This window comes from Citrobacter europaeus (assembly GCA_020099315.1).
Taxonomy (GTDB): domain Bacteria; phylum Pseudomonadota; class Gammaproteobacteria; order Enterobacterales; family Enterobacteriaceae; genus Citrobacter; species Citrobacter europaeus.
The window spans coordinates 1-57,671 of the sequence record CP083650.1 but is presented as its reverse complement, the minus strand read 5'-3'; the positions used below and the strand labels follow the sequence as shown (position 1 = coordinate 57,671).

The window sequence follows — 57,671 nt, the reverse complement described above, 5'->3', positions numbered from 1 at the left end:
GCTACAGTTCCTGCGCAGAGCGCCAGTGAATTGATCGATCACGCCTTGCAGATGAACAAGTTTGAGGTCGAGAAAGACACCATCGGCGACATCATCATTTTGCCGCGCGAGCAGGCGGTATTGATGACCTACTACCGCAACAACATTGCGCATATGCTGGTTCTGCCTTCATTGATGGCAGCCATCGTGACTCAGCATCGTCGTATTTCACGCGCCGCGCTACAGCAGCATATTGATGCGCTGTATCCGATGCTGAAAGCGGAGCTGTTCTTACGCTGGGAGCGTGATGAACTTGCCGGAGTGATTGACGAACTGGCCAGCGAAATGCAGCGCCAGGGACTTATCACCCTGACCGATGACGAACTGCATATCAATCCGGCCCGCTCCCGTACGCTACAGCTGCTGGCGGCAGGCGCTCGCGAGACGTTGCAACGCTACGCCATTACCTTCTGGTTGCTGAGCGCCAATCCGTCGATCAACCGTGGTACGCTGGAGAAAGAGAGCCGCACCGTGGCGCAACGCCTCTCCGTGCTGCACGGCATTAACGCGCCGGAATTCTTCGATAAAGCCGTGTTCAGCTCCCTGGTGCTGACGCTGCGTGACGAGGGATTCATCAGCGACACCGGAGATGCCGAACCGGAAGAGACGATGAAGATCTATCAGATGCTGGCCGAACTGGTCACGTCAGATGTGCGTCTGACCATCGAGAGCGCTACACAAGGCGAGTAAGCATAAAAAAACCGGTCGGAATGAACTGACCGGTTTTTTATTTTGCAGACTAGACCAAACTCAAAAATGCCAGTAGCTCATCGCCAGTCCTAAGAACAACACCAGACCGACGTAATTATTGTTCATAAACGCTTTAAAACAGGCATCACGTTCGCGATTGACGATCAGTTTCTGCTGATAGACAAACAGCGCGCCCGCCACCAGCAGAGACCAGTAATAACCCAGCCCTAACCCGTTTAGCCAACCCACCAGCGCCATCAACACCAGCACGCCAACCTGCAAAACACCAATAATCAGCTTGTCGTTCTTACCAAACAGAATCGCGGTCGATTTAATGCCTATCTTCAGGTCATCATCCCGGTCAACCATGGCATATTGCGTATCATAGGCCACTGCCCAGAGGATATTGGCGAGGAACATCAGCCAGCAGCTCAGCGGTACGGATTCGCTCACGGCGGCAAACGCCATCGGGATCGACCAGCCAAACGCCGCCCCCAGCACCACCTGCGGCAGATGCGTATAGCGCTTCATAAAGGGGTAAACCCACGCCAATGCTAACGCCGCAACGGATAACAATATGGTCATCGTGTTGAGTGTTAAAACCAGCAGGAAGGCCAGCAGCACCAATACGATGAACAACGTTCGGGCTTCTTTCTCGGTTACGGCCCCGCTCGGCAGCGGTCGATTCGCGGTGCGTTTAACGTGTCCGTCAAATTTCCTGTCGGCATAATCATTCACCACGCATCCGGCGGCGCGCATTAACCATACTCCGGCAACAAAAACCGCCAGGATCCACAGTTGCGGCATGCCCGGGGTCGCCACCCACAATGCCCACAGCGTAGGCCAGAGCAGTAGTAAGGCGCCGATTGGCTTATCCGTACGCATCAAGCGGTGAAACGCCAACAGCTTATTCTGCGTCAGACTCCACTCCATCTTTATCTTCCTCTCAGTACAACGGCGATGCAGGCAGAAAAAGCTCGGTAAGCATCAGCGGCTTACCGCTCAGCCGCAGGCGGGAACGACGCCCCCACAGCGCTGCATCGCGGCCAATCTCAATAAAATCTCGGGTCAATGTTGATGACGTAAACAGGTAGCGTCCGAGCGGGGTTTTCCCCAGGTTTTGTAAGGCCAGTTCAGGACCGCACAAGGTTGATTCAGGCACTACGGTCCGTCCGGCAAGCCAGGGTTCACCATCCGCGCATAACAGGATTTCACGTAACCAATAGCGGGGCTCTTCAGGCAGCAGCGGCAGCTCTTCAGACACCTCATTTTGCCCAACGAATTCTTCGCGAATCAACGTGACGGTGACCTGTTTTCCCTGCTGCTCAAAACGTGTAGTCATGGAATCTTCCAGTAACAACCAGTCGAGCAGTTGGGCGTCCAGCGCCGGGATCGCATCAAAATAACGCAGCGCACGCAGTTGCGTTAACGCAGGGTGTGGCATGCCTTACTCTCCGATTTATAACCTGAAGGCATTGTATCGCAGAAAAGGCATTACGGGGTGAGCAAACACAATTAAGTGATCGGTAGGGCAACATAAGTGTAACAATTAGCACCGAAGGATAAAAAAAGGTGCGCCAGGAGACGCACCAGTTGTTGCAAAATCAACAATGTGGGGAGATGTTTACCCCTTGCCTTTTACACTGCTGATAAAGGTGGATCGGGCAGATTTGGATCCCAGACGTTCAGCTTCATCAAGCAGCTTCAGCGCTTTATCGACATCGCCTTTCGCAACTGCATCCTTAATGCCCTGATTAAAATAGCTTTCCGTGTCGTTCAGCATCGGCTCACTTTTCTTCACCGGCTGCGGCGCAGGTGCGGCAACTGCTGCTGCCGGAGCTGCATAAGCCACCGCTGGTGCGGCGGTATTACCAACCGTAACAGGACCAGGGCCGGACGAGCCAAACAGCGGCCCGACCAGAACGCTGGAGGAGGAGCTGGTTTTGACTTTCAGTTTCAGCAGGCCGTCGGTGGTATGACGAGCGATCGGGTCAGGGATATCCGGAATCGCGTTACCTACCCCCTTGGCATAGGCTTTTGCCGGGTCAAGCAGAGTCGTGGTCTGTTGCAGATCTTTATCCGTGGTAAAGACCAGAACATACAGTTTTTGCTGGCCCAGCGCAGGCGTCAGGCGCATGACCCCTTCCAGGCGATCGGCACTCATCACGCCGGGCTCCTGGTAGGTGAAATAGCTGCTGGGGAAGAACGCAGATGGCGTCATGTTTTGGTCAAGAATTAAGACGTTTGGCGCAAATACGCTGGTTTGTTTGTTGACCTCACTGGACAGCGTCAGGGTCAGTTCGCCAATGTTCGCCGGCACGCTATAGGCCGCGACCGGGCCGGTAATACCCGCGATATCAAGACGCTGGCCCGCTGTCGCAAGCTGTGTCGATTGGGTTTTGGATTGATCAACCGGCGTCCAGGTCAACTGTTGCAGCGCGGCAGTGGGGATTGTTGGGGCCGCGGTGGTGTTCTGCGGAACAATATTAACATCGGCCAGGCTGATGCCAGGCGCGCTGGCAAATAACCCTGCAGATAAACAAAGGGCAACGAGACTTTTCTTCATTTTCATTGTTATCACCTCAGATAGCATGGGTTCAGCGGTGGCCAGGCAATAGCGCGCTAAACCGTAATCAAGAGGGGCTTGCGCCCCTCTTTCGGTCTTTACGTCAGGTTAGTGCTGGATTACCACCAGATTTCCATCTGGGCACCGAAGGACCACTCATCGCTGTCGCCACGGCTGGTTGTGCTGATACCAGAGTTAGTTGCGGCGGCATATTTAGAAACTTTGTCGCCATTTTTCACGTAACCCCACTCTTCATCCCATTTGGCATAGGTTGCGAAGACGCGGATTGCCGGGCGAGACCAGATGCTGTCGCCAGCCTGCCATTGTTGTGCCAGGGTGATTTTGTACTGGCTGTTGCGATCGCTGGTCTGCTGTGATTTAACGTTGTCGTAACCGACTTCCAGCAAGGTGCTCATGATCGGCGTCCATTTGTACATCGGACGGATACCCACGGTGTACCATTCGGTACCCAGGTCGTTATCCAGGTCGATGTTCTGATACATACCGACGTACATCAGGTCCCACTTGTCGCCCAGAGAGATTGCACCATGGTCAAGTACGCGTACCAGGCTACCATTGTTATTGATGTTGTTGTCAACATGATGGATGACAGGTGCATCTGGAGATACCTGAGTATCGAAGGTAGAGCCGTAAGTCCCCTGCGAGCCGCCCTTACCTTGCGTTGTCATGGCGTCAGTCGCGTACTGAACAACAAATTTGTTATAGCCTTTCAGCATACTTTGGGTGTGTTCTGCGGTGAACATCCAACCATCTTTCGTTGCGTCATCCGCGTAGCTGTAACCGTCGGTTTTATTCGCGCGGCCATAGTCCACACCCAGTTCCAGCATACCGTCAGGGTTAGTAGCCATCTGCGCTAAACGTACGTCAAATACGTCGTTCGCGGTATCTTTAGAGGTGTCGTAGATATTCTGGCTACTGAAGGTATAAGACCCCCCAGCTTCCTGAGAACGGGTGGCCGCCAGAGACAGTTTACCGAAGCCCAGATCGATGTTTTCAATACCAGCACCAGGACCTGAAATATCCCAGTAGTAGAAGTCGATCATGTGGACGTCATGACGCTGATAGAAACGTTTACCGGCCCAGATGGTGGAACCCGGCAGCCATTCAATCAGGTTTTTACCCTGCACGTTGGCTTCGCGGAAAGCAGGATCGGTCGCTTCCCAGTCATTCTGCTGTGCAACGGAGTAGGCAACGTTGGTGTCGAAGTAGAAGCTCTTATCGCCCTCTTTCCACACTTCCTGACCTAATTTGATTTCCGCATAGGTTTCACATTCGTTACCAAGACGGTATTTACTTTGTGCACCTGTTGCCTGGAAACATTGTTGTTCACCGCCGCTACCCGTCCAGCCAATACCGGAACGAGCATAACCATGGAAGTCCACGGCCATTGCCTGAACAGACATAATGCCTGCTGCCACAGCAACCGCCAGAGGGAGTTTGCGCAGAGTAATCATCGTTCTATCTCCTGAGATCATTGCTTTTCTTTAAACGCTGCCACCTTCTGCAACTGCGAATGGTTTTGCGTTTCGTTTTTTTTATGGGGACCTTAAACGCCCGGCTCCTGGTGCAACCGACGACATGCAGTGCCATCCTCACGGAACAGATGGCAACGCTCTGGCGGCAGGCCGATAGCGAATGTGGCACCCTCTTCTACCAACACCACGTCGTTCTGGCGGTAAACCAGGTTTTGACGGATGGCGGGGATCTGGATATGAATTTGTGTTTCGTGACCCAACTGCTCGACCACCTGCACTTCACCTTCGAGGGTGACATCGGCGATATCGCTGGGCAGCAGATGTTCCGGGCGGATACCTAAAGACATGTTGGCGCCAACCTGCACCGCATGGCTGTCTACCGGTAGCCAGATTTGCTGGCGGTTGGGCAGCTCAACCTGCACTTGATCGATGGCCGTTGCCGTGACTTTCACCGGCAGGAAGTTCATCTTCGGCGAACCAATGAAGCCCGCTACAAAGCGGTCCGCCGGGTAGTGATACAGCTCCAGGGGCTTACCGACCTGCGCTACGCGACCGGCATCCAGCACCACAATTTTGTCGGCCAGCGTCATCGCTTCGACCTGATCGTGGGTGACGTAAATCATCGTGCGGCCCAGACGTTTATGCAGGCGGGAAATTTCAATACGCATCTGCACGCGCAGTGCGGCGTCCAGGTTCGACAGGGGTTCATCCAGCAGGAATACGCGCGGTTCGGCGACCAGCGTACGGCCAATCGCCACACGCTGACGTTGTCCGCCGGAAAGTGCTTTCGGTTTACGTTCCAGCAGGTGCGCCAGTTGCAGAACTTCCGCGACCTGGTTCACGCGCTGATTCATCACCTCTTTTTTCGCTCCGGCCAGTTTGAGGCCGAACGACATGTTTTCCGCGACAGATAAATGGGGATACAACGCATAGGACTGAAAGACCATGCCCACACCGCGTTCGGCGGGTGGAATGTCGTTCATCCGGGTCTCCCCGATAAACAGATCGCCACTGGTGATGGTTTCAAGTCCGGCAATCATACGCAGCAAGGTCGACTTACCGCAGCCTGAAGGTCCGACAAACACCACGAATTCCCCTTCGTGAATGTCGAGATTGATATCTTTCGATACCACCACGTCACCCCAGGCTTTCGTTACATTTCGCAGCTGTACGCTCGCCATGCCCTTCTCCCTTCGTTACAACCTGTCATCGACAGCAACATTCATGATGGGCTGACTATGCGTGATCCCTTGACTGCGTGAATCCTCCACCCCCCGGCTTTTTTATGGGGGAGGAGGCGGGAGGATGAGAGAGCAGCGTCTGAGACCCGGGCCGTACGCAGCGGAGGAATTTCGTGATGCAGCCTGCAAAAATCGGTGGGTTTTTATGTGCGCCAGTACGCAATACTCACATTTATGTAACACAGATCACATAAAGAGCGGGTGGGGCGTAGGGGTAAGGAGGATGGAAAGAGGTTGTCGTATAAAGAAACTAGTAACCGTTAAGCCACCTCTGCAAAATCACCAAACAGGATGGGAACTATGAAAATCAAAACTGGCGCACGCATCCTCGCATTGTCTGCATTAACGACGATGATGTTTTCCGCCTCGGCTCTCGCCAAGATTGAAGAAGGTAAGCTGGTTATCTGGATTAACGGCGACAAAGGCTATAACGGCCTCGCTGAAGTGGGCAAAAAATTCGAGAAAGACACCGGGATCAAAGTCACCATTGAGCACCCGGACAAACTGGAAGAGAAATTCCCGCAGGTTGCCGCGACCGGCGACGGCCCGGACATCATCTTCTGGGCGCATGACCGTTTTGGCGGCTACGCTCAGTCTGGCCTGCTGGCTGAAATAACGCCTGACAAAGCATTCCAGGACAAGCTCTATCCGTTCACCTGGGATGCCGTACGCTATAACGGCAAACTGATTGCCTACCCGATCGCGGTTGAAGCGCTGTCGCTGATTTACAACAAAGACCTCGTGCCAAATCCACCGAAAACCTGGGAAGAAATTCCTGCACTGGATAAAGAACTGAAGGCGAAAGGTAAATCCGCGCTGATGTTCAACCTGCAAGAACCGTACTTCACCTGGCCGCTGATTGCCGCCGACGGCGGTTACGCGTTCAAGTTTGAAAACGGCAAGTACGACGTGAAAGACGTGGGCGTGGATAACGCTGGCGCGAAAGCGGGCCTGACCTTCCTGGTTGACCTGATCAAGAACAAACACATGAACGCGGATACCGATTACTCCATCGCTGAAGCGGCCTTTAACAAAGGCGATACCGCGATGACCATCAACGGCCCGTGGGCATGGTCTAACATCGACAAGAGCAAAATCAACTACGGCGTCGCGCTGTTGCCAACCTTCAAAGGCAAGCCGTCTAAACCGTTTGTTGGCGTGCTGAGCGCGGGTATCAACGCCGCCAGCCCGAACAAAGAGCTGGCGAAAGAGTTCCTCGAAAACTACCTGCTGACCGATCAGGGTCTGGATGAAGTGAATAAGGACAAACCACTGGGCGCCGTTGCGCTGAAATCCTTCCAGGATCAGTTAGCAAAAGACCCACGCATCGCCGCCACCATGGATAACGCCCAGAAAGGCGAAATCATGCCGAACATCCCACAGATGTCCGCATTCTGGTATGCCGTACGTACCGCAGTGATTAACGCAGCCAGCGGTCGTCAGACCGTCGATGCCGCACTGAAAGATGCACAAGGTCGTATCACCAAGTAGTGCTGTAGCACACGTGCCGGATGGCGGCATAAATGCCTTATCCGGCCTACAACTCACCGTAGGCCTGATAAGCGCAGCGCCATCAGGCACTTTTGCCGACAGATGTTCAATGTTGTAGAGGAAGATCCCCATGGATGTCATTAAAAAGAAACACTGGTGGCAAAGCGACACGCTGAAATGGTCAGTGATGGGTCTGCTTGGGCTGCTGGTCGGTTACCTTGTTGTTTTGATGTACGCTCAGGGGGAGTACCTGTTTGCCATCATGACGCTGATTTTAAGCTCTGCTGGCCTGTATATTTTTGCTAACCGTAAAGCCTATGCCTGGCGCTATGTTTATCCAGGCGTTGCCGGTATGGGGCTGTTTGTCCTGTTTCCGCTGATTTGTACGATCGCCATTGCCTTTACCAACTACAGCAGCACCAACCAACTGACCTTTGAACGCGCTCAGGAAGTTCTGATGGATCGTTCTTATCAGGCGGGTAAAACCTACAATTTTGGCCTGTATCCGGCGGGTGATGAGTGGCAACTGGCCCTCACCGACGGTGAAACCGGCAAGAATTATCTCTCCGACGCCTTTAAATTTGGCGGCGAACAGAAACTGCAGTTGAAAGAAGCCGAAGCGCTGCCAGCGGGCGAGCATGCAACGCTGCGTATCATTACGCAAAATCGCCAGGCATTAACCCAATTGACCGCCATCCTGCCGGATGAAAGCAAAGTGATTATGAGTTCACTGCGCCAGTTCTCCGGCACGCAGCCACTCTATGCGCTCGCTGATGACGGTACGCTCACCAACAGCCAGAGCGGTGTAAAATATCGTCCGAACAACGACATTGGTTTCTATCAGTCGGTGAATGCAGACGGTAACTGGGGCGATGACAAGCTTAGCCCGGGCTACACCGTTACTATTGGCTGGGATAATTTTACCCGCGTCTTTACCGACGAGGGCATCCAGAAACCGTTCTTCGCTATCTTCGTCTGGACGGTGGTCTTCTCGGTACTGACCGTTATTTTGACCGTGGCCGTCGGCATGGTGCTCGCCTGTCTGGTGCAGTGGGAATCCCTGAAGGGCAAAGCGATTTACCGCGTCCTGCTGATTCTGCCGTATGCCGTGCCATCGTTTATCTCGATTCTGATTTTCAAAGGGCTGTTCAACCAGAGCTTTGGTGAAATTAACATGATGCTGAGCGCGCTGTTTGGCATCAAGCCGGCCTGGTTCAGCGACCCAACCACCGCGCGTTCGATGATTATTATCGTCAACACCTGGCTGGGCTATCCATACATGATGATCCTGTGCATGGGCCTGCTGAAAGCAATTCCTGACGATCTGTACGAAGCCTCGGCGATGGATGGCGCAGGTCCGTTCCAGAACTTCTTTAAGATTACGTTGCCGCTGCTGATCAAGCCCCTGACGCCGCTGATGATCGCCAGCTTCGCCTTTAACTTTAACAACTTCGTGCTGATTCAACTGTTGACCAACGGTGGTCCGGACAGGCTCGGTACCACCACGCCAGCCGGTTATACCGACCTGCTCGTGAGCTACACCTATCGTATTGCCTTTGAAGGCGGCGGTGGTCAGGACTTCGGTCTGGCGGCGGCGATTGCCACACTGATCTTCCTGCTGGTTGGCGCGCTGGCGATTGTGAACCTGAAAGCCACACGTATGAAGTTTGATTAAGGGAGATAACGACAATGGCTATGGTCCAACCGAAATCACAAAAGTTACGTTTATTCGCAACGCACTTAGGGCTGCTGATTTTTATCGCGGCGATCATGTTCCCGCTGCTGATGGTTATCGCTATCTCGCTGCGCGAAGGTAACTTTGCCACCGGCAGCCTGATCCCGGAAAACATCTCCTGGGAGCACTGGAAACTGGCGCTGGGCTTTAGCGTTGAGCACGCAGATGGCCGCGTGACCCCGCCGCCGTTCCCGGTACTGTTATGGCTGTGGAACTCGGTGAAAGTGGCCACCATTACCGCGATCGGTATCGTGACGCTTTCCACCACCTGTGCTTACGCCTTTGCCCGTATGCGATTCCCGGGCAAAGCAACCCTGCTGAAAGGGATGCTGATTTTCCAGATGTTCCCGGCGGTACTGTCTCTGGTCGCGTTGTATGCTTTGTTTGACCGCCTGGGCCAGTACATTCCGTTTATCGGCCTGAACACTCACGGCGGCGTGATCTTCGCTTATCTCGGCGGTATTGCGCTGCATGTGTGGACGATTAAGGGCTATTTCGAAACCATCGACGGTTCGCTGGAAGAAGCGGCCGCGCTGGATGGCGCTACGCCGTGGCAGGCTTTCCGCCTGGTGCTGTTACCGCTTTCCGTTCCGATTCTGGCGGTCGTGTTTATTCTGTCGTTCATTGCCGCCATTACCGAAGTACCGGTCGCGTCACTGCTGCTGCGTGATGTGAACAGCTACACCCTCGCGGTAGGTATGCAGCAGTACCTCAATCCACAGAACTACTTGTGGGGCGACTTTGCCGCCGCAGCTGTACTTTCAGCCATTCCGATCACTCTGGTATTCCTGCTGGCGCAGCGCTGGCTGGTCAACGGCCTGACGGCGGGTGGTGTGAAAGGTTAAGTTTTACCGAAGTAACCGCCCGGCAACGGGCAATGCCACTGCAACCCTCAATTTATGTTATCCCAACCTGTGACTGTTATTCGGCGCTCTACGGAGCGCCCTTTTTTTATGTAAATTCCATACGCTTAAGCGATGTAAAACGTTTACACTCACTGGATTATTTTTATTGACAGACAGTTAACATCTTTGTGATAAGCATCACATATGCAAATTTTCATAATGACGAAAACAAAATACAGAATAACACTTCCACTCTCGAAATATTACATTACCCTAACGATAAAATCGGGCGAGTAACAAATATGAAAGTTTATAATTTTGATAAAGTTATTTCACGCGACGGAACCTATAGCGCTAAATATAATAACAAGGGGCGTGACATCATCCCTCTGTCTGTAGCTGATATGGATATCCCCGTAGCTGATTTTATAGTTTCTGAATTGTCAGTCGCAAATCAGAAAGGTATCTACGGTTATACATTATTAAGTGATGACTGGCAGCAAGTAACAGCACAGTGGTACCAACGCCATTACTCGTGGAAGGTCAACCCTGAACACATTGTTTTTTGCCCACGAGTGGTACAAGCCGTCTCATTATTTATCCAGAACTTTACCCAGCCGGGAGATGCTATTGTCAGCCTGGCCCCAGCCTATCATCCTATTAGCCATGCAGTTGAAGTCAACCATAGAGTATTGCTGGAAAGTGCGTTATTTTATCGTGACCACCGCTATGAAATAGACTTTGCGGATCTCGAAGATAAGTTTAAAACGGCTTGTTGTTTTATTCTAATATCGCCGCATAATCCAACAGGAACAATCTGGTCAGAAGACAATCTGAGAAAAATAGCTTCATTAGCAGAGAAATATAATGTTTTTATTATTTCCGATGATGTTCATGCAGACTTCAATTTCACCAAAAAACAACATCAAACAATCTCTTCGATAAGTTCATACGTTGCACAAAACTCGTTTATTTGTACATCTCCAGCAAAAACATTCAATATGGCCGGACTTGAAATCGCCAATATTGTTATTGCTAATGATAAGTATCGTGAAAAGTTTAAATCAGCTCTTGTTGCAGCAGGTATCCATAATCCTGGTTATTTCTCTGTTCCTGCATTTCTCTGTGCTTACCGCCATGGCGATTCTTGGTTAGCAGCATTAAAAGATTATTTGGCCGAAAACAGGCGCTGGGTTCAATCATTCTGCCAGGCTCATTTTCCAGACTGGGTTGTCGCCTCTGGTGGTGGAACTTACATGTTGTGGATCGACTACCGAGCGATGAACATCAGCGAAGAGCAACTACGCCATTGGTTTGTCTCCCTCGCTGGTGTTGAGATGAGTTGGGGATCAGATTTTGGCGATGAAGGACTTGGTTTTTTCCGCGTGAACATCGCCACGCCGAGAACCACTCTTACACAAGCATTTGAACGGATTTATCAGAGCATACCCTTCACTACAGGAGTTTCCCTCCATGAATAATAACAATACTCCAAGAACACCAACTCTGGTGGAATCATTGTTACCAATACTAGCGATGGTTCTATTGCTGGGAGTTGGCTATGCAGCTTTCGATCTGCCACCTGAGCCATTAATGGTTCTTTCAACCGTCATTGCTGCGCTGTTAGTTAAGCGGTTGGGGTACGGCTACAATGCAATCCTTGAATCAATATCGCAGAAAATCGCCAAAACAATGCCTGCTCTGCTAATTTTGATCAGCGTGGGCCTCCTGATTGGGACATGGATGATAGGCGGTACTATTCCGCTGATGATTTATTACGGCCTTAATCTGATAAATCCTTCAATGATCTATGTGACCGCCCTGCTCGTTACTGCCGTCGTCTCTGTATGCACAGGGACATCCTGGGGATCGGCAGGCACCGTCGGTGTAGCATTTATGGGTGTGGCCATCGGAATGGAGGCTAATCTGGCAGCAACTGCTGGCGCTATTGTGGCGGGGGCTTATTTCGGGGACAAACTGTCACCTCTTTCAGGCGACACTAACCTGGCCGCGATGGCGGCCCAGATAGATCTCTATGAACACATCGCTCATTTACTTTACACAACCCTTCCTTCATTGATTCTGTCAGCCGTTGTTATGACCCTCTATGGAATGAATGGCGATCTCGGCGGCTCAACCGTGCCCGACAAAGTTCAGCTAATTACAGAGGGATTAAAGGGGATTTATCATTTTAATTTGTTGTTATTGCTCCCCATTGCCATTGTCCTGTACGGTTCGATTACCAAGAAACCAACTATTCCAATTATGCTTGTTTCGGCACTGGTAGCCATGATCAACGCCAGCGTCATTCAGGGTTTCGCACTACACGACATTGTAAAAAGTGCAGTAGACGGATTTAACGTTTCAATGCTTACCGATAAAGATGTTAATCCGCTATTAGGTAATTTGCTCAACCGCGGTGGCATGAACTCGATGATGAGTACGTTGCTTATTTGTTTCTGCGCCCTTTCATTCGCGGGAACATTGGCCTTGAGCGGCGCTTTAGAAGTCATCGTCCATAATCTGCTCAAATTAGTTCATTCCACAGGAACCATGATTCTTGCGACTATTGCCTGTGGCTTAACAATGATTAGCGTGACCTGTAATGGTCAGATCTCAATCCTGATCCCGATTGAAATGTTACGAAGTGCTTATATTGAGCGCGGGCTACATCCAAAAAATCTGGCGAGGACTGTAGAAGACTCTGCCACCATATTTGAACCGATTCTGCCCTGGACTGCCGCGGGTGCCTACATGGCAGGTACGCTTGGTGTTGCTACATTAAGCTATCTTCCGTGGGCTATTCTCTGCTGGAGTGGCATTTTCTTTGCGACGCTATGGGGTTTCACTGGCTTTGGCATCGCTCGCTTGTCCAAAGAAAAGCAGCAACAGCTCATGATGGAAACCGTAAATGAAAGCAAATAGAATCGGCCTGATTAAGATATTCGCCAGTCATTAACCACGTCTACACGCCGCAGCCCGATTGCGGCGTGTTGTCTGTTACTCTCGCTTCAGCCGTTTGGAATTGCACAACCACAGGGTGATCACCAGCAGCAGGATCGCCGCAGAATAGATCAGCACATCCATCGGCGCTTTATGATCGACAATGATCAACCGCACAATCGCGGTGATCCCGATATAGACAAAATAGCGCAGCGGAAAGTGAAACCCTGACTGAAAGTATTTCACAATCAAGGCGATAAATTCAAAGTAGAGGAAGTAAACCACCAGCCCTTCCACCAGCTCATACTTGCTGGTTTGTTCCGGCGCGAACAGCACATCTGCCAGATGCAGCGTTTCTTTCCCGAGGAATACAACCAGGATCAGGCCCAGACTCAGCAGCCCCAGATTCAACACAGTCTGTAAGATGGTGGAGATAAACTCCACGCGCGGACGAGATAGCGACGTCATAACGGCCCCTCCTGTTCAGTGACGAGGTTTCTGTATAACGCAAAAATGTGACAGAGATCTACATTTTTTGTTTATGTTTTGTGCAAGACAGGTCAACGGGGAATGATGAATGTCACGACACATTTCACAGGATGAAGTATGCAGATAAGACAATCCGCTGTCCGCAACGTTACCTGCGGTGAGAACGTGGTGATTTATGAGCCCGCCAATCTCTACGACTGCACATTGGGTGACAACGTCTTTGTCGGACCATTTGTAGAAATCCAGGGCAATACGCAGATTGGCGCAGACAGCAAAATTCAGTCGCACACCTTCATCTGCGAATATGTCACCCTGGGCGCCCGCTGTTTTATCGGTCATGGCGTGATGTTCGCCAACGATATGTTTCGCGAAGGAAAACCCAACGCTGACCGCAACAGTTGGGGGAGAATTATCATTGGAGACGATGTTTCGATCGGCAGTGGAGCGACCATTCTGGCGGTCACTATCTGCGATGGCGCGGTCATCGGCGCGGGAAGCGTGGTGACCAAATCGATCACCGAGAAAGGCGTATATGCGGGAAACCCGGCAAAATTATTGCGTCGCATATAACTTGCCGGATAGCTCGATTAACGGAAATTCACGCTGCGATCGCTGGTCATGTCGTACAGACCAAACTTACGTCCAAGCTGCTGGCCGCCATCACGCGTTAACGGCGTCCAGCCAATCGCCGCACGGCTGCGAGTCGGGCCAGACGAGAACAGATCCAGCGGTACGGAAACGTACACCCCTTTGGTAAAATCACCCTCTCCGTACTCATCCGGCGAGGCGTCGGTGATGGTTGCATAGCCACCTACCACAACACCGCTGTCAAAGCGTTTCGCCACTTCCAGCGTTCCGCCCTTATCCCCCGCCAGATACTGACCCACGCTGGCTTTCACCAGTACATCCTGAGCGAATGACGGATTCCAGTAAGCCGTCAAATGCCCGGTCTTCACGCTGTAGTCGGTGAATTTCATCATGTCCTGCGCGCTACGCCAGTCACGCTGTTTCACGTAGTTGGCATCAACACCAAACGCCCAACTGCTGTCCAGCGGGCGATACAGCACTTCCGCCCCCGCTCCGCCATACATGGTTTCCAGATAGCCACCGTAAACCTGTCCGTAGAACCCGTTTCCGAGTGACTGGAAGTAGTTGGCCTGCAGGTTATTCACGTAGACATCGTTTTGCACATACTCGCGCACATGGGTACGCACTCGTGGTAAATGCGAATCCTGCGGCGGGTTGGTGTAGTTAAATTTGTCATAGTTATTGGCGAGGTTAGCGAACAAACTCCCGGTGGTCAGCAGATGATCGGTCACCCACCAATCCGCTGTTCCCATCACGCCCAACTGATACATATAGAAGTTTTCCGGGCCGCCCACCGACTGGTTAAGCACCGGATCGATGTGGAGATTAAAGCGTGACTTATCGATATACCAACCCTGCTCGGTCGTTTTCGGCACCACGGGCTCAACGCGTTTTTGCGCCAGTTGGGTTTCATGACCCAACGGCTCGCCTTCCAGATGGCGCTTGAGGCTGGAAACCTCCGTTTCAGTCGTCACCTGCGGCAAGTTAAGGCGATTTTCCGTAATACGGATCGCGCGGATCCCGTCGGGAAGGGAGTTCATCACGATCCGGTTGACACGTTCGATCCCTTCACGCGAATCACGGTATTTCACCTGTTCACCGGTCACATACAGCGTATCGCCCTGCACCTGAATTTTAGGATCGGCCAGCCCGGCGTTATATTTCAGCAGCGTTAGCTGATTCGCCACCACCGAATGTTGCAGGATGGCATCCTGCGGCTGCGGCTGATATTTCGGCCGGGCGTTGTCGTTATAGTTTGGCCGCAGATCGTTAAAGTTAGTTCGCAGCGTGACCCCAAACATAAAGGTGTTCCCGCGCTCATAGCTCAGGTTAACGTCGGCCCAATCGGTGACGCGATAAATAGCGCCGACGTTAAACTTGCTCTTCTGATCCAGCTTGCCCGCAAAATCCTGTTGGTAATTATTCCCCTCATACTCCAGCTTCAGGCGCAGTGGTTGCCAGGGAGTCTGATATTCCACACCGCCAAATAATGATGCCGGACCATGAAACATCTGGCTGCCGTCAATAGAGCCGGCCTGCTTGTAGCTGTTATCGCGATAGCAGAATTTATCGCTGTATGAGCAAAACGGATTGCTGACGTTGCCGCTGGTCCCGAGATATCCCCAGCCCAGGCCAAGCGAGAAATCAAACGGCCCCCAGGCTTTATTCGCCACTATATACTCCGCATCGAACAGGCCCGTCCCGCCAATATCGCGCGCGCCAGCCGCTACCTGCGGCATCCAGTAGCTCTCTTCCCACAGCCGTAATTTGAGATCAAAAGCCTTATCTTTGTATGTCTGATCGCCTGAAAACGACTCGACGCTGCTGTATTTTTTAGTACGCACATCGGTGTAGCGCAGCGTGGTTTCCAGCCACGGGAACAGTTGTACCGACGCAGAGTAGTAGCGGTACTGATCGTTGTCGCGGTAGTTGAGGCTCATTTCGCCCTCGCGCGCCATGCGTGCGGTTGGGGTTTGCAGCAGCCCCACGCCGCCAAAATCGGACTGCGAAGGTCCAATGGGCGCGGGCCAGGTTTCACCGTGGCAAGCAACGCTTACGCCCAGCGCCAGTAAGCTGAGCAGGTAAGTTTTTCTCATTATTCGGGTATCCGCTGGGTCAGGGTGCGAAGAATATCGGCATTGATTTCATCCGGGGTGCTGCTCCAGACAGCATCAGAGAGTCCGACAAAAATGATGCTGCCGGGCATCGGCTCAACGTGACGTTTGTTCCAGTAAGCGACCGGTACTTTCTGCGTGCGTCCATTGGGATAGATGACCCACGCGTAGCTACGATCCGCGCCGCCGAGCCGACTTTGCCCATCGAGGTAGCTGGCGACATCACGCCCGGGCATAAACGGTTGTTTACCTGGGTGGCTTAGCAGGCCAAACAGCGTGATATCGGTTGGCTGCGCTCCGGCCCACAGCGTGTAATTGCCCTGCAGCGGCGGGTTACCTTGCTCGCTGACGCGCACAACATCCGGATCGAGATTAATCTTCTGTCTGCCGGTCACCTTCAGCGCCTGAATTTGCTGGCGTAATGCCTTGATAGATGCGGCATCGTCACCGCTTTCTTCAGCGCTCAGCGTCGCCAGGCGGGCCAGTAATGCCTGCTGCTGACGTTCCGCCTCAGTCGTTGCCCGCTCTTCACTGATAACTGCGCCTGGCCACCAGCTATTGCTCAACTGCGGCTGTCCAACCAGGTCGAGCAGATGTTCAGCCCCGGTCAGCGTTTTTGGCTCTGCGCTGGCGGAGGTAAAGACCTTAACGCTGCCCGCAGCAAAAACGGACGCTGTGCTCAGACTTAACAGCAGCGCCAGTACGGCTCGTTTGATCATGATTTTGCCGCCTTAATCAGCGTGGTTTTCACCGGGAAGTAACGTGCGCCAAGATACTGTTCCGACTGGCGAATCTGCCCTTCGCTGTCGATCCAGTAGCGGTTATGCCAGCGTGTTTGTTCGGTAGTTATCTCTTCATCGAGGAGCCGTACCGGCGTGTTATCGCTGCCGACTTTGATGGTGTCTGCGCCATCCCATTTGAAAACTGAGCGTGCGGTGGCATAGCGTACCTGCTGATGTTCAGTCCAGCCCATCGTACGGGTCCACGTTGCGCCATCGATTATTTGATTTGGTTTGATGAGCGGGTCTGCCGCCAGATTATTCATCTCGATCAGGTTGTCACCACCGAGCTGCGTTTTCACAATGCGCCCATGCTGCGTGACGAGAATGGCCCGATCCTGAGTCACCCATTTTTGCTGTCCGTTTTCTGCGAACGCGAGTACCACAAACAACTGGGGACCGCCGTTGAGTTGCATGTACTGGCTGGCGTAGGGCATGTTTTGGATTTCATCGTCCGTCATCTGTACGCCGGGAGTACCAAACACGCTCTCCCATAGCGAATGACCCAACCCTTCGGTGGTGGCTGAGCACGCCTGCAGTAACAGGCAAACCATTATGATCGCTGGTCGCTTCACGACGTTTCTCCGCAGCGGCAAAATAACCACACCGAAGTGTGGTTAGAATTAATCCCCGTCATACTTCACGTTGCAGATGCGTTAGCTACGTTCACTCACCCCGGTCACATAGCTATCTATGTTCCCGGGGACTCACTCACTTGCCGCCTTCCTGCAACGCGAATTATTTAGGGGCTACGTACCGGTATTACTGGGTACTGGTGGTTGTTGTGGTGGTGGTTCCGGTATTAGAACCATCGCCGCCACCGGTCGCAGCCAGGGCAACCCCCACCGCAGAACTTACGGTGCTCACGCTGGTTGCGGAGGAACTTCCTGCCGAAACCGACGCGGCAGCCGACCCTGCAGCCTCACCCACCTCAACGGGGGCGGCATAGACAGAAGTCGCCGCAAGCGCAGATATAGCCCAAAGGCCATACAGAACTTTTTTCATCACAAATTCCCTTCATTGTATGAATGGAGATTTACCCAAAAGAATTTCGGGCGAGATCGAGTATACACAAGCCAAAGTGTGCAAATTACGCCATACGGGAATTTAGGATAATTAGTCAACAAGCGATATAACGATTAATAAAATAAAATAACATCCATTTAATCAATCAGTTAAAATATAAATATAGAAAACGCAATATCCGGTAAATCCGAAAACACCAGATATTGAACAACATTTAGGAAATTATTTTAGGATTAAGCTCAATTAAGTAATGAAGATAAAACGTAGATATCCTGGAGCAATCTTATAAAAAAAGCCGATATTAATATCGGCTTTTTTATAAGCAATCTGCAAATTCATTCGAATTGCAGCAAGGCGGCAAGATCGTTAATCCCCGGGAACATAGATAGCTATGTGACCGGGGTTAACGTACGCAGCCAACACCGCTGCGGTTCGAAGGAAGAAGCAGATTAACGCCAGGACTTATAACGGTTAATCAAACCGTTGGTAGAACTGTCGTGGCTGCTCACTTCGGAACCATCTTTCAGCTCTGGCAGAATGCGGTTTGCCAGCTGTTTGCCCAGCTCAACGCCCCACTGGTCAAAGGTGAAGATGTTCAGGATGGCGCCCTGAGTGAAGATTTTGTGCTCATACAGTGCAATCAGCGCCCCCAGGCTGAACGGCGTGATTTCACGCAGCAGAATGGAGTTAGTTGGACGATTGCCTTCGAACACTTTGAACGGCACAACGTGGTCCAGCGTTGCCGGATCTTTACCCTGGTCGCGATATTCCTGCTCAACGACTTCACGAGATTTACCAAAAGCCAGCGCTTCGGTTTGCGCGAAGAAGTTAGACAGCAGTTTCGGATGGTGATCTGACAGCGGGTTATGGGTGATTGCCGGCGCGATGAAATCGCACGGAACCATTTTGGTGCCCTGGTGGATCAACTGATAGAACGCATGCTGGCCGTTAGTACCCGGCTCACCCCAGATGATTGGGCCAGTCTGGTAGTCTACAGCATTGCCGTTACGGTCAACGTATTTACCGTTGGATTCCATATTGCCCTGCTGGAAGTAGGCCGCGAAACGGTGCATATACTGGTCGTACGGCAGAATCGCTTCGGTTTCGGCACCGAAGAAGTTGTTGTACCAGATACCGATCAGCGCCAGCAGCACTGGCAGGTTTTTCTCAGCCGGCGTGGTGGAGAAGTGTTTGTCCATTGCGTGGGCGCCGGAGAGCAGCTCAACAAAGTTGTCGAAGCCTACGGACAAGATGATGGACAGACCGATAGCAGACCACAGGGAGTAACGACCGCCAACCCAGTCCCAGAACTCGAACATATTCGCGGTATCAATACCGAACTCGCCAACCGCTTTACCGTTAGTGGAGAGCGCAGCGAAGTGTTTGGCAACGTGCTTGTTGTCGCCTGCGGTAGCCAGGAACCAGTCGCGTGCGCTGTGGGCGTTGGTCATGGTTTCCTGGGTGGTGAAGGTTTTGGAAGCGACCAGGAACAGCGTGGTTTCCGGGTTCACTTTCTTCAGCACTTCAGCAATGTGCGTCCCATCAACGTTCGACACAAAATGCATGTTCAGGTGATTTTTGTACGGACGCAGCGCTTCGGTCACCATGAACGGGCCGAGGTCAGAACCGCCGATACCGATGTTTACTACATCAGTGATGGCTTTACCGGTATAGCCTTTCCAGCTTCCGGAGATGATCGCTTCAGAGAAGGATTTCATCTTCTCCAGCACCGCGTTTACTTCCGGCATGACATCTTTGCCGTCAACGATGATTGGTGTATTGCTACGGTTGCGCAGCGCCACGTGCAGCACGGCACGGTCTTCGGTGCGGTTGATTTTCTCACCGGAGAACATGGACTTGATGGCGCCTGCCAAATCGGTCTCTTTCGCCAGATCCTGCAGTTTAGCCAGCGTCTCTTCAGTGATGCGGTTTTTGGAGAAATCCACCAGCATCAGATCGTCAAACGTCGCGGAAAACTTAGTGAAGCGATCGCTATCTTTCGCGAACAGATCCGCGATAGTAACGTCTTTCATTTCTTCAAAGTGTTTTTGTAGTGCCTGCCAGGCTGAGGTCTGCGTTGGATTGATGTTTTTCATTAGCAATACTCTTCTGATTTTGAGAATTGTGACTGAGATCGATTGTAACGCCAGTCACAGAAAAGTGTGATTGTTTTAATGCCATTGCCAGGGCATCCGCCAAACGTGGCTAAAAAGTATAGCGGTTATCAGCGTTGTTATTAGTACCGTTACTCAACGCAGTTGCAGCATGAAAAATCCGCATAATCCCAGCGTTGACAGTACAAGCCATGCCTTTTATTTATATACATAAAGTCATTCGATATGCGTCAAGGCGGCAAACCTGAGAATCCACAGGAGCTTACTGAAGTAAGTGACTGTGGTGAGCAGGTGCAGCCAACGAAGAGGCAGATTGAAGGACGAAATGTAATACGGTATTTGCATTTGCGCCTGCACCGGTTTCTGTTCTGCCTTATGTGCCATGGTCGCTCTATTCATTCCCTGACACGAGGTAGTTATGACTGATGTAGTTGTCTCCAAGTTTGGCGGTACCAGCGTGGCGGATTTTGATGCCATGAATCGTAGCGCTGATGTAGTGCTTTCTGATGCTAATGTCCGTGTAGTGGTACTTTCCGCTTCCGCGGGAATCACCAACCTGCTGGTCGCACTGGCTGAAGGGCTGGAGCCAACCGCGCGCTTCGAAAAACTCGATGCCATTCGTCAAATTCAGTTCAATATTCTGGAACGTCTGCGTTATCCAAACGTGATCCGTGAAGAGATCGAACGTCTGCTGGAAAACATCACCACGCTGGCAGAAGCGGCGTCACTGGCGACCTCAATCGCACTGACCGACGAACTGGTCAGCCACGGTGAACTGATGTCTACCCTGCTGTTCGTCGAGATCCTGCGTGAACGCAACGTGCAGGCGCAGTGGTTTGACGTACGTAAAGTGATGCGCACCAACGATCGTTTTGGCCGCGCAGAACCTGACGTCGCGGCGCTGGCTGAACTGGCAACGCTCCAGTTGGCACCGCGTCTGAGCGAAGGTCTGGTGATTACTCAGGGTTTTATTGGCAGTGAAGGCAAAGGCCGCACCACCACGTTGGGGCGCGGCGGGAGCGATTATACGGCCGCCCTGCTGGCCGAAGCGCTGCATGCCACACGCGTCGATATCTGGACCGATGTTCCGGGCATTTACACGACCGATCCACGCGTTGTTCCGGCGGCGCAGCGTATTGATGAAATCGCCTTTGAAGAGGCCGCGGAAATGGCGACCTTTGGCGCGAAAGTGCTGCACCCGGCAACCCTGTTGCCAGCCGTACGTAGCGATATCCCGGTGTTTGTGGGCTCCAGTAAGGATCCAAAAGCAGGCGGTACGCTGGTCTGCAATAAAACCGCGAATCCACCTCTGTTCCGGGCGCTGGCGCTGCGCCGTAAGCAAACGCTGGTAACGCTGCATAGCCTGAATATGCTGCACTCTCGTGGCTTTTTAGCGGAAGTTTTCGGTATTCTGGCACGCCATAACATCTCGGTAGATTTAATTACCACATCCGAAGTCAGCGTGGCGCTGACGCTGGATACCACCGGTTCGACCTCCACCGGGGATACACTGTTAACACAGTCTCTGCTGATGGAACTGTCTGCCCTGTGTCGGGTTGAAGTGGAAGAAGGCCTAGCGCTGGTGGCGCTGATTGGCAACGACCTTTCCAAAGCCTGTGGCGTGGGTAAAGAGGTGTTCGGCGTACTGGAGCCGTTCAACATCCGCATGATTTGCTACGGCGCGTCCAGCCATAACCTGTGCTTCCTGGTGCCTGGTACCGAAGCCGAACAGGTGGTACAGAAGCTGCACCATAATTTGTTTGAGTGAGTAGATGCCAACGCCCGATGGCTCTTGTACCATCGGGCGTTTTCACCGCATCACCGTTTCATATAACAATCTGTCCAGTTCTCTGACATCACCCTCCCGGCTATCCGGTAACGTCGGCGGAATCTCTCCTCTTTTCAGTTCGGCGCGGATAAACGCATGCAACAGTGGGCGGCGCGGACCATACTCCGCTTCTCTCACGCACTGCTTGCGTTCCAGCAGTTCATCAATTTCCTGACGCAACGGTGCATCCAGCTCACTTCCCGCCAGCAGGTCGGCAAAACGCATCGGTGGTACACCTTTCCCCGCTTCGACCCACCGCACAGCCAGCAGCGGGCGCAGAACATAGAAGTATTTTTTCAGCCGTACGTCGTCACCCTGCAGATAGCCACGGAAGTTTTTCCGCGCCATCGAATAGTAGTGCCAGCGGGCACGTAGCGGAGAAAACCATTTAGGCACCAACGCTTTCAGCGCTGACACGGTCACTTCATCCTGCTGATAGACCACTGGAGAATCCAGCCACTCGATAAGCGTGGGGTTTGCGCCTTTCAGTAACCCTAGCGCCTTGCGCCATTCCCAGCCGCAGACATCCAGCTCATCATCTATCGGCAACTCGATAACATCTCGTGGCGCCTCGACCCGCAGATACCACTCGGGCGGATGAACATAGATAAATCGCACGTCGTAGTCGCTGTCCGGCGAGGCAAATCCCCAGCCGCGGCTGCCGGATTCACAGGCATACAGCACCCTGACGCCATAGCGCTGCTCTACCTCTTTTAGCTGGCGCAATACCCTTTCGCGCATCGCGCCGTCCACTGTGTTGTAGCTCATTATTCTTATCCTTTTATGTTCACAAGGCCGTGCAGTACCTGGTCGAGGCCACCAAACACCGAGATTTTATCGATACGTTCAGCGACTCTTTCGAGGGTTTCCAGCTCTTTTAAGCGCAACGCCACCGGGTTGTTTTCCATTACTTTCGCAGTATTCAACAGCGATCGCGTCGCGGCAGTCTCTTCACGACGGCGGATAACGTTGGCCTGAGCGGATTTCTCAGCTTCAACTAGTTGGGACAAAATAGCTTTCATATCTCCCGGCAGGACAATATCTTTCACGCCGAGCGAAGCCACCTCAATACCAAACGGCGTCATTCGGGCTTTCACCTGTGCGCTCACCACCTCATCGATCACCTGCTTATCTTCCAGCAGTTCGTCCAGCGTGCGCGTTCCCACCGCTTCACGCAGCGCAAACTGTAACTCGCGGTAAAGGTGGTCCAGCGGTTTGGTCAGTTGACCAAAAGCCTGCAACACATCGCTATAACGCCAGTTTGCGGCCAGATTTAATCGCAGATTGACCTTATCTTTGGTCAGGATCTCTTGCCCGCCGACCTCCAGCACCTGTAAACGGGTATCAACAACTTCAACTTCAATCAGATGGTTTATCTTCCAGTATGCGGTCAAACCCGGCGGTAACAGCGCCTGGGTTTCGCCATCAATTTTCAGCACACCAACGTGCCACGCAGGAACTTGCACCGTTAAGATGGCTTCACGACCTTTCACCGTACCGTTACGTCGTGGCTGTAATACCGCATTCATCACCTCAACCGGTACCAAAACCTGACGAGTATCCATGCGCACCAGCGTCAGCGCTTCCTCTGCACGCCAGTACAGACGGCGCGTGGCAGGTGGGCAGATCTCCTGTAAAACACCGTTGACATACAACGCTCCGGCTTCGGTATCCGTCGTATCAACAACCAGGCAGTAACGCTCTACCCATGCAGGCTGGAAACGACGCAAATACTCCGCCAGCGCTTGCGGTACCTCGCTACCATCCCTATTAACGATCAGCACTTCAGGGGCGTTAAACCACGGCAAACGGTGCTGCCCAGACTCCAGCGTCTGATAGTAATCGCCCTCGCGGGATAAAAGACCTAACTGCCCTTTTTGTATCGTGATTTTCTTAGCCATTTTATTATTCCTTTATGTCGTTCAGGTGCGGGTGCAGGGGCGAAGCGGCAGGGGAATTCCCTTTTGCCTGTCGCACGGCATCTTTACCGGCAGCCTGTTCTGGAGCGTGCTAACTGCGCATCGCTCCGTTTTATTTCTATGATTAACAACCAGTTTTCATTCGGAGGATGAAATTGGGAATCGAACCCACTGTGTGTCATCGGCTGACGGAACACTTCTGGAAAACAGCCTGTACCGTTCCTGACGTGCCGGCGAGGTTTAACCCCCTGCGTTTTCAGCGTGATTGACGTAAGAGTTATTGCCAGAAGCGTGCCAAAAAGAAAAATACGTGAATTAAATTTTTAACTCATTGATTAACAATCATTTTATTTTACGCACTTAGATTAAAGATTGCCGTGGCGAAGATATTTTCTTATCTTTTTATATCGACATTTATCTTTTTGGATAAACCATGAAAAAGCGGCGGGTTGTAATTGGCGTACTGGGTACGGTGCTGGACAAGCGCGGTAAACGCGCTAATCGATTTAAAAAGTGGCGACCCACGGTTGGATTGTGCCAACAGCCTGATCTCCCTGTCGACAGACTGGAACTGCTGCACCAGCCACGCGATGAGAGCATGGCGCAAAGGTTGATTGAAGACGTCGCGCTGCTCTCACCTGACACCGAAGTACGCCCACATGCCGTGACTATTAACGACCCCTGGGATTTTGAAGAGGTCTACGCCGCTTTCCTCGACTTCGCCACCCACTACTGCTTTGATACGGATAATGAAGAGTATCTGGTGCACATCACCACCGGGACGCACGTCGCGCAGATCTGCTGGTTTCTGCTGACGGAAGCCCGCTACCTGCCCGCCAGCCTGCTACAAACCAGCCCGGCACCAGCCGGTTCATCGGACGAAGCCGTCGCCGCTGGCGTCTGCTCGGTTATCGATCTCGATTTAAGCCGCTATGCCACGCTCACCAGTCGTTTTCAGCGCGAACAGCAGCAGTCTGTCTCCTTTCTGAAGGACGGGATTGATACGCGCAACGCCACCTTCAATAAACTGATCGATCGCATTGAGCGTGTAGCATTACGTTCGACCGACCCGATCCTGCTCACCGGCCCCACCGGTGCGGGTAAATCCTTCCTGGCGAAACGTATTTTTCAGCTACGCCAGTCGAGGCATCTGGTGGCAGGGAAACTGGTCGCCGTCAACTGCGCAACCCTGCGTGGCGACAATGCGATGTCTACGTTGTTCGGTCACGTGAAAGGGGCGTTTACCGGCGCACTCACGGCGCGCAGCGGACTGCTGCGTGAAGCGGATGGCGGCGTGCTGTTCCTTGATGAGATAGCCGAGTTAGGGCTGGACGAGCAGGCCATGCTGCTAAAAGCGATAGAGGAAAAAACCTTTTTCCCGTTTGGATCGGACAAAGAAGTACACAGCGATTTTCAACTGATAGCCGGAACCCATCGCGACATGCAGCAATGGGTCGCTGAAGGCCGTTTTCGCGAAGATCTCTATGCACGTATCAATATGTGGAGCTTCGCCCTGCCCGGTCTGGCGCAGCGGCGGGAAGATATCGCCCCGAACATCGAGTATGAGCTACACCGTTTTTCCAGCCGTAAACAGATGCAGATCCGTTTCGACAAAGAGGCTCGCGTTTGTTATCTGGCATTTGCCTGTTCCCCACAGGCGCAGTGGCGCGGCAATTTTCGCGAGCTAAGTTCATCCATCGCGCGAATGGCGACACTTGCCGAACAGGGGCGCATCACCTTATCCCTTGTCGAAGAAGAAATTGCGCTGTTAAAGGAGAGTTGGCAGATTGTCGCTTCGCAACCTGAACTGAACATGGACATAGACCTGTTCGATCGCCGCCAGTTAGAAACGGTGTTGGAAGTGTGCCGCCGCAGCGCGTCGCTGTCGGAGGCGGGGCGCGAACTGTTTGCCGTCTCACGGCAAAAGAAAGCCAATCCTAACGATGCAGACCGCCTGCGCAAATATCTCGCCCGCTTCGGACTGAGCTGGGAAAACGTTCGCAGCGGAACATAAACATAATTTGTTTGAATAATATTTCATCACGCGATAAACAATAACTATAGCCGGGCTCGAACCCGGCTTTTTATAACAACACAACACATTTCAATCGCAAGGAATATAACATGCTCGCTACTCTCACGCGGCTGTTCCCGTTATGGGCGCTGCTGCTCTCTGTGATTGCGTATTACACGCCCACCACCTTTACGCCTGTCGGGCCATTCGTGCCGTCGTTACTGATGCTGATCATGTTCGGCATGGGCGTTCACCTGAAGGTGGACGACTTTAAACGCGTACTCTCACGTCCAGCCCCCGTCGCGGCGGGTATTTTCCTGCACTATCTGGTGATGCCGCTCGCCGCATGGATTTTAGCGCTGGCATTTAATATGCCGCCGGAATTATCCGCAGGGATGGTGCTGGTCGGTAGCGTCGCCAGCGGAACAGCATCAAACGTCATGATCTATCTGGCAAAAGGCGATGTGGCACTCTCTGTGACTATTTCATCGGTTTCAACGCTGGTCGGCGTTGTCGCCACACCGCTGCTGACACGGCTGTATGTCGACGCGCATATCCAGGTCGATGTGATGGGTATGTTGCTGAGTATCCTGCAGATCGTGGTCATTCCGATTGCGTTGGGATTGGTCATTCACCACCTGTTCCCACGCGTCGTAAAAGCCGTGGAACCCTATCTGCCCGCATTTTCTATGGTGTGCATTCTGGCAATCATCAGCGCCGTCGTGGCGGGTTCTGCCTCGCACATTGCGTCGGTCGGCTTTGTGGTGATTATCGCCGTAATCCTGCATAACACCATTGGCCTGCTCGGCGGCTACTGGGGCGGAAAACTGTTTGGTTTCGACGAGTCAACCTGCCGGACGTTGGCTATCGAAGTGGGCATGCAGAATTCAGGACTTGCCGCTGCGCTGGGCAAGATCTACTTTGGCCCGCTTGCCGCCCTGCCCGGCGCGTTGTTCTCCGTCTGGCATAACCTTTCCGGTTCGCTGCTGGCAGGCTACTGGTCCGGCAAGCCGATTGAAGAGAAACCACACGCAGTAAAACAACACTAATCTTCATAAATGGAGGAGGCATCCTCCATTTCTCCCTTCCTGCATTTGAACCCCATCACAAAACAACAAATATCAACACAAAACAAAATAATTATTTAATTGTTATATTTCAATCAAATATACGAATAAACTTGTTTAAAACCCCAATTTAATCATTTTATGCATGTTGATTTGGTTTGTTTTAATTGGGAATATGATTCCACTACAACACAGATAAACCCTTACCCTATCTTCGAGGCCGCTATGAAAAAAATTGCGATTATTGGAAGCAGTGGAGGCAACCTCTACAACCTGGGTGGTGCTGAACCCGAAAAGCTACTCCAGGAAATTTACCAGCAGTGCGAAGCCGCAGGTGTGGAAGTTGCCGCTGTGCAGTTCATTGCGGCAGAGGCCTCAATGGACGCTGCCAAACCTCACACGCCAGCGTCTGTATTTGCACTAACCACAGAAAACCAACAAAAACCACAAAGGATATTTCAGGGCAAACTTTCAGAAGTGAACGACTCGGTAGTTGAGAGCGATTTCAGGATTGCTGAGATGATCCGTAACGGTGAGATCGACGGGATCATCGTGATGAGCGCCGATCCGGTGAAGGCCAACCAGGCTGTCTTTGCCGCCGCTGTTGAGATGAAAACACCGATTGTTGGCACCGGCGGAACCTCAATGGCGCTAGTGGCGGCAAAAGGGGCAAATGTCGTCGCAACCTCGGGCACGACGGGAACCACCAGCCGAACCCGCGCAGTCTCCTTCATCGCATCACTGTGTAAGCACTGGGGCGTTAAATATAAACCACAGTTGGGCAGCGCTTCTCCTTCACAGGGCGGTTCTGGAAAAAGCCTGCTTAAGCGCTTCAATATTCGCAGCATTATGATCCCTGCGCTGCCGGGCTTTATCGCCATGGCAATCGTGCTCGCACTCAGTCACATTCCGGGCCTGGAAAAACTCAACGATATCTTTGAAATTCTACTGAAGGGCCTGCCGGTTTTAGTTGCGGTTCTCGCAGCAAAACAGATTTCGGAACTGGATGAAGTCTCAATTGTTGCTGGGGTGGTCGCCGGAGTACTTTCCGTAGAAGGCGGTCTGATTGGAGGGATCATCGGTGGTTTGATGGCCGGGATTTTCGTTCGTTGGCTGTTTGAATTATGCCTGAATTGGCGCTTTCCGATGACCACCGTCAACATTGTAGCGGGTGGGATCTCGGGCCTGGCCGCTGGGTTAATCATGCACTATCTGCTGAGTCCGCTGGCGCTGTCAGCAGGTAATTACATCAAACTGGCTATCGAAAGCACACTGGCCTTCAGCCCTATTCTTGCCGGCCTGCTGGCTGGGTTGGTTATCTGGCCAGCTATTCTGGGGGGAGTCTATCACGCAGTCATTCTGCCGCTGGTGCTTCTGGAAATGGAAAAATCCGGCGTCAGCTTCCTCGGTGCTGTCGATATGGTGGGCCTGGTGATGGTTGCTGCAGGTATCAACCTGGCTAACGTCATCGCACCACGAGAAAAAAGCGAAGCAGCCGTCGCGACGCCCGGCCTGCTTATCAACCTCGGCTTTGGGACCTTCGTTGAATCGGCCTATCCGTTCATGTTTGCCAACAAAATTGTCTTTGGTTCAGCGATCGTTTGGGCCGGTCTGGGCGGCATGATGCTGGGTTTCTTTAACGTCAAAGGCGTGGCTTATGTCCCTGCATTTGCCTCTCCGTTCTTATCCAGCAATGCGCTGCAAATGGCGATTGTGATGGTTACCGTCATGGGCCTGACCTGTATTTCCACCATTATTGCCAACCGTTTTAAGGCTGTCGCACAGAAAGAATCTACCGCGTCAGCCCATTAATTAATGCACCAACACCAGAGGTACACCATGTTTAAAGGCGATATGAATAAAAAACGCGCTAAAGCGTTACAGAAAGTGAAAGATGCCATCACGCTGCACGGCGGGCAAACCATCCTCAGCACAGGGATAACTGGCGACGATGCGCGTCTGGCAAAAGCAGTATGTGAGGCGGGCGTTAAGCTGCTCGAACCGAACCATCCCGCACTGGCATTAGCGCGTGGGCATAAGGGGGTGAGCAACATGCACGCGGCGGAACAAATCCGCCACGAAATTACTAACAGCCAGATGGCCGAAGCAGTACATGGCGTACGTAATGTGGTCCCTGACGATATCTTCATTACCGTCGGTATCGCAGGTGGCTTTACCGAAACGTTACCAGTCCCGCTCACGGAAACAGAGATACTGGAGATTGCTCGTGCTGGTGCCGATGGCTTACACACCCATAAATCCGACTGGGACGATCTACAGGACATCGTTAATCTCGCCCATCAGTATGGCCTGACCGTTGATGCTTATATTGGTCACCCGGATGACCTGCATACCTTCGGTATTCCTGCGCGCACTCCGGAAGAGGTCGCCAGCGTAGCAAAACGGATGCAGGAAATTGGCGTCGACATGATTGGTTTAATGACCGGTATGAGCTACGAAGGCGTAGCCGCAGGTGATATTCCGCAAGCCATTAAAGATCGCCTGTGGGCACTGGTCGGCGCGGTAAGCGTGCCGACGCTGGCGGAAGGCGGAATTAACCTCGCCAATGCCAAAGCGTTTAAGGATACCGGGGTCAATATTCTGGTCGTCGGTACGGCAATCGACAATATGGTCTGCAACGCCGCCAAAGAGGCTGTCACACCGTTTATTGCGCATTGATATTAAGGGAAAAGAAGCATGTTACTGGTCACCGATCTGGATGGAACACTACTGACTTCGCAAAAGACAATCAGTCCACGCACACGTCAGGCACTCATTGATTTCCACCAGCGCGGTGGCCTGCTGGCCGCTTGTTCTGCCAGACCGGTCTCCTCTATGATGCGCCTGCTACAGCAGCAGCAGGTTGATGCACTGTTTGGTTGGTGCGCAGGCTTCAACGGAGGTCAGATTCTCGAGATGGCGCAGCAGCGCAATATCCATACTGCAGCGCTCTCTTGTATGAATCTTCGGGATATTGACAGACATATTGCGCTTTCCCTCTGTCCTCATCACTTTTTTAGCGCCGATGCTATTTATCATCGTTGCGACCAACAGGTAGCGCCATGGACAACTTATGAAGCCCGTTTATTTGAATTACCACTTATTTCGGCAGCACCTGGAAATATTTTAAACCGGCATGATATTTATAAAATCACACTCGTTACTGAGCAGTTAAAAATAAACACACTGTTTGCAGAAGTGAATAATAAATTACCTTATGGCTATACAGCGACTATCACTGGGGAGAATTACATTGATATCCAACGTAGCGAAATAAATAAAGGTTATGCTATTAGCATGTTAATGCGCCAGTTAAATATAACAGCAGAAAAGGTTGCGGCGATTGGCGACCAGCAAAACGATATCAGTATGTTTTCCGCCGCCGGCATTGGTATTGCAATGGGGAATGCGCCAGAGGCAGTAAAACAACAAGCCAGCTATGTGACGGCCTCTAATGATGATGAGGGTATTGTCTGTGCGTTGGAGTGGTTGCGTTGCTCTGCACATCCAGTTACCATGCGCCAAAGCACGACGTTGGCGGAAAATAATGAACCCGATTAAAAGAAGAAAACATATCCTCGATGAATTAAATAAATTCGGTGAAGTGACGGTTATCAAATTATCGGAAACGCTAAAAGTCACATCAGAGACCATTCGCCGCGATCTCTCCATCCTGGAGTCTGAAGGGCAAATTACCAAGATTCACGGTGGAGCCGTCAAGAAGCAGGTTGTTCAGGAAGATGAATTTGGCGCGCGGATTGATATACACCGCGAAGAAAAAATGGCAATTGGTAAACTTGCCGCCGGGATGGTCAGCGAGCACGACACTCTATTCATTGATTCCTGCACAACCAATCTTATTCTGGCCGAACAATTACCTCCTCTGGCCTATTCCGTTATTACTAATTCAGCCTTGATTGCCGATAAAATCAAAGAACATAATCTCAAAGCGCGCGTTTATGTATTAGGTGGTGAATATGACTACCATTTCCGCGCCAATCTCGGCGTCTCCGTTTGTCAGCAAATAAACACTATTCACGCAGATATCTGCTTCATCGGCGCGGGTGGTATTTCACCTCAACATGGTGTGCTGGTGAAAAGCTTCGATGAAGCCTATGTTGCCAAATCAATGATTGCTATGAGTAAAAAGTCGGTAATTCTTGCCGACCATACAAAATTTGGCCAGGACGGTGTGATGTGTATCGCCACATTAAAAGAGATCGATAACATCATCACAGACAAGCGATTCAGAACAACGTGCTATACACAGCAGGACTTTGCCGGAAAATTACGTATTGCTGAATAATACAATACATGACGCTATCAGCAGGTTCTGGATTACCGTACACTGAGGATATCGGCTAACAGAGGGCACCCCTATGGCACTCCCCCGCATTACCCAAAAAGAGATGACCGAGCGCGAACAGCGTGAACTGAAAACGCTGCTCGACCGCGCGCGCATTGCGCATGGTCGCCTGCTGACCAACGCAGAAACCAACAGCATCAAGAAAGAGTACATCGATAAACTGATGGCCTTGCGCGAAGCGGAAGCGAAAAAAGCCCGCCAGTTGAAGAAAAAGCAGGCTTATAAACCGGATGCGGAAGCATCGTTTTCCTGGTCAGCAAATACGCCAACGCGCGGCAGACGTTAACGCCCTTTCTTCTTACGCCCCGGCGAGGTAAAACGCTTACCGTTTGCCGCCGGGCGCGATTTCTCTTTCTCCGCCGATTTTTCGATTTTCACTACCGGGCGCTTAATGCCTGCGGTTTTGGGCTTCGCTTTCGCCTTCGGTTTGGCTTCTGAGGACGAGTTCTCAATCAGCTTGAACAGATCGATCAGTTCGTCATCCGTCAGGTCGCGCCATTCACCCAGCGGCAGACCGGACAAACCAACGTTCATGATACGCGTACGCTCAAGTTTGGTAACTTCATAGCCAAAGTGTTCGCACATACGACGGATCTGACGGTTCAGCCCCTGAATCAGCGTAATGCGAAACACAAACGGCGCTTCTTTCTTCACCTTACATTTTTTGGTGACGGTGCCGAGGATTGGCACACCGGCCCCCATCCCACGGATAAAATCATCAGTGACCGGCTTATCTACCGTCACCAGATACTCTTTTTCGTGATCGTTACCGGCACGCAGGATTTTATTCACCAGGTCGCCGTGGTTGGTCAGAAAGATAAGTCCCTGAGAATCTTTGTCCAGACGACCGATTGGGAACACGCGCTTGCTGTGATTGACGAAATCAACAATGTTGTCGCGCTCGCTGTCTTCGGTGGTGCTGACAATCCCTACCGGCTTATTCAGCGCGATAAAAACCAGATCTTCCGCTTCACGCGGCTCAATCAACCGACCATTTACTTTTACGACGTCGCCAGGCATCACCTGATCGCCAATGGTGGCGCGTTTGCCATTCAGGAAGACATTCCCTTGTTCGATAAAGCGATCCGCCTCGCGACGCGAGCAGATTCCGCTTTCACTGATGTATTTGTTTAATCGGATAGATGAGTCGGGCAGCATAGTTTCTCCTGTATACACTTCATCCTTCAAGCTGTCTCTGCGTTGGCTGCCCTCACTCACCCAGGTCGCATAGCAATCTATGCTCCCAGGGATTCGCTACCTTGCCGCCTTGGTACAACTTGAATGACTTTGTGTATTAAAAGCGAAATATACCCTACCTTGTGGGCGATAAAAAATAATCGTGTTCGAATGCCCGAGCGCTATTTGTGATCCGCCCCGCCTTTTGACACAAAAGTGTCAGTGATCCATATCTGCAATTTTGTTGAATGAAAACAAGCAGAATCAAGATATTAGAGCAACAAGCACATATGTGCCAAAGACGCGCAATCACCACATCAAATGTGCAGCACAATCGGTCAGTTATTGACGCTGAAATAAGTGAAAATAGCTTTGAGATGTGAAACAGATGGGGTTATATCAGATCAAGAAGGCAATTTCGTGATTTGCACAAATGTGCAGGAGTCCCAAAATGGCGATGGAAAACAGCGATGATATCCGCCTGATCGTAAAAATCGCGCAGCTTTATTACGAGCAGGATATGACACAAGCGCAAATCGCCCGCGAGCTGGGGATTTACCGCACCACGATCAGTCGGTTACTAAAACGTGGCCGCGAGCAGGGTATCGTCACCATCGCCATTAATTACGACTACAACGAAAATCTGTGGCTGGAACAGCAGCTAAAACAAAAATTTGGCCTGAAAGAAGCGGTCGTAGTCTCCTGCGACAGCGAACAGGAAGATGAACAACTTAATATGATGGGCGTGCATGGCGCACAGTTACTGGAACGCTTACTGGAGCCCGGCGACATTATTGGTTTTTCATGGGGTCGCGCGGTACGGGGATTGGTTGAAGGATTATCCCCGGCCAACCAGTCACGCCAGCTTATCTGTGTGCCGATTATCGGCGGACCGTCCGGCAAACTTGAAAGCCGCTACCACGTCAATACGCTGACCTACGGCGCCGCGGCAAAGCTCAAGGGGGAATCGCACCTGGCCGATTTCCCGGCGCTGTTGGAAAACTCGCTGATCCGTAACGGTATTATGCAGTCCCGGCACTTTAAATCGATTTCCGCCTACTGGGATAATCTGGACGTCGCGCTGGTCGGAATTGGGTCTCCGGCAATACGCGATGGTGCCAACTGGCACGCTTTTTACGGCAGTGAAGAGAGTGATGACCTGCATGCCCGCCATGTGGCCGGAGACATTTGCTCGCGCTTTTACGATATCAACGGTGTAACCGTAGAGACCAGGATGAGTGAAAAGACGCTCTCCATCGAAACCAATAAATTAAAACAGGCGCGTTACTCCATTGGCATTGCAATGGGTGAAGAAAAATACACTGGGATATTAGGCGCATTACGTGGGAATTATATTAACTGTTTAGTCACCAACAGCCATACCGCTGAATTATTGTTGAAGTAAATATATTTGAATTGATCCTGCCATAATTAATTTTATGTGGGATCCCCTTATCTGAAACTGGGAGTTTATTATGCAAACGTGGTTAAATCTGCAAGACAAAGTCATTATTGTTACCGGTGGTGCATCCGGAATTGGTCTGGCCATTGTCGAGGAGTTATTAGCGCAAGGCGCAAATGTGCAAATGGCAGATATTAATAGTGGCGAAGGTAAATATGAAAACCATAGCGGATATCATTTCTGGCCAACGGATATTTCCAGCGCTAAAGAGGTTAATCATACTGTTGCTGAAATTATCCAACGCTACGGACGTATTGATGGACTGGTAAATAATGCTGGCGTTAACTTCCCGCGGCTACTGGTCGATGAAAAAGCACCCGCCGGGCAATACGAACTGAACGAAGCTGCTTTTGAAAAAATGGTTAATATCAACCAGAAAGGTGTGTTCTTAATGTCGCAAGCGGCGGCACGCCAAATGGTAAAACAGCATAACGGCGTGATTGTGAATGTCTCTTCAGAAAGCGGACTGGAAGGCTCAGAGGGCCAAAGCTGCTATGCCGCCACTAAAGCCGCGTTGAATAGCTTTACCCGTTCCTGGTCGAAAGAGTTGGGCAAACACGGCATTCGAGTGGTTGGCATTGCACCTGGCATTCTGGAAAAAACCGGTTTGCGCACCCCCGAATATGAAGAAGCGCTGGCCTGGACCCGCAACATCACCGTCGAACAGCTGCGTGAGGGTTATACCAGGAACGCGATCCCGATTGGTCGCTCAGGGCGTTTAAGCGAAGTCGCTGATTTTGTTTGTTATCTCCTCTCAGAGCGCGCCAGTTATATCACCGGAGTAACCACTAACATTGCGGGCGGAAAAACGCGCGGCTAAGGAGGTTTTATGGTCAATGCAATCTTCTGCGCTCACGGCAATCTGGCCTGCGCCATGCTGGAATCGGTACAGATGGTCTACGGCGATGCCAACGTCGAAGCGGTGGCATTTGTCCCTGGGGAGAACGCCAGCAACATCGTGGAAAAACTGAAAAAGTTAGTAAGCGTTCACACTGGCGATGAATGGCTGATTGCCGTCGATCTGCAGTGTGGCAGTCCCTGGAATGCTGCCGCTACGCTGGCAATGCAAAATCCCGCTATTCGGGTTATTAGCGGGTTGTCGCTGCCATTGGCGCTGGAACTGGTTGATAACCAAAGCAGTATGAATGTGGATGAACTGTGTGAACACCTGACGACCATTGCTCAACAAACCTGTGTCGTCTGGCAACATCTGGAAACGACCGAAGAGGATTTCTGATGAACATTACCCTTGCTCGTATTGATGACCGTTTGATTCACGGTCAGGTCACCACCGTCTGGTCAAAGGTGGCGAATGCCCAACGAATTATTATCTGCAATGACGACGTTTATAACGATGAAGTACGTCGCACATTATTACGTCAGGCCGCCCCGCCCGGAATGAAGGTTAACGTCGTTAATCTCGAAAAAGCAGTCGCTGTTTACCATAACCCGCAATATCAGAGCGAAACCGTTTTTTATCTGTTTACCTGCCCGCAGGATGCTTTAGCAATGGTAAAACAAGGGGTAAAAATCGCCACGTTAAATATTGGCGGCATGGCCTGGCGACCGGGTAAAAAACAATTAACCAAAGCGGTCTCTTTAGATGATGACGATATCAAAGCTTTTCGTGAGTTAGATAAATTGGGGGTTACGCTGGATTTACGCGTCGTCGCATCGGATCCATCAGTTAATATCCTTGAAAAAATAAAAGAACAATCGCTCGCTGAATAAATAAAAATGCCTGTGTATTTATGCTTTAACAGGCAGGGATGATCACATTCACAAGGTGACATATTATGGAAATAAGTACCCTACAAATTATCGCCATATTTATATTTTCCTGTATTGCCGGAATGGGCAGCGTGTTGGATGAGTTCCAGACCCACCGTCCGCTTATTGCTTGTACCGTTATCGGCCTGATCCTCGGTGATTTAAAAACCGGGATTATGCTCGGCGGCACGCTGGAGTTAATCGCTCTGGGTTGGATGAACGTCGGCGCAGCGCAGTCTCCCGATTCAGCGCTCGCCAGTATTATCTCCGCCATTCTGGTTATCGTCGGTCAGCAAAGCATTGCTACCGGTATCGCCATCGCCCTGCCCGTCGCGGCGGCAGGCCAGGTACTGACGGTATTCGCCCGTACCATTACCGTGGTATTCCAGCACGCGGCGGATAAAGCAGCCGAAGACGCCCGCTTTCGCACCATCGACATGCTGCACGTTTCCGCTCTCGGCGTACAGGCGCTGCGCGTTGCCATTCCTGCATTAATCGTCTCGCTGTTTGTCAGCGCGGATATGGTCAGCAGCATGCTCAACGCCATTCCGGAATTCGTCACCCGCGGATTGCAGATTGCCGGTGGCTTTATCGTGGTGGTCGGTTACGCCATGGTGCTGCGCATGATGGGCGTGAAGTACCTGATGCCCTTCTTCTTCCTTGGATTTATTGCCGGAGGGTATCTCGATTTGAGTCTGCTGGCTTTCGGTGGCGTGGGCGTGATCATCGCGCTGGTCTACATCCAGTTAAACCCACAGTGGCGTAAAGCCGAACCGCAGGCGCAACCCGCCTCTTCCCAAGCTCTCGACCAGCTTGATGACTAATGGAGCCAGCCATGGAACAGAAAAAACTGACCAAATCCGACCTGTTTAGCATGTTTGTTCGCTCCAACCTGCAACAGGCATCATTCAACTTTGAACGCATTCATGGGCTGGGCTTTTGCTACGACATGATCCCTGCCATCAAGCGCCTGTATCCACTGAAAGAGGACCAGGTTGCGGCACTCAAACGGCACCTGGTGTTCTTCAATACCACACCTGCCGTTTGCGGCCCGGTAATTGGCGTGACCGCCGCGATGGAAGAAGCTCGCGCCAACGGCGCGGAAATTGACGATGGTGCAATCAATGGCATCAAAGTTGGCCTGATGGGTCCGCTGGCCGGCGTCGGCGATCCGCTGGTATGGGGAACACTGCGCCCGATTACCGCCGCGCTCGGCGCATCGCTGGCACTGTCCGGTAACATTCTCGGCCCGCTATTGTTCTTCTTTATTTTCAATGCAGTACGTCTGGCAATGAAGTGGTACGGCTTACAGCTTGGCTTTCGTAAAGGGGTCAACATCGTCAGCGACATGGGCGGCAACCTGCTGCAAAAGTTGACCGAAGGCGCATCAATTCTTGGCCTGTTTGTCATGGGGGTGTTGGTCACCAAATGGACCAGCATCAACGTACCACTGGTGGTATCACAAACGCCTGGCACAGACGGTACCACCGTCACCATGACCGTGCAGAACATTCTCGACCAACTCTGCCCCGGCCTGCTGGCGCTGGGTCTGACGCTGCTGATGGTGCGGCTACTCAACAAGAAAATTAATCCGGTGTGGCTGATCTTCGCCTTGTTTGCGCTGGGGATTATCGGTAACGCGCTGGGCTTCCTGTCCTGATTTTTCCGCCCCGGCGATGCTGGGGCTACTTCAACAAATTGTCCTCGAAAGAGGAAGAGGTGGTAACAATGCAAACAACAACAGCTTTACGCCTTTATGGTAAACGCGATCTGCGCCTGGAAACCTTCGATCTTCCTGAAATGCAGGATGATGAAATTCTTGCTTCCGTCGTAACCGACAGCCTTTGCCTTTCTTCCTGGAAAGAGGCTAATCAGGGTGAGAACCACAAAAAGGTGCCAGATGATGTGGCCACCAACCCAATCATCATCGGCCACGAGTTCTGCGGCGATATTATTGCCGTGGGGAAAAAATGGCAGCACAAGTTTCAGCCCGGCCAACGCTATGTCATTCAGGCTAACCTGCAACTGCCGGATCGCCCGGACTGTCCCGGCTACTCCTTCCCATGGGTGGGCGGTGAAGCCACGCACGTCATCATTCCTGATGAAGTCATGGAGCAGGACTGCTTGTTGGCTTACGAAGGCGAAACCTATTTTGAAGGTTCATTGGTTGAGCCACTGTCCTGCGTGATTGGCGCATTCAACGCCAACTATCACCTGCAGGAAGGCACTTATAACCATAAGATGGGCATTCGTCCGCAGGGGCGTACGTTAATCCTCGGCGGCACTGGGCCAATGGGACTACTGGCGATCGACTACGCGCTGCATGGTCCGGTTAACCCGGCGCTGCTGGTAGTGACCGACACCAATAACGACAAGTTGAGCTACGCCCGCAAGCACTATCCGTCAGAGCCACAAACGTTGATCCACTACCTTCACGCCCAGGATGCAGCTTATGACACATTGATGGCATTGAGCGGCGGCCATGGGTTTGACGACATCTTTGTATTTGTACCCAACGAAGAGCTGGTCACGCTGGCCTCTTCCCTGCTGGCTGCCGATGGCTGCATGAACTTCTTTGCGGGTCCGCAGGATAAGCAGTTTAGCGCGCCGATTAACTTCTACGACGTGCACTACGCCTTTACCCATTATGTTGGGACATCTGGCGGCAATACCGACGATATGCGCACGGCGGTAAAACTGATCGAAGAGAAGAAGGTTCAGGCCGCAAAAGTGGTGACGCACATTCTGGGGCTGAATGCGGCTGGTGAGACAACGCTGGAACTGCCAAAAGTCGGTGGCGGGAAAAAACTGGTCTACACCGGCAAAGCCTTTCCGTTAACCGCGCTCACCCAGATTGATGATTCAGCCCTGCGTGACATCCTGGAGCGCCATCAGGGGATTTGGTCGCAGGAAGCTGAACAGTACATATTGTCTCACGCCGAGGAAATTTAACATGATTAACCGCGACACCCAGTTGTGCATGTCGCTTGCCGGTCGCCCCGGCAACTTCGGCACACGTTTTCACAACTATCTGTATGAAAAGTTGGGGTTAAATTTTATCTACAAAGCTTTTACTACGCAGGATATTGAGGCCGCAGTGAAAGGCGTTCGCGCGCTAGGCATCCGCGGCTGCGCGGTCTCGATGCCGTTTAAAGAGAGCTGCATGCCGTTTCTGGATGCCATCGATCCTTCCGCAAAAGTCATTGACTCCGTCAACACCATCGTCAATGACAACGGTAAGCTGACAGGATTTAACACCGACTATATTGCGGTAAAAAGCCTGATTGCCAGCCACCAGCTTGATACCCACGCACGCGTCATGATCCGCGGCAGCGGTGGAATGGGTAAAGCGGTTATCGCCGCGTTTCTCGATGCCGGTTTTCGCGATGTTATCGTCGCCGCCCGCAATCGTGAGAGCGGCCCGGCGCTGGCAAAACAGTACGGTTTCCAGTGGCAGCCTCAGCCGGAAGGGATTACCTGCGATATTCTGGTCAACGTGACGCCCGTCGGCATGGCTGGCGGTAAAGAGAGCGATGAACTGGCCTACAGCGAAGCAATGGTCGCTGCCGCCAGCGTGGTGTTTGACGTCGTCGCCCTGCCGCCGGAAACACCGGTAATCAAACTGGCACAGCAATTAGGTAAAAAGACCATCAGCGGTGCAGAGGTGATTGCCTTACAGGCCGTGGAGCAGTTCGCCATGTACACCGGCGTACGCCCGGATGACGCGCTAATCGCCGAAGCGGCAGAATTTGCGCGGGCGGGGTAAAAAGCAGGAACAGAGCGCCAGGGATGGGCGCTCTGTTTATTTTAGGTACTATGCAACAGCAAACAATTGCTGGTCAGCTTTCACTTCCAACTGCGCCAACGCGGGAATCAACTGGCTGATGTAATGTTGTGGTTAGACGCCCTGATCGTGTTCCCGCACTTTCGGGGCGTTGTCATGTTTGGTGTGTGAGAGTAATGTGTCATCACACATACACACGCTACTCTTGTGTAATTAAGGTATCAACACACATGAACGAAAGAAGAGGTAATCCCCCGTTTCAATTCCGTCTGGATCCGGAACTGCGCAAAGCGATGGAAGAAGCACAACGGCAGGATGGCGATGAATCGTTGGCAGCCTGGATTAAACGTGTGATTAGAAAAGAGCTGAAACAGAAGGGAATTGAAGTCTAGTGATACTAAATTCTCATCAACCTTTTCTGAAGGCTGAGTAAACAGACTAAAGGAGACAGTCAAAGATTAACATGGAGTTAAAAAACATAGCTCTCGTGACCGTTATGTACGTCACTGCGATCTGGATGTTATTGCATGGTATTAGAGGATTCCAGACAGGTGTTATCATTGAAACAAGAAAAAGCTCCCCTATAAAAGATTACTATTACCGCGGGGACTTAGGATTTTATGTTAACGTTTTTCTATATATCGTCGGTGGTACCGGGATGATTGGTTTCACAAGCTGGTTGCTAATGACTGATTTGGGTTACTGGTAGTTATTCACTTTCAGCGTGCCCGGTACATTGCCCCCCTTCCCGACAACAACGTCTACAAATAGGTATAAAAATCTATTGCGAGGCGCTTTCCAGAACCTCACTTCCAACATCGTGAGCCATATCAGTGAGGCGTTATACTGACGGTGGTAACATGACTGCGGTTGGTAATTTTCTGATTACATGGAGAAATGATGGAACTGCTTTTATTGAGTAACTCGACGCTGCCGGGCAAAGGCTGGATGGAACATGCGCTGCCGCTGATTGCTGAACAACTGAATGGTCGCCGTACGGCGGTGTTTATTCCGTTCGCTGGCGTGACGCAAACCTGGGATGAGTACACGGCGAAAACGGCAGCCATCTTTGCGCCAATGGGCGTCAACGTTACGGGTATTCATACCGTTGTCGATCCGATTGCCGCTATTGAAAATGCAGAGCTGGTGATTGTCGGCGGGGGTAATACCTTCCAGTTACTGAAAGAAAGCCGCGAACGCGGACTGCTGGCGCCGATTGTGGATGTCGTCAAACGCGGTGCGCTGTATATCGGCTGGAGCGCGGGTTCCAACCTTGCCTGCCAGACCATCCGCACCACCAACGACATGCCGATTGTCGATCCAAAAGGCTTTGATGCCCTGGGTCTGTTTCCGCTGCAGATTAACCCACATTTCACCAACGCGCTGCCGGAAGGCCACAAAGGCGAAACGCGTGAACAGCGTATTCGCGAGCTGCTGGTTGTGGCGCCAGAGCTGACGGTAATTGGCTTGCCGGAAGGTAACTGGATTAAGGTGAGTAACGGTAAGTCCGTGCTCGGCGGCCCGAACACCACGTATATCTTTAAAGCGGGTGAAGAGGCGGTTGCCGTTGAAGCAGGCCACTGCTTTTAGTTGATTTGTTGTCTGATGCCGGATGGCGGCTTCGCCTTATCCGGCCTACCGCTTCACCTCACTCAATAATCATCCCGCTCATCGTCTTCATCCGGCTGTTCCAGCACGCTGTAAGCCACTGAACAAAACAGCGAGTTCAGACGCTGCATATCGCCCAACAGCGCCAGGTGCAACGAGCTGGTCTCGATGCTCTGCACGTTCTGCTGATGCAAACGGTCAACGTGCGCATGCGAATAACGACGGTTGAGAATACGGAAGCGGTGCTTGCTGCGGCGCAGACGACGGGCACTGGTCACATCACCTGAGAAGAACACCGACATTGCCAGTTGCAGATTGCTGAGCAACTGATCGTAGAGCGCATCCAGTTCTTTTAGCCCTTCGACAGAGAATGCCCGGCGGGCGGCCAGCGACTTATCGGCTATCTCGCTGCCCATACGTTCGACAATATCGGAAGCCTGCTCGAGGTTGAGCGACATTTCGATAATCTCCGCCCAACGGCGTGATTCCTCTTCCGCCAGCTCATCCTTTGGCATCCGCGCCAGATAGAGCTTAATGGCCGTGTATAGCACGTTAATGTCGTCCGCCATCCTGCGCAGCTCTTTCTCTTCACGCGGCTCACCGTGCATCACCTTCTTCAGCCCGTCCATCATCTGCTCCATCGCGTCGCCTATGCGCAAAGCTTCACGGGCGGCATTAGCCAAAGCGAGCGTCGGCGTATCCAGCGCGCTAACGTCCAGATGTTTGGGCTTCAGATGCGCATCAAGTTCTGGCTCATCGCGGATGATGCGCTTACAAAAACGCGCCATCGGTTCGGCGAACGGCACCATCGCCACGCAGCGCACCAGGTTGTAGAAGACGTGGAAGTAGATAACCAGTTCAGATTTCGCCAGCGGCAGTTCATCCATCAGATTAGCCAACGGATGAACAAACGGCAGGATAATCAGACTCCCCACCAGCTTAAACAACAGACTGCCGAGCGCCACTCGGCGGGCGGCGGCGTTCGCGGCGCTGTTATTCAACATCGCCAGCAGGCCAGAGCCGAGGTTGGCGCCAATCACCAGACACAACGCCACCGGGAACGAGATAATGCCTGCGGCGGTCAGTGTGGCCGTCAGCAGCACCGCCGCCAGGCTGGAGTAACTGATAATCGCAAACATGGCGCCAATCAGCGCATCCAGCATGATATCGCCGGTGAGCGAGGCGAAAATAACCTGTACGCCGTTCGCCTGGGTGATCGGCGTGACCGCCTGCACAATCAGCTCCAGCGCCAGTAAAATCAATCCCAGCCCAATACCAACCCGCCCCAGTTGCCCCACGCGGGACTGCTTACGTCCGAGAAAGAAGATCACGCCGATAAAAATCAGCAGTGGCGACAGCCAGGAGAGGTCGAAAGTCAGGATACGCGCCATCAGCGCGGTCCCCACGTCGGCGCCGAGTACAATCACCAGTGCAGGGGTGAGCGCCACGAGATCTTGCGCGACAAACGAAGTGACCAGCATGGTGGTGGCGTTGCTGCTTTGCACCAGCGCCGTCACGCCGATACCCGCACAAAAGGCGAGCGGCTTCTTTTCAACACTACGGCTGAGGACGGTACGCAAGCGGGCGCCAAAGACACGCATCACGCCGGTACGCACAATATGCGTACCCCAAACCAGCATCGCGACGGCAGAAAGCAGGTGTAACAGAGTTAACACGGAATCAGGTACTCCTTATCGTTATATGTTCCTGAGGCCGAAGCCTTCTTTCAGTATAAGGGTTTAAACGTAATAAAGAGACAGGGCACTCAATGAGTGCCCTGTTTGTTGTAAAAAAAGATGACAGTTTTGTGAATCAATCAGCGTCGTAGCCGAGGTTTGGCGCTAACCAACGTTCGACTTCCGCCACGCTCATGCCTTTACGGAAGGCATAATCTTCAACCTGATCGCGCTGGATTTGCGCCACGGCGTAGTACTTGCTGTCCGGATGACTGAAATACCAGCCGGAGACCGACGCGCCTGGCCACATCGCAAATGATTCAGTGAGCTTCATCCCGGTGTGCGCTTCCACGTCCAGCAGTTCCCAAATGGTGGCCTTTTCAGTGTGTTCCGGGCACGCCGGATAGCCCGGCGCCGGGCGAATCCCCTGGTAGTTTTCGCGGATAAGTTCCTCGTTACTGAGATTCTCATTCGCCGCATAGCCCCAGTAAACTTTACGCACGCGCTCATGCAGATACTCCGCGAATGCTTCCGCCAGACGGTCAGCGATCGCTTTCACCATGATCTTGTTGTAGTCGTCATGCTGGGCTTCAAAGGCGTCCGCCAGCGCATCTTCCTCCAGACCGCCGGTAACCGCGAAAGCACCGATGTAATCCGCTTTGCCGCTCAGTTTCGGCGCGACAAAGTCAGACAGGCAATAGTTGGCGAAACCGACTTTTTCCGTCTGCTGGCGCAGGTGATGACTCACGTTGATGACGTGCGTACGCGTCTCGTCACGGTAAATCTCGATGTCGTCACCAACGCGGTTGGCTGGGAATAAACCCACCACGCCGCGCGGATTCAGGGTCTTCTCAGCGCTGAGTTTATCCAGCATGTCGTTGGCATCTTTGAACAGGCGCTTCGCCTCTTCTCCTACCACCTCATCTTCAAGAATGCGCGGATATTTCCCGGCCAACGACCAGGTCATAAAGAACGGCGTCCAGTCGATGTAGTTGCGTAGGGTTTCGATGCTGGCTTCAACTTCCTGCACGCCGAGGCGGTGCGCCACCGGCGGCGTGTAGTTTTCCCAGTCGAAGGCCAGATCGTTATCACGGGCAACCTGTAACGTTACCGGCGGGGTACGCGGTTTCTTACGCGCATGCTGGATACGCACGGTTTCGTACTCTTTACGCGTACGGGCGACAAAGTCATCGCGCTGGGTGTCTGAGAGCAGCGCGGCCACGACGCCCACGGTACGCGAAGCGTTCTGCACGTAAACCGTCGGGCCACTGTAGTTCTGCTCAATTTTCACCGCGGTGTGTGCTTTCGAGGTGGTCGCACCGCCAATCAGCAGTGGGATGGTGAAGCCCTGACGCTCCATTTCTTTCGCCACGTTGACCATTTCGTCCAGCGATGGGGTAATCAGCCCGGAAAGGCCAATCAGATCGGCATTCACTTCACGCGCCGTTCTGAGGATTTTCTCCGCTGGCACCATCACGCCAAGATCGACGATTTCGTAGTTGTTACATTGCAGCACCACGCCAACAATGTTTTTGCCGATATCGTGCACATCGCCCTTCACGGTCGCGATGACCATCTTGCCGTTGCTGGAACCTTTCTCTTTGCTGGCCTCAATGTACGGTTCGAGGTAGGCCACCGCCTGCTTCATCACGCGAGCGGATTTCACCACCTGCGGCAGGAACATTTTTCCCTCGCCGAACAGGTCGCCGACCACGTTCATGCCGTCCATCAGCGGTCCTTCAATAACCTCGATCGGACGCGCAGCTTGCTGGCGCGCTTCTTCGGTATCCAGCTCAATAAACTCGGTAATGCCTTTCACCAGCGAGTATTCGAGGCGCTTTTTCACGTCCCAGGTGCGCCATTCCGCCATCTGGGCATTCGCCGTGTCGTCGGTTTTACTGCCGCGATATTTCTCAGCCAGCTCCAGCAGTCGTTCGGTGCCATCGTCACGGCGGTTAAGGATCACGTCTTCAACCGCATCGCGCAGCTCGGCGGGCAGGTCGTCATAAATCGCCAGCTGTCCGGCGTTGACGATCCCCATGTCCATACCGTTGCGAATGGCGTAGTAGAGGAATACCGCGTGAATGGCTTCACGTACCGGGTCGTTGCCGCGAAACGAGAATGAAACGTTTGAAACGCCGCCGGAGATCAGTGCATGCGGCAGTTCGCGTTTGATGTCCTCACAGGCGCCGATAAAGTCCTGAGCGTAGTTGTTGTGCTCATCAATACCGGTCGCGACGGCAAAGATGTTCGGGTCAAAGATAATGTCTTCCGGCGGGAAGCCTACTTCTTCGGTAAGAATTTTGTACGCCCGACGGCAGATCTCGATTTTACGCGCGCGGGTGTCGGCCTGCCCCTGCTCGTCAAAAGCCATCACCACCACCGCGGCACCGTAGCGACGCAGAAGCTTCGCGTGATGAATAAAGGTCTCAACCCCCTCTTTCATCGAGATGGAGTTAACGATGCCTTTACCCTGAATGCACTTCAGCCCTTTCTCGATAACGTCCCATTTCGAGGAGTCGATCATGATCGGTACGCGGGCGATATCCGGTTCACCGGCGATCAGGTTGAGGAAACGCACCATTGCCGCTTCGGCGTCGAGCATCCCCTCATCCATGTTGATATCGATAATCTGCGCGCCGCTTTCCACCTGCTGGCGGGCGACATCCAGCGCTTCGCTGTATTTCTCTTCTTTGATCAGGCGTTTAAATTTCGCCGAACCGGTGACGTTGGTGCGCTCGCCAACGTTCACAAACAGGCTGTCGTCGCCGATGTTCAGCGGTTCAAGGCCGGACAGGCGGCAGGCAACCGGGATTTCCGGCAAACGGCGCGGCGGCAAGCCATCCACCGCGCGGCTCATGGCGGCGATGTGTTCCGGCGTGGTGCCGCAGCAGCCGCCGACCACGTTGAGAAAGCCCGCCTGCGCCCACTCGCGGATTTGCGCCGCCATGGTGTCGGCGTCGAGATCGTATTCGCCAAAGGCGTTTGGTAAACCGGCATTCGGGTGCGCGGTCACGTAGCATTCGGCAATGCGCGACAGTTCCTGCACGTACTGGCGCAGCTCGTCCGGACCTAAGGCGCAGTTCAGGCCGAAAGTCAGCGCATCCGCGTGGCGCAAGGAGTTATAGAATGCTTCGGTAGTCTGGCCGGAAAGCGTACGCCCGGAAGCATCGGTGATGGTGCCGGAGAGCATAATCGGCAGCTCAACGCCCAGCGCTTCGAATTCGGTTTTCACCGCAAAAATAGCGGCTTTGGCGTTCAGGGTATCGAAGACGGTTTCAATCAGGATCAGGTCACTGCCGCCTTCCACCAGCGCTTTGGTAGATTCACGGTAGGCGGCCACCAGTTGATCAAAGGTAATGTTGCGGTAAGCCGGGTCGTTAACGTCAGGCGAGATAGACGCCGTACGGTTGGTTGGGCCGAGCACGCCCGCGACATAGCGCGGTTTTTCCGGCGTGCGCGCCGTCCATTCGTCTGCCGCCGCACGCGCCAGTTTAGCTGCCGTAAAGTTGATTTCCGCCGACAGGGATTCCATCTGGTAATCCGCCATGGCGATAGTCGTGGAGTTAAAGGTGTTGGTTTCGATGATATCCGCGCCCGCCTCAAAGTAGGCGTTATGGATCGCGGCGATCACCTCCGGTTTGCTGAGCACCAACAGGTCGTTGTTGCCTTTCAGATCGCACGGCCAGTCGGCAAAGCGTTCGCCGCGGAAATCCTCTTCGCTCAGACGATATCCCTGGATCATGGTGCCCATACCGCCGTCCAGCACCAGAATACGTTCATTTAACTGCTGACGTAATTGTTCTACTTTGCTGCTCACACTCGCTCCCGACAACGCTCAACCAGACCGAAAAAAACTCAACAGGCCATACTGGCACAAACCTGAGAGGTGGAAAAGGGAACAACGGCCAACATGAGACATGTTCAGCTTCACTCATCCGATCAGTACAGGAATTCTTGCATTATAATTGAATAAAACGAAAATGATTTCCACGATACAGAAAAGGAGTCCGCCATGGTTGCCACAATCCCCGCGAAACGCGGTAGAAAACCCGCCGCTGCTACTGCGCCTGCAACCGGGCAGGTTCAGTCTCTGACCCGCGGCCTGAAGCTACTGGAGTGGATTGCGGAATCCAACGGCAGCGTGGCGCTAACCGAACTGGCACAGCAGGCCGGCCTGCCAAATTCCACGACTCACCGTTTATTGACCACCATGCAGCAGCAGGGTTTTGTCCGCCAGGTCGGTGACTTAGGACACTGGGCCGTCGGTGCACATGCGTTTATCGTCGGCAGCAGCTTTTTACAAAGCCGTAATTTGCTGGCGATTGTCCACCCGATCCTGCGCAAGCTGATGGAAGACTCCGGTGAGACGGTAAACCTCGCCGTGCTGGATCAAAGCGACCATCAGGCCATTATTATCGACCAGGTGCAGTGCACCCAGCTGATGCGCATGTCCGCGCCTATCGGCGGCAAACTGCCGATGCACGCTTCCGGCGCGGGTAAGGCGTTTTTATCCCAACTGAGCGAAGAACAGGTGACTGGCCTGCTACACCGTAAAGGCCTGCACGCTTACACCCACGCCACGCTGGTGTCGCCGGTGCATCTGAAAGAGGATTTGGCCCAGACGCGCAAGCGCGGCTATTCCTTTGATGATGAGGAACATGCGCTGGGCCTGCGCTGCGTGGCGTCATGCATTTATGACGAGCACCGCGAGCCGTTCGCCGCTATTTCCATTTCCGGACCCATTTCGCGCATTACCGACGATCGCGTGACCGAGTTTGGCGCTATGGCGATCAAAGCGGCGAAAGAAGTGACGCTGGCGTATGGCGGGATTCGCTAAGATGGGATTACCGGGTGGCGGCTACGCCTTATCCGCCCTACGGTCGGTTTCATAACGTACGCTGAAACGCTGTTTGCGCCGGTAGGCGTAAACATCTTCCACATGCCCGTTTTTAATCCGCGTTTGCAGACCCCGCCAGTAGTCGGCGCTGAACAGGTCAGCGTGCATCTCTTCAAATAGCGGCCCGATACGCGGGTCGGCACAAAGCCAGTGACGAAACTCTTCCGGGAAGACATCTCCCGGCGATACGCTGTACCACGGCTCAGCGCTCATCTCATCTTCCGGGTAGCGTGGCGGCGGGATATGGCGGAAATTCACCTCCGTCATGTAGCATATTTCATCGTAGTCGTAGAACACCACGCGCCCGTGGCGGGTCACGCCGAAGTTCTTAAACAGCATATCGCCGGGGAAAATATTGGCGGCGGCCAGTTGGCGAATCGCGTTGCCGTACTCTTCAATGGCATCGCGCAGTTGCTGGCCTTCGACCTGCTCCAGCCAGATATTCAGCGGCACCATCCGTCGTTCGATATACAGATGGCGAATGACAATCTGATCGCCGAGATCGGTAATTTTTTCCGGGGCTTCCTGCAATAACAGCGCCATCAGCGCCGGATCGATTTGCCGTTTATCCAGCACAAAGTTCTCGAACTCCTGAGTGTCAGCCATTCGCCCAACACGATCATGCTCTTTGACCAGTTGATAGCAGGCGCGGACATGGGCGGCAGACATCTCTTTTTGCGGGGCAAATTTGTCTTTGATGATTTTAAACACCCGGTCAAAGCCCGGCAGGGTAAACACCAGCATCACCATGCCGCGAATACCCGGCGCTTCGATAAAATGCTCATCGCAATGGGCAAGATAGAGCAGATACTCGCGGTAACTTTCGGTCTTCGCGTGTTTCTGACAGCCAATCGCCATGTACAGTTCGGCGGTGGTTTTTCCGGGCAGGATCTCGCGCAGCCACTCCACCAGCGCCGCAGGCAACGGAGCGTACACCATAAAATAGGAGCGGGCGAAGCCAAACACAATGCTCGCCTCCGCTGTCGTGGTCAGACAGGTATCGACAAACAGTTCGCCTTCGTCAGTCCGGTGGATTGGCAATAAAAACGGCAGCGTCCCGGAAGGGGTGATCAACTTACCAACCAGCCAGGCGGCCTTGTTGCGATAAAACAGTTCGTTCGCCACCTGTAAATGACAGCGCTGCAACATATCCGCACCCAGAGTTTCGGTCAGGTGTTCGATGATGTAGTGGATATCACGATGTTTGTTCTGCCACGGTAGACGCAGAGGCAGATCGCTGAGAACGCGCGTTAGCAGCCACTCCCAGCCGGTATCAGGAAAGAAGTCTTTCGCCAGCGGACGTGGGATCGTACGAAAACGGCGCTCTGGCTGAGAACTGAAAATAAACAGCCGCTCGGGAGTCAGCGAGCGGTGGTCAAATAACCGGCAGTAGACGGAGTTAAAGAAACTCTCCGCAATCTCGAAGCGTGGGTAATCCGGCAGTAGCCGGGTGTAATGCTCTTTCACGCGAAGTAAAAAATCCGCGTCGGTACTTTTACCGTCAGTAATGCAGCGCAGCTGCTCCACCACCAGACCCACGTGATGATCGTAAAGGTGAATACGGCTTTTCATCGCCTGCTGAACCGCATGCCAGTCGGCATGTTCAAAACGCTGCTGCGCGCCGGAGGTGACTTCCAGAAAACGCCCGTACTGGGCGTCGAAACCTTGCAAGATAGTCTGAGCAATCAGTAATTCCAGGCCACGCGTCATCGATTTCTCCCATCCGGCACAACGTCATGCCGGATGGCGCGTTCGCTTATCCGGCCTACATCCCTTCGTAGGCCCGGTAAGCGCAGCGCCACCGGGCATTAATCAAAACTGCGATTCTTCGGTCGAGCCGGTCAGCGCGGTCACCGAGGAAGTACCGCCCTGAATGATGGTGGTGACTTTATCGAAGTAGCCTGTACCCACTTCCTGCTGATGGGATACGAAGGTGTAACCGTCTTTAGCCGCCGCAAATTCTGGCTGCTGAACCTTCTCAACATAGTGGCGCATGCCTTCGCCCTGCGCATAGGAATGCGCGAGGTCGAACATGTTGAACCACATGCTGTGGATGCCCGCCAGGGTAATGAACTGGTATTTGTAACCCATATCCGACAGCTGCTGCTGGAAGCTGGCAATGGTTTTGTCGTCGAGGTTTTTCTGCCAGTTAAACGACGGCGAACAGTTGTAGGCCAGCAGTTTGCCTGGGAATTTCGCGTGAATCGCATCGGCAAAGCGCTTCGCCAGTTCGAGGTCCGGCGTGGAAGTTTCACACCACACCAGATCCGCATACGGTGCGTAGGCCAGGCCACGACTGATCGCCTGCTCAATGCCCGCATGCGTACGGTAGAACCCTTCGCTGGTACGTTCGCCGGTGATGAACTCGCTATCGTAAGGGTCGCAATCAGACGTAATTAGATCGGCTGCGTCAGCATCAGTACGCGCAATCACCAGCGTCGGAACACCCATGACGTCGGCTGCCAGACGGGCGGCCACCAGTTTCTGGATAGCTTCCTGAGTCGGAACCAGCACTTTGCCGCCCATGTGACCACATTTTTTCACCGATGCGAGCTGATCTTCGAAGTGAACGGCCGCTGCACCAGCCTCAATCATCGATTTCATCAGTTCAAACGCGTTCAGTACGCCACCAAACCCAGCTTCCGCATCGGCAACAATCGGCAGGAAGTAATCGACATAGCGCGGATCGTTCGGCTCAATGCCGGTTGACCATTGGATCTGATCGGCGCGACGGAATGTGTTGTTGATCCTGTCCACCACTGCCGGGACCGAGTTCGCCGGATACAGCGATTGGTCTGGATACATGCTGGATGCCAGGTTGGCATCTGCCGCCACCTGCCAACCTGAAAGGTAGACCGCTTCAATACCGGCTTTAGCCTGTTGCAGCGCCTGACCGCCAGTCAGCGCGCCGAGGCTGTTGATATAACCTTTCTTCGATTCACCGTGCAGCAGACGCCACATTTTCGCCGCGCCAAGCTGCGCCAGCGTACATTCCGGGTTGACCGAGCCACGTAATTTCACCACTTCCTCCGCGCTATATGGACGGGTGATGCCTTCCCAGCGCGGTTGAGTCCATTCTTTCTGTAATTCTTCGATTTGTTGAGTACGGGTTTTCATGTGCAGATGCTCCATATTGTTATGTGGTGGATTACGCCAGCAGGCGGTAACCTGGCAGGGTGAGGAAGTCGATTAAGTCATCTGATGTGGTGATTTGTTCCATCAGGCGCGCGGCATCGTCAAAACGCCCGCTGCTGTAGCGGTGCTCGCCCAGTTCGTCCTGAATCACTAGCATCTCTTCGGCCAGCATCTGACGGAACAGCGGTTTGGTAACCGGCTTACCGTTGCTGAGCGTCTTCTGGTGGTGGATCCACTGCCAGATGGAGGTACGGGAGATTTCGGCGGTGGCCGCATCTTCCATCAGACCGTAAATCGGTACGCAGCCGTTACCGGAGATCCACGCTTCAATGTATTGCACCGCGACACGGATATTGGCGCGCATGCCTTCTTCAGTACGCTCACCTTCACAAGGTGCCAGCAGTTGTTCTGCGGTAATCGGCGCATCTTCTTCACGGGTCACGAATAGCTGATTTTTGTTTTTACCGAGTACGTCGTTGAACACCGCCATAGCGGTATCTGCCAGTCCCGGATGGGCAATCCATGTGCCGTCATGACCGTTATTCGCTTCCAGCGCTTTGTCCGCTTTTACCTTAGTCAGAACCTGGTTGTTACGTTCCGCATCTTTGCTGGGAATGAACGCCGCCATGCCGCCCATCGCGAACGCGCCGCGTTTATGACAGGTTTTAATCAGCAGACGCGAATAGGCGCTGAGGAATGGCTTATCCATCGTCACCACCTGACGGTCCGGCAGCACGCGATCCGGGTGGTTCTTCAGCGTTTTGATATAGCTAAAAATGTAGTCCCAGCGACCGCAGTTCAGGCCCACAATGTGGTCACGCAGGGCGTGCAGAATTTCGTCCATCTGGAAAACAGCCGGCAGCGTTTCAATCAACAGGGTCGCTTTAATGGTGCCGCGCGGCAGGTTAAAGCGGTCCTCTGCATAGCTGAACACTTCGCTCCACCATGCCGCTTCTTGCCAGGCCTGTGTTTTTGGCAGATAGAAATAAGGGCCGCTGCCTTTCGCCAGCAACGTTTTGTAGTTGTGGAAGAAATAGAGGGCAAAGTCGAACAAGCTGCCTGGGATGGATTCGCCATGCCAGGTGACGTGTTTTTCCGGCAGGTGCAGACCACGAACACGACACACCAACAGAGCCGGATTGGGTTTGAGCTGATAAATTTTACCCGCTTCATTGGTATAGCTAATGGTGCCATTGACCGCATCGCGCAGGTTGATCTGCCCGTCGATAACTTTGCTCCACTCAGGAGCCAGCGAATCTTCAAAATCAGCCATAAAGACTTTGACGTTCGCGTTCAGCGCGTTGATGACCATCTTGCGCTCAACCGGTCCGGTTATCTCTACGCGGCGATCCAGTAAATCATCAGGAATTCCGCGGATCTTCCAGTCACCCTCACGAATGGAAGCCGTTTCCGAAATAAAGTCAGGCAACTTACCGTCATCAATATCCTGCTGCTGCTGGATACGCGCAGCCAGAAGTTTATTCCGCTTTGGCGTAAATCTTGTCACCAGCTCGGTAAGAAACTCTACCGCTTCAGCGGTCAGAATTTGTTGCTCCTGTTCGCCACTCGGCCTGGTAAAGACCAGTTCATCGGTTGTCGTTGCCTGTTGATTCATTGCGTAGTTCCTCGTCATTGATCCAAACACATCCCCAATGCGAACGAAGGATCGTTGTGCGGTTTTCGTTCAGCACAACTAAGACTACTCATTTAAATTTCAAAATCAAAAACAATTTCCATTTTTAATTTAATTATCAATTAACTTATTGATAACAATATAAATTAAATTTAATTACATGATGAGGTGCGTTTCGGAAATAAAAAAGGCACCCGAAGGTGCCTGATTCAACATGCTGAAACGCTTAAGGATCGTCTGCTACAGAAGATTAATCCAGCGTTGGATTCATGTGACGCAGATCATATGGCGTGATCTGGTAGACGTAATAGTTGAGCCAGTTGGTGAACAACAGATTGCCGTGGCTACGCCAGGTTGCCCGCGGTTTGTTTTGTGGGTCATCTTTCGGGAAATAGTTATAGGGAACTTCCGGCGTTAAGCCCGCTTCGACGTCACGAAAATATTCGCTGCCGAGTGTGTGATCGTCATACTCAGGATGACCCGTCACGAAGGCAATACGTTTATCTTTGCTGGCAAACAGGTAAGCATCTCCCTCTTCGGTTTCAGCAAAAATCTCGAGATCGGTGTAGTCGCGGATAAGCGCAGCAGGGAAATCGGCATAGCGCGAATGCGGGGCCAGGAACGCATCATCAAATCCACGCGTCAGCAGCGCATGAGGGTGAAGAATATGGTGCTCATAGACGCCTGAGAGCTTATCCGTGCGGGTTTGCTTGGGAATTCCGTACAGGATATTCAACGCGGCTTGCACCGCCCAACAGACAAATAGCGTCGATGTAACATGATCTTTCGCCCATTCAAGCACTTGTTTAATCTGCGGCCAGTAAGCCACATCATTAAATTCAACCAGGCCCAACGGCGCGCCGGTCACAATCAGTCCGTCAAAGTTCTGATCGCAGATATCCTCGAAATTACAGTAAAAGTTATTCAGATGCTCCGTTGGGGTGTTGCGTGACTCGCGGGCATCGATGCGCAATAGCTGAACATCTACCTGCAGCGGTGAGTTAGAGAGTAAACGCAGAAACTGGTTTTCCGTTTCAATCTTCTTGGGCATCAGGTTGAGGATGAGCACCTTCAGTGGACGAATTTCCTGACCGGAAGCGCGGGATGTCGTCATCACGAAGACGTTCTCCTCACGCAAGAAATTGACGGCGGGTAGCTCGTCCTGCACGCGAATTGGCATAACCTGATAACCTCACTACATACGCTTAAACGTTTAGACATCCAGATAGCTGAAGATACCCAGGAATTATGCGAATGTCGAGCCTGCATCCTCAAGTTGAGAAAGTTTCACGGCTCCTTGCTGTAGAATAGTGGAGTAAAGAAAAAAAGGAGAATGCTATGACCATTACCATTCGTCGTTCGCGTCAGGACGAAGGAGATAAGTTAGTTTCTATTTGGTGTCGTTCAGTAGATGCCACACACCATTTCCTCTCTGCGGATTATCGGATTGAGCTGGAGGAGCTGGTGCGTTCATTTTTACCTGAAGCCCCTCTATGGGTTGCAGTGACAGAACAGGATGAGCCCGTCGCCTTCATGCTCCTTACCGATAAGCATATAGATGCGTTGTTTGTCGATCCGGATGTGCGTGGGAGTGGTGTGGGTAAGTTGCTGATTGAACATGCTTTATCAATGAGTTCAACGCTAACAACCAACGTTAACGAACAGAATGAGCAGGCAGTTGGATTCTATAAGAAGATGGGATTTAACGTGACGGGACGTACAGAAGTGGACGATCTCGGACGGCCGTACCCGTTACTCAACCTCGAGCGTGGGTAGCAGGACAAGCTTTTACAGGCCGGATAAGGCGGTTGCGCCGCATCCGGCAGTTTTCACTCCGTACAGACGCAAAAAAGCCCATCCGTCAGGATGGGCTTCTTCACTTGTTTGATGCCTGGCAGTTCCCTACTCTCGCATGGGGAGACCCCACACTACCATCGGCGCTACGGCGTTTCACTTCTGAGTTCGGCATGGGGTCAGGTGGGACCACCGCGCTACAGCCGCCAGGCAAATTCTTTGTGCTCTGTCCTGTGTCTTTTGGGCTGATACTGCGTTGGCTGCACTTACGAACGTCAGTCACATACCGATGTATGCTCCTTCCGTCGCTTCACTTGCCGCCTTGCCTCAGCGCAAAATCCTTCGGACTTACTAATCTGTAATCTAAGCTGAAAATCTTCTCAAATCCGCCAAAACATCTTCGGCGTTGTAAGGTTAAGCCTCACGGTTCATTAGTATCGGTTAGCTCAATGTATCGCTACACTTACACACCCGACCTATCAACGTCATAGTCTTTAACGTTCCTTCAGGAGACTTAAAGTCTCAGGGAGAACTCATCTCGGGGCAAGTTTCGTGCTTAGATGCTTTCAGCACTTATCTCTTCCGCATTTAGCTACCGGGCAATGCCATTGGCATGACAACCCGAACACCAGTGATGCGTCCACTCCGGTCCTCTCGTACTAGGAGCAGCCCCCCTCAATTCTCCAGCGCCCACGGCAGATAGGGACCGAACTGTCTCACGACGTTCTAAACCCAGCTCGCGTACCACTTTAAATGGCGAACAGCCATACCCTTGGGACCTACTTCAGCCCCAGGATGTGATGAGCCGACATCGAGGTGCCAAACACCGCCGTCGATATGAACTCTTGGGCGGTATCAGCCTGTTATCCCCGGAGTACCTTTTATCCGTTGAGCGATGGCCCTTCCATTCAGAACCACCGGATCACTAAGACCTGCTTTCGCACCTGCTCGAGCCGTCACTCTCGCAGTCAAGCTAGCTTATGCCTTTGCACTAACCTCCTGATGTCCGACCAGGATTAGCTAACCTTCGTGCTCCTCCGTTACTCTTTAGGAGGAGACCGCCCCAGTCAAACTACCCACCAGACACTGTCCGCAACCCGGGTAACGGGTCTACGTTAGAACACCAGCCATTAAAGGGTGGTATTTCAAGGTTGGCTCCACGCAGACTGGCGTCCACGCTTCAAAGCCTCCCACCTATCCTACACATCAAGGACCAGTGTTCAGTGTCAAGCTATAGTAAAGGTTCACGGGGTCTTTCCGTCTTGCCGCGGGTACACTGCATCTTCACAGCGAGTTCAATTTCACTGAGTCTCGGGTGGAGACAGCCTGGCCATCATTACGCCATTCGTGCAGGTCGGAACTTACCCGACAAGGAATTTCGCTACCTTAGGACCGTTATAGTTACGGCCGCCGTTTACCGGGGCTTCGATCAAGAGCTTCTCCTTACGGATAACCCCATCAATTAACCTTCCGGCACCGGGCAGGCGTCACACCGTATACGTCCACTTTCGTGTTTGCACAGTGCTGTGTTTTTAATAAACAGTTGCAGCCAGCTGGTATCTTCGACTGATTTCAGCTCCATGGGTAAACCACTTCACCTACATATCAGCGTGCCTTCTCCCGAAGTTACGGCACCATTTTGCCTAGTTCCTTCACCCGAGTTCTCTCAAGCGCCTTGGTATTCTCTACCTGACCACCTGTGTCGGTTTGGGGTACGATTTGATGTTACCTGATGCTTAGAGGCTTTTCCTGGAAGCAGGGCATTTGTTACTTCAGCACCGTAGTGCCTCGTCATCACACCTCAGCGTTAGTAAGCGTCCGGATTTACCTAAACGCTCCGCCTACATGCTTAAACCGGGACAACCGTCGCCCGGCTAACATAGCCTTCTCCGTCCCCCCTTCGCAGTAACACCAAGTACAGGAATATTAACCTGTTTCCCATCGACTACGCCTTTCGGCCTCGCCTTAGGGGTCGACTCACCCTGCCCCGATTAACGTTGGACAGGAACCCTTGGTCTTCCGGCGTGCGGGTTTTTCACCCGCATTATCGTTACTTATGTCAGCATTCGCACTTCTGATACCTCCAGCATGCCTCACGACACACCTTCAACGGCTTACAGAACGCTCCCCTACCCAACAACACATAGTGTCGCTGCCGCAGCTTCGGTGCATGGTTTAGCCCCGTTACATCTTCCGCGCAGGCCGACTCGACCAGTGAGCTATTACGCTTTCTTTAAATGATGGCTGCTTCTAAGCCAACATCCTGGCTGTCTGTGCCTTCCCACATCGTTTCCCACTTAACCATGACTTTGGGACCTTAGCTGGCGGTCTGGGTTGTTTCCCTCTTCACGACGGACGTTAGCACCCGCCGTGTGTCTCCCGTGATAACATTCTTCGGTATTCGCAGTTTGCATCGGGTTGGTAAGTCGGGATGACCCCCTAGCCGAAACAGTGCTCTACCCCCGAAGATGAGTTCACGAGGCGCTACCTAAATAGCTTTCGGGGAGAACCAGCTATCTCCCGGTTTGATTGGCCTTTCACCCCCAGCCACAAGTCATCCGCTAATTTTTCAACATTAGTCGGTTCGGTCCTCCAGTTAGTGTTACCCAACCTTCAACCTGCCCATGGCTAGATCACCGGGTTTCGGGTCTATACCCTGCAACTTAACGCCCAGTTAAGACTCGGTTTCCCTTCGGCTCCCCTATACGGTTAACCTTGCTACAGAATATAAGTCGCTGACCCATTATACAAAAGGTACGCAGTCACACCCCAAAGGGTGCTCCCACTGCTTGTACGTACACGGTTTCAGGTTCTTTTTCACTCCCCTCGCCGGGGTTCTTTTCGCCTTTCCCTCACGGTACTGGTTCACTATCGGTCAGTCAGGAGTATTTAGCCTTGGAGGATGGTCCCCCCATATTCAGACAGGATACCACGTGTCCCGCCCTACTCTTCGAGTTCACAACACATGCACTTTTGTGTACGGGGCTATCACCCTGTATCGCCGGACTTTCCAGACCGTTCCACTAACACACATGCTGATTCAGACTCTGGGCTGCTCCCCGTTCGCTCGCCGCTACTGGGGGAATCTCGGTTGATTTCTTTTCCTCGGGGTACTTAGATGTTTCAGTTCCCCCGGTTCGCTTCATTACGCTATGTATTCACGCAATGATAGTGTGACGGATCACACTGGGTTTCCCCATTCGGAAATCGCCGGTTATAACGGTTCATATCACCTTACCGACGCTTATCGCAGATTAGCACGTCCTTCATCGCCTCTGACTGCCAGGGCATCCACCGTGTACGCTTAGTCGCTTAACCTCACAACCCGAAGATGTTTCTTTCGATTCATCATCGTGCTGCAAAAATTTGAGAGACTCGAACAC

At 52.6% G+C, this 57,671-nt stretch carries 47 protein-coding genes and 2 rRNA genes (1 of these 49 running past the window's edge); 27 read left to right on the top strand and 22 right to left on the bottom strand.

Annotated elements, in window-relative coordinates; genetic code table 11:
- Positions 1–729 carry the final stretch of a glycerol-3-phosphate 1-O-acyltransferase PlsB gene (plsB, locus tag LA337_00245; protein ID UBI16183.1) on the top strand. The gene continues 1,692 nt to the left of window position 1, outside the view, so only the last 729 of its 2,421 coding nucleotides appear in the window; its start codon lies off the left edge, out of view; the stop codon is at positions 727–729.
- 60 nt (positions 730–789) lie between these two features.
- Here plsB and ubiA read toward each other — a convergent pair whose 3' ends face one another.
- The 5 genes from ubiA to malK form a co-directional block, all read right to left on the bottom strand.
- A complete protein-coding gene (ubiA, locus tag LA337_00240) occupies positions 790–1,662 on the bottom strand; it encodes a 4-hydroxybenzoate octaprenyltransferase (GenBank protein UBI16182.1) in 873 nt (290 codons plus the stop codon).
- A gap of 13 nt (positions 1,663–1,675) precedes the next feature.
- Positions 1,676–2,173: a chorismate lyase gene (ubiC, locus tag LA337_00235; GenBank protein ID UBI16181.1), complete on the bottom strand. Its 498-nt coding sequence runs from the start codon at positions 2,171–2,173 to the stop codon at positions 1,676–1,678.
- Between the two features lie 180 nt (positions 2,174–2,353).
- Positions 2,354–3,301, bottom strand: coding sequence for a maltose operon protein MalM (malM, locus tag LA337_00230; GenBank protein UBI16180.1), 948 nt, complete (start codon positions 3,299–3,301; stop codon positions 2,354–2,356).
- 113 nt (positions 3,302–3,414) lie between these two features.
- Positions 3,415–4,770, bottom strand: coding sequence for a maltoporin (locus LA337_00225; protein ID UBI16179.1), 1,356 nt, complete (start codon positions 4,768–4,770; stop codon positions 3,415–3,417).
- A 92-nt stretch (positions 4,771–4,862) separates the two neighbouring features.
- Positions 4,863–5,972 carry a maltose/maltodextrin ABC transporter ATP-binding protein MalK gene (gene malK / locus LA337_00220; protein ID UBI16178.1) on the bottom strand — a complete coding sequence of 370 codons (1,110 nt, stop codon included), beginning with the start codon at positions 5,970–5,972 and terminating at the stop codon, positions 4,863–4,865.
- A 360-nt stretch (positions 5,973–6,332) separates the two neighbouring features.
- Between malK and malE the strand changes: the two genes are divergently transcribed.
- The 5 genes from malE to nhaC all read left to right on the top strand — a co-directional run bounded on the left by malE (position 6,333) and on the right by nhaC (position 13,028).
- Complete coding sequence (gene malE, locus LA337_00215) at positions 6,333–7,523, top strand: maltose/maltodextrin ABC transporter substrate-binding protein MalE (protein ID UBI16177.1); 1,191 nt, start codon at positions 6,333–6,335, stop codon at positions 7,521–7,523.
- Positions 7,524–7,653: 130 nt separating this feature from the next.
- Positions 7,654–9,198 (top strand): maltose ABC transporter permease MalF, encoded by a 1,545-nt coding sequence (malF, locus tag LA337_00210; protein ID UBI16176.1) that lies wholly within the window; start codon positions 7,654–7,656, stop codon positions 9,196–9,198.
- A 14-nt stretch (positions 9,199–9,212) separates the two neighbouring features.
- Positions 9,213–10,103, top strand: a complete 891-nt coding sequence (gene malG, locus LA337_00205; protein UBI16175.1) for a maltose ABC transporter permease MalG — start codon at positions 9,213–9,215, stop codon at positions 10,101–10,103.
- A gap of 302 nt (positions 10,104–10,405) precedes the next feature.
- Positions 10,406–11,584, top strand: a complete 1,179-nt coding sequence (locus LA337_00200; GenBank protein UBI16174.1) for a pyridoxal phosphate-dependent aminotransferase — start codon at positions 10,406–10,408, stop codon at positions 11,582–11,584.
- Positions 11,577–13,028, top strand: a complete 1,452-nt coding sequence (nhaC, locus tag LA337_00195) for a Na+/H+ antiporter NhaC (protein UBI16173.1) — start codon at positions 11,577–11,579, stop codon at positions 13,026–13,028. The genes LA337_00200 and nhaC overlap by 8 nt, the downstream gene beginning before the upstream one ends.
- 75 nt (positions 13,029–13,103) lie before the next feature.
- On the opposite strand, the gene psiE is transcribed toward nhaC, so the two are convergent.
- Positions 13,104–13,514, bottom strand: coding sequence for a phosphate-starvation-inducible protein PsiE (gene psiE / locus LA337_00190; protein UBI16172.1), 411 nt, complete (start codon positions 13,512–13,514; stop codon positions 13,104–13,106).
- Positions 13,515–13,652: 138 nt separating this feature from the next.
- Here psiE and LA337_00185 point away from each other — a divergent pair, with 138 nt between their 5' ends.
- Positions 13,653–14,105, top strand: coding sequence for an N-acetyltransferase (locus LA337_00185; GenBank protein ID UBI16171.1), 453 nt, complete (start codon positions 13,653–13,655; stop codon positions 14,103–14,105).
- Positions 14,106–14,122: 17 nt separating this feature from the next.
- Here LA337_00185 and LA337_00180 read toward each other — a convergent pair whose 3' ends face one another.
- From LA337_00180 to pgi, 5 genes are all read right to left on the bottom strand, one after another.
- A complete protein-coding gene (locus LA337_00180; protein UBI16170.1) occupies positions 14,123–16,219 on the bottom strand; it encodes a YjbH domain-containing protein in 2,097 nt (698 codons plus the stop codon).
- Positions 16,219–16,956, bottom strand: a complete 738-nt coding sequence (locus tag LA337_00175) for a capsule biosynthesis GfcC family protein (protein ID UBI16169.1) — start codon at positions 16,954–16,956, stop codon at positions 16,219–16,221. Before LA337_00175 ends, LA337_00180 begins: the two co-directional genes overlap by 1 nt.
- A complete protein-coding gene (locus LA337_00170) occupies positions 16,953–17,591 on the bottom strand; it encodes a YjbF family lipoprotein (protein ID UBI16168.1) in 639 nt (212 codons plus the stop codon). The genes LA337_00175 and LA337_00170 overlap by 4 nt, the downstream gene beginning before the upstream one ends.
- Positions 17,592–17,778: 187 nt before the next feature.
- A complete protein-coding gene (locus LA337_00165) occupies positions 17,779–18,021 on the bottom strand; it encodes a hypothetical protein (GenBank protein ID UBI16167.1) in 243 nt (80 codons plus the stop codon).
- A gap of 470 nt (positions 18,022–18,491) precedes the next feature.
- Complete coding sequence (gene pgi / locus LA337_00160) at positions 18,492–20,138, bottom strand: glucose-6-phosphate isomerase (protein UBI16166.1); 1,647 nt, start codon at positions 20,136–20,138, stop codon at positions 18,492–18,494.
- Between the two features lie 436 nt (positions 20,139–20,574).
- On the opposite strand from pgi, the gene lysC reads away from it, so the two are divergent.
- Entirely contained in the window at positions 20,575–21,924 is a 1,350-nt protein-coding gene (lysC, locus tag LA337_00155; GenBank protein UBI16165.1) for a lysine-sensitive aspartokinase 3, read from the top strand.
- A gap of 42 nt (positions 21,925–21,966) precedes the next feature.
- Here lysC and LA337_00150 read toward each other — a convergent pair whose 3' ends face one another.
- Complete coding sequence (locus LA337_00150) at positions 21,967–22,752, bottom strand: nucleotidyltransferase domain-containing protein (GenBank protein ID UBI16164.1); 786 nt, start codon at positions 22,750–22,752, stop codon at positions 21,967–21,969.
- Between the two features lie 5 nt (positions 22,753–22,757).
- Positions 22,758–23,885, bottom strand: a complete 1,128-nt coding sequence (locus LA337_00145; GenBank protein UBI16163.1) for a slipin family protein — start codon at positions 23,883–23,885, stop codon at positions 22,758–22,760.
- A gap of 451 nt (positions 23,886–24,336) precedes the next feature.
- On the opposite strand from LA337_00145, the gene rtcR reads away from it, so the two are divergent.
- The 7 genes from rtcR (at position 24,337) to LA337_00110 (ending at position 31,636) form a co-directional block, all read left to right on the top strand.
- Positions 24,337–25,917 (top strand): RNA repair transcriptional activator RtcR, encoded by a 1,581-nt coding sequence (rtcR, locus tag LA337_00140; protein UBI16162.1) that lies wholly within the window; start codon positions 24,337–24,339, stop codon positions 25,915–25,917.
- 110 nt (positions 25,918–26,027) lie between these two features.
- Positions 26,028–26,966: a ketopantoate/pantoate/pantothenate transporter PanS gene (gene panS, locus LA337_00135; GenBank protein ID UBI16161.1), complete on the top strand. Its 939-nt coding sequence runs from the start codon at positions 26,028–26,030 to the stop codon at positions 26,964–26,966.
- Between the two features lie 243 nt (positions 26,967–27,209).
- Positions 27,210–28,796 (top strand): PTS sugar transporter, encoded by a 1,587-nt coding sequence (locus LA337_00130; GenBank protein ID UBI16160.1) that lies wholly within the window; start codon positions 27,210–27,212, stop codon positions 28,794–28,796.
- 27 nt (positions 28,797–28,823) lie between these two features.
- Complete coding sequence (locus tag LA337_00125) at positions 28,824–29,663, top strand: histidine biosynthesis protein (protein UBI16159.1); 840 nt, start codon at positions 28,824–28,826, stop codon at positions 29,661–29,663.
- A gap of 18 nt (positions 29,664–29,681) precedes the next feature.
- Positions 29,682–30,545: a Cof-type HAD-IIB family hydrolase gene (locus LA337_00120; protein UBI16158.1), complete on the top strand. Its 864-nt coding sequence runs from the start codon at positions 29,682–29,684 to the stop codon at positions 30,543–30,545.
- On the top strand, positions 30,532–31,290 hold the full coding sequence (locus tag LA337_00115; protein UBI16157.1) for a DeoR/GlpR family DNA-binding transcription regulator: 759 nt from the start codon (positions 30,532–30,534) through the stop codon (positions 31,288–31,290). Before LA337_00120 ends, LA337_00115 begins: the two co-directional genes overlap by 14 nt.
- Positions 31,291–31,363: 73 nt before the next feature.
- Positions 31,364–31,636, top strand: coding sequence for a DUF3811 domain-containing protein (locus LA337_00110; protein UBI16156.1), 273 nt, complete (start codon positions 31,364–31,366; stop codon positions 31,634–31,636).
- Here LA337_00110 and rluF read toward each other — a convergent pair.
- Complete coding sequence (gene rluF, locus LA337_00105) at positions 31,633–32,508, bottom strand: 23S rRNA pseudouridine(2604) synthase RluF (protein ID UBI16155.1); 876 nt, start codon at positions 32,506–32,508, stop codon at positions 31,633–31,635. The two genes, LA337_00110 and rluF, sit on opposite strands and share 4 nt — an antisense overlap.
- Positions 32,509–32,983: 475 nt before the next feature.
- Here rluF and LA337_00100 point away from each other — a divergent pair, with 475 nt between their 5' ends.
- The 10 genes from LA337_00100 to pepE all read left to right on the top strand — a co-directional run bounded on the left by LA337_00100 (position 32,984) and on the right by pepE (position 41,132).
- Positions 32,984–33,931: a sugar-binding transcriptional regulator gene (locus tag LA337_00100; GenBank protein UBI18363.1), complete on the top strand. Its 948-nt coding sequence runs from the start codon at positions 32,984–32,986 to the stop codon at positions 33,929–33,931.
- 70 nt (positions 33,932–34,001) lie between these two features.
- The gene (locus LA337_00095) at positions 34,002–34,808 is read left to right on the top strand and encodes an SDR family oxidoreductase (protein UBI16154.1); all 807 of its coding nucleotides are present in this window, start codon (positions 34,002–34,004) and stop codon (positions 34,806–34,808) included.
- Between the two features lie 9 nt (positions 34,809–34,817).
- On the top strand, positions 34,818–35,225 hold the full coding sequence (locus LA337_00090) for a mannose/fructose/sorbose PTS transporter subunit IIA (GenBank protein ID UBI16153.1): 408 nt from the start codon (positions 34,818–34,820) through the stop codon (positions 35,223–35,225).
- Positions 35,225–35,719 carry a mannose/fructose/sorbose PTS transporter subunit IIB gene (locus tag LA337_00085; protein ID UBI16152.1) on the top strand — a complete coding sequence of 165 codons (495 nt, stop codon included), beginning with the start codon at positions 35,225–35,227 and terminating at the stop codon, positions 35,717–35,719. The genes LA337_00090 and LA337_00085 overlap by 1 nt, the downstream gene beginning before the upstream one ends.
- Before the next feature lie 65 nt (positions 35,720–35,784).
- Positions 35,785–36,582, top strand: a complete 798-nt coding sequence (locus LA337_00080; protein ID UBI16151.1) for a PTS mannose/fructose/sorbose transporter subunit IIC — start codon at positions 35,785–35,787, stop codon at positions 36,580–36,582.
- 11 nt (positions 36,583–36,593) lie between these two features.
- On the top strand, positions 36,594–37,418 hold the full coding sequence (locus LA337_00075) for a PTS system mannose/fructose/sorbose family transporter subunit IID (protein ID UBI16150.1): 825 nt from the start codon (positions 36,594–36,596) through the stop codon (positions 37,416–37,418).
- Between the two features lie 68 nt (positions 37,419–37,486).
- Entirely contained in the window at positions 37,487–38,710 is a 1,224-nt protein-coding gene (gene sorE, locus LA337_00070; protein ID UBI16149.1) for an L-sorbose 1-phosphate reductase, read from the top strand.
- Between the two features lies 1 nt (position 38,711).
- Positions 38,712–39,524 carry a shikimate 5-dehydrogenase gene (locus LA337_00065; protein UBI16148.1) on the top strand — a complete coding sequence of 271 codons (813 nt, stop codon included), beginning with the start codon at positions 38,712–38,714 and terminating at the stop codon, positions 39,522–39,524.
- A 248-nt stretch (positions 39,525–39,772) separates the two neighbouring features.
- Positions 39,773–39,934 (top strand): hypothetical protein, encoded by a 162-nt coding sequence (locus LA337_00060; protein UBI16147.1) that lies wholly within the window; start codon positions 39,773–39,775, stop codon positions 39,932–39,934.
- A 508-nt stretch (positions 39,935–40,442) separates the two neighbouring features.
- Entirely contained in the window at positions 40,443–41,132 is a 690-nt protein-coding gene (gene pepE / locus LA337_00055) for a dipeptidase PepE (protein UBI18362.1), read from the top strand.
- Positions 41,133–41,194: 62 nt separating this feature from the next.
- Here pepE and LA337_00050 read toward each other — a convergent pair whose 3' ends face one another.
- Both LA337_00050 and metH read right to left on the bottom strand, forming a co-directional pair.
- A complete protein-coding gene (locus LA337_00050) occupies positions 41,195–42,826 on the bottom strand; it encodes a Na/Pi cotransporter family protein (protein UBI16146.1) in 1,632 nt (543 codons plus the stop codon).
- A gap of 136 nt (positions 42,827–42,962) precedes the next feature.
- Positions 42,963–46,646 carry a methionine synthase gene (metH, locus tag LA337_00045; GenBank protein UBI16145.1) on the bottom strand — a complete coding sequence of 1,228 codons (3,684 nt, stop codon included), beginning with the start codon at positions 46,644–46,646 and terminating at the stop codon, positions 42,963–42,965.
- Positions 46,647–46,841: 195 nt separating this feature from the next.
- Between metH and iclR the strand changes: the two genes are divergently transcribed.
- Positions 46,842–47,666 (top strand): glyoxylate bypass operon transcriptional repressor IclR, encoded by an 825-nt coding sequence (gene iclR / locus LA337_00040; protein UBI16144.1) that lies wholly within the window; start codon positions 46,842–46,844, stop codon positions 47,664–47,666.
- A gap of 21 nt (positions 47,667–47,687) precedes the next feature.
- Here iclR and aceK read toward each other — a convergent pair whose 3' ends face one another.
- The 4 genes from aceK to metA form a co-directional block, all read right to left on the bottom strand.
- Positions 47,688–49,436, bottom strand: coding sequence for a bifunctional isocitrate dehydrogenase kinase/phosphatase (gene aceK / locus LA337_00035; protein ID UBI16143.1), 1,749 nt, complete (start codon positions 49,434–49,436; stop codon positions 47,688–47,690).
- A gap of 102 nt (positions 49,437–49,538) precedes the next feature.
- The gene (gene aceA, locus LA337_00030) at positions 49,539–50,843 is read right to left on the bottom strand and encodes an isocitrate lyase (protein UBI16142.1); all 1,305 of its coding nucleotides are present in this window, start codon (positions 50,841–50,843) and stop codon (positions 49,539–49,541) included.
- 31 nt (positions 50,844–50,874) lie between these two features.
- Complete coding sequence (gene aceB / locus LA337_00025) at positions 50,875–52,476, bottom strand: malate synthase A (GenBank protein ID UBI16141.1); 1,602 nt, start codon at positions 52,474–52,476, stop codon at positions 50,875–50,877.
- Between the two features lie 268 nt (positions 52,477–52,744).
- Entirely contained in the window at positions 52,745–53,674 is a 930-nt protein-coding gene (metA, locus tag LA337_00020) for a homoserine O-succinyltransferase (GenBank protein UBI16140.1), read from the bottom strand.
- 158 nt (positions 53,675–53,832) lie between these two features.
- Here metA and LA337_00015 point away from each other — a divergent pair, with 158 nt between their 5' ends.
- The gene (locus LA337_00015) at positions 53,833–54,270 is read left to right on the top strand and encodes an acetyltransferase (GenBank protein ID UBI16139.1); all 438 of its coding nucleotides are present in this window, start codon (positions 53,833–53,835) and stop codon (positions 54,268–54,270) included.
- 113 nt (positions 54,271–54,383) lie between these two features.
- Here LA337_00015 and rrf read toward each other — a convergent pair.
- Both rrf and LA337_00005 read right to left on the bottom strand, forming a co-directional pair.
- A 5S ribosomal RNA gene (gene rrf, locus LA337_00010) occupies positions 54,384–54,499 on the bottom strand.
- 199 nt (positions 54,500–54,698) lie between these two features.
- Positions 54,699–57,606 (bottom strand): 23S ribosomal RNA (locus LA337_00005).
- Positions 57,607–57,671 lie beyond the last annotated feature (65 nt).

Excerpts from the sequence above, each read along its gene's own strand:
- LA337_00015 (UBI16139.1), top strand. The coding sequence starts at position 53,833 with ATGACCATTACCATTCGTCGTTCGCGTCAGGACGAAGGAGATAAGTTA.
- sorE (UBI16149.1), top strand. The coding sequence starts at position 37,487 with ATGCAAACAACAACAGCTTTACGCCTTTATGGTAAACGCGATCTGCGC.
- malG (UBI16175.1), top strand. The coding sequence starts at position 9,213 with ATGGCTATGGTCCAACCGAAATCACAAAAGTTACGTTTATTCGCAACG.
- iclR (UBI16144.1), top strand. The coding sequence starts at position 46,842 with ATGGTTGCCACAATCCCCGCGAAACGCGGTAGAAAACCCGCCGCTGCT.
- LA337_00145 (UBI16163.1), bottom strand. The coding sequence starts at position 23,885 with ATGGCTAAGAAAATCACGATACAAAAAGGGCAGTTAGGTCTTTTATCC.
- LA337_00200 (UBI16174.1), top strand. The coding sequence starts at position 10,406 with ATGAAAGTTTATAATTTTGATAAAGTTATTTCACGCGACGGAACCTAT.
- LA337_00110 (UBI16156.1), top strand. The coding sequence starts at position 31,364 with ATGGCACTCCCCCGCATTACCCAAAAAGAGATGACCGAGCGCGAACAG.
- LA337_00130 (UBI16160.1), top strand. The coding sequence starts at position 27,210 with ATGAAAAAAATTGCGATTATTGGAAGCAGTGGAGGCAACCTCTACAAC.
- psiE (UBI16172.1), bottom strand. The coding sequence starts at position 13,514 with ATGACGTCGCTATCTCGTCCGCGCGTGGAGTTTATCTCCACCATCTTA.
- LA337_00085 (UBI16152.1), top strand. The coding sequence starts at position 35,225 with ATGAACATTACCCTTGCTCGTATTGATGACCGTTTGATTCACGGTCAG.
- LA337_00065 (UBI16148.1), top strand. The coding sequence starts at position 38,712 with ATGATTAACCGCGACACCCAGTTGTGCATGTCGCTTGCCGGTCGCCCC.
- malK (UBI16178.1), bottom strand. The coding sequence starts at position 5,972 with ATGGCGAGCGTACAGCTGCGAAATGTAACGAAAGCCTGGGGTGACGTG.
- LA337_00075 (UBI16150.1), top strand. The coding sequence starts at position 36,594 with ATGGAACAGAAAAAACTGACCAAATCCGACCTGTTTAGCATGTTTGTT.
- LA337_00125 (UBI16159.1), top strand. The coding sequence starts at position 28,824 with ATGTTTAAAGGCGATATGAATAAAAAACGCGCTAAAGCGTTACAGAAA.
- nhaC (UBI16173.1), top strand. The coding sequence starts at position 11,577 with ATGAATAATAACAATACTCCAAGAACACCAACTCTGGTGGAATCATTG.
- aceB (UBI16141.1), bottom strand. The coding sequence starts at position 52,476 with ATGAATCAACAGGCAACGACAACCGATGAACTGGTCTTTACCAGGCCG.
- rluF (UBI16155.1), bottom strand. The coding sequence starts at position 32,508 with ATGCTGCCCGACTCATCTATCCGATTAAACAAATACATCAGTGAAAGC.
- LA337_00060 (UBI16147.1), top strand. The coding sequence starts at position 39,773 with ATGAACGAAAGAAGAGGTAATCCCCCGTTTCAATTCCGTCTGGATCCG.
- rtcR (UBI16162.1), top strand. The coding sequence starts at position 24,337 with ATGAAAAAGCGGCGGGTTGTAATTGGCGTACTGGGTACGGTGCTGGAC.
- LA337_00165 (UBI16167.1), bottom strand. The coding sequence starts at position 18,021 with ATGAAAAAAGTTCTGTATGGCCTTTGGGCTATATCTGCGCTTGCGGCG.
- lysC (UBI16165.1), top strand. The coding sequence starts at position 20,575 with ATGACTGATGTAGTTGTCTCCAAGTTTGGCGGTACCAGCGTGGCGGAT.
- pgi (UBI16166.1), bottom strand. The coding sequence starts at position 20,138 with ATGAAAAACATCAATCCAACGCAGACCTCAGCCTGGCAGGCACTACAA.
- malM (UBI16180.1), bottom strand. The coding sequence starts at position 3,301 with ATGAAAATGAAGAAAAGTCTCGTTGCCCTTTGTTTATCTGCAGGGTTA.
- aceK (UBI16143.1), bottom strand. The coding sequence starts at position 49,436 with ATGACGCGTGGCCTGGAATTACTGATTGCTCAGACTATCTTGCAAGGT.
- pepE (UBI18362.1), top strand. The coding sequence starts at position 40,443 with ATGGAACTGCTTTTATTGAGTAACTCGACGCTGCCGGGCAAAGGCTGG.
- LA337_00120 (UBI16158.1), top strand. The coding sequence starts at position 29,682 with ATGTTACTGGTCACCGATCTGGATGGAACACTACTGACTTCGCAAAAG.
- LA337_00080 (UBI16151.1), top strand. The coding sequence starts at position 35,785 with ATGGAAATAAGTACCCTACAAATTATCGCCATATTTATATTTTCCTGT.
- metA (UBI16140.1), bottom strand. The coding sequence starts at position 53,674 with ATGCCAATTCGCGTGCAGGACGAGCTACCCGCCGTCAATTTCTTGCGT.
- panS (UBI16161.1), top strand. The coding sequence starts at position 26,028 with ATGCTCGCTACTCTCACGCGGCTGTTCCCGTTATGGGCGCTGCTGCTC.
- LA337_00175 (UBI16169.1), bottom strand. The coding sequence starts at position 16,956 with ATGATCAAACGAGCCGTACTGGCGCTGCTGTTAAGTCTGAGCACAGCG.
- malF (UBI16176.1), top strand. The coding sequence starts at position 7,654 with ATGGATGTCATTAAAAAGAAACACTGGTGGCAAAGCGACACGCTGAAA.
- malE (UBI16177.1), top strand. The coding sequence starts at position 6,333 with ATGAAAATCAAAACTGGCGCACGCATCCTCGCATTGTCTGCATTAACG.
- LA337_00095 (UBI16154.1), top strand. The coding sequence starts at position 34,002 with ATGCAAACGTGGTTAAATCTGCAAGACAAAGTCATTATTGTTACCGGT.
- ubiA (UBI16182.1), bottom strand. The coding sequence starts at position 1,662 with ATGGAGTGGAGTCTGACGCAGAATAAGCTGTTGGCGTTTCACCGCTTG.
- LA337_00225 (UBI16179.1), bottom strand. The coding sequence starts at position 4,770 with ATGATTACTCTGCGCAAACTCCCTCTGGCGGTTGCTGTGGCAGCAGGC.
- LA337_00090 (UBI16153.1), top strand. The coding sequence starts at position 34,818 with ATGGTCAATGCAATCTTCTGCGCTCACGGCAATCTGGCCTGCGCCATG.
- LA337_00180 (UBI16170.1), bottom strand. The coding sequence starts at position 16,219 with ATGAGAAAAACTTACCTGCTCAGCTTACTGGCGCTGGGCGTAAGCGTT.
- LA337_00150 (UBI16164.1), bottom strand. The coding sequence starts at position 22,752 with ATGAGCTACAACACAGTGGACGGCGCGATGCGCGAAAGGGTATTGCGC.
- aceA (UBI16142.1), bottom strand. The coding sequence starts at position 50,843 with ATGAAAACCCGTACTCAACAAATCGAAGAATTACAGAAAGAATGGACT.
- LA337_00100 (UBI18363.1), top strand. The coding sequence starts at position 32,984 with ATGGAAAACAGCGATGATATCCGCCTGATCGTAAAAATCGCGCAGCTT.
- LA337_00115 (UBI16157.1), top strand. The coding sequence starts at position 30,532 with ATGAACCCGATTAAAAGAAGAAAACATATCCTCGATGAATTAAATAAA.
- ubiC (UBI16181.1), bottom strand. The coding sequence starts at position 2,173 with ATGCCACACCCTGCGTTAACGCAACTGCGTGCGCTGCGTTATTTTGAT.
- LA337_00185 (UBI16171.1), top strand. The coding sequence starts at position 13,653 with ATGCAGATAAGACAATCCGCTGTCCGCAACGTTACCTGCGGTGAGAAC.